Origin of the sequence: Geobacillus sp. E263 (assembly GCF_007197795.1) — a bacterium.
Taxonomy (GTDB): Bacteria; Bacillota; Bacilli; order Bacillales; family Anoxybacillaceae; genus Parageobacillus_B; species Parageobacillus_B toebii.
On sequence record NZ_CP041632.1, the window covers coordinates 2,478,731 to 2,535,993 of the forward strand.

Annotated in this window: 56 protein-coding genes, 10 pseudogenes and 2 riboswitches (2 of these 68 running past the window's edge); of the genes and pseudogenes, 25 read left to right on the forward strand and 41 right to left on the reverse strand. The window is 42.9% G+C overall.

The annotated features are described in order from the left end of the window. Positions 1-83, reverse strand: partial view of a methyl-accepting chemotaxis protein gene (locus FNL97_RS12705; protein ID WP_062677456.1) — the beginning only. 1,891 nt of this gene lie to the left of the window's left edge; 83 of the gene's 1,974 nt are visible here — the first part of the coding sequence; the start codon lies at positions 81-83; its stop codon lies beyond the left edge, outside the window. Positions 84-251: 168 nt separating this feature from the next. On the opposite strand from FNL97_RS12705, the gene FNL97_RS12710 reads away from it, so the two are divergent. Continuing rightward, on the forward strand, positions 252-446 hold the full coding sequence (locus FNL97_RS12710; protein WP_062677478.1) for a YbxH family protein: 195 nt from the start codon (positions 252-254) through the stop codon (positions 444-446). Between the two features lie 86 nt (positions 447-532). Then, positions 533-748, forward strand: a pseudogene (locus FNL97_RS12715) (GNAT family N-acetyltransferase); the annotation flags it as partial. Positions 749-848: 100 nt separating this feature from the next. Here FNL97_RS12715 and ptsP read toward each other — a convergent pair. From ptsP to glcT, 4 genes are all read right to left on the reverse strand, one after another. Then, entirely contained in the window at positions 849-2,570 is a 1,722-nt protein-coding gene (gene ptsP, locus FNL97_RS12720; RefSeq protein ID WP_062677457.1) for a phosphoenolpyruvate--protein phosphotransferase, read from the reverse strand. After that, the gene (locus FNL97_RS12725; RefSeq protein WP_041269604.1) at positions 2,570-2,836 is read right to left on the reverse strand and encodes a phosphocarrier protein HPr; all 267 of its coding nucleotides are present in this window, start codon (positions 2,834-2,836) and stop codon (positions 2,570-2,572) included. The genes ptsP and FNL97_RS12725 overlap by 1 nt, the downstream gene beginning before the upstream one ends. 100 nt (positions 2,837-2,936) lie before the next feature. Continuing rightward, positions 2,937-4,964: a glucose-specific PTS transporter subunit IIBC gene (gene ptsG, locus FNL97_RS12730; RefSeq protein WP_062677458.1), complete on the reverse strand. Its 2,028-nt coding sequence runs from the start codon at positions 4,962-4,964 to the stop codon at positions 2,937-2,939. Between the two features lie 273 nt (positions 4,965-5,237). Further along, positions 5,238-6,095, reverse strand: a complete 858-nt coding sequence (gene glcT, locus FNL97_RS12735; RefSeq protein WP_015863255.1) for a glucose PTS transporter transcription antiterminator GlcT — start codon at positions 6,093-6,095, stop codon at positions 5,238-5,240. Between the two features lie 182 nt (positions 6,096-6,277). On the opposite strand from glcT, the gene FNL97_RS12740 reads away from it, so the two are divergent. The 3 genes from FNL97_RS12740 (at position 6,278) to FNL97_RS12750 (ending at position 8,686) form a co-directional block, all read left to right on the forward strand. Then, positions 6,278-7,084, forward strand: a complete 807-nt coding sequence (locus tag FNL97_RS12740) for a Cof-type HAD-IIB family hydrolase (protein ID WP_062677479.1) — start codon at positions 6,278-6,280, stop codon at positions 7,082-7,084. A 92-nt stretch (positions 7,085-7,176) separates the two neighbouring features. After that, complete coding sequence (locus FNL97_RS12745; RefSeq protein ID WP_143415895.1) at positions 7,177-7,938, forward strand: alpha/beta fold hydrolase; 762 nt, start codon at positions 7,177-7,179, stop codon at positions 7,936-7,938. 109 nt (positions 7,939-8,047) lie between these two features. Then, the gene (locus FNL97_RS12750) at positions 8,048-8,686 is read left to right on the forward strand and encodes a nitroreductase family protein (RefSeq protein ID WP_015863251.1); all 639 of its coding nucleotides are present in this window, start codon (positions 8,048-8,050) and stop codon (positions 8,684-8,686) included. A gap of 55 nt (positions 8,687-8,741) precedes the next feature. On the opposite strand, the gene FNL97_RS12755 is transcribed toward FNL97_RS12750, so the two are convergent. From FNL97_RS12755 to FNL97_RS12770, 4 genes are all read right to left on the reverse strand, one after another. Then, positions 8,742-9,023, reverse strand: a complete 282-nt coding sequence (locus tag FNL97_RS12755) for an ATP-binding protein (RefSeq protein ID WP_321164190.1) — start codon at positions 9,021-9,023, stop codon at positions 8,742-8,744. A 74-nt stretch (positions 9,024-9,097) separates the two neighbouring features. Continuing rightward, positions 9,098-9,343, reverse strand: a complete 246-nt coding sequence (locus FNL97_RS12760) for a YueH family protein (protein WP_143415896.1) — start codon at positions 9,341-9,343, stop codon at positions 9,098-9,100. A 152-nt stretch (positions 9,344-9,495) separates the two neighbouring features. Then, complete coding sequence (locus FNL97_RS12765) at positions 9,496-10,245, reverse strand: glucose 1-dehydrogenase (RefSeq protein ID WP_062677462.1); 750 nt, start codon at positions 10,243-10,245, stop codon at positions 9,496-9,498. A 119-nt stretch (positions 10,246-10,364) separates the two neighbouring features. Then, positions 10,365-10,973, reverse strand: a complete 609-nt coding sequence (locus FNL97_RS12770) for a hypothetical protein (protein ID WP_015863249.1) — start codon at positions 10,971-10,973, stop codon at positions 10,365-10,367. A 174-nt stretch (positions 10,974-11,147) separates the two neighbouring features. Here FNL97_RS12770 and ykzS point away from each other — a divergent pair, with 174 nt between their 5' ends. From ykzS to FNL97_RS12785, 3 genes are all read left to right on the forward strand, one after another. Next, positions 11,148-11,342: a protein YkzS gene (gene ykzS / locus FNL97_RS12775; RefSeq protein WP_143415897.1), complete on the forward strand. Its 195-nt coding sequence runs from the start codon at positions 11,148-11,150 to the stop codon at positions 11,340-11,342. A 179-nt stretch (positions 11,343-11,521) separates the two neighbouring features. Next, positions 11,522-12,115 (forward strand): cell wall hydrolase, encoded by a 594-nt coding sequence (locus FNL97_RS12780; RefSeq protein ID WP_062677465.1) that lies wholly within the window; start codon positions 11,522-11,524, stop codon positions 12,113-12,115. 133 nt (positions 12,116-12,248) lie between these two features. After that, positions 12,249-12,425 (forward strand): YkvS family protein, encoded by a 177-nt coding sequence (locus FNL97_RS12785; RefSeq protein WP_012749561.1) that lies wholly within the window; start codon positions 12,249-12,251, stop codon positions 12,423-12,425. 67 nt (positions 12,426-12,492) lie between these two features. Here the strand turns inward: FNL97_RS12785 and queF are convergent. From queF to FNL97_RS12820, 7 genes and pseudogenes are all read right to left on the reverse strand, one after another. Next, positions 12,493-12,822, reverse strand: a pseudogene (gene queF, locus FNL97_RS12790) (preQ(1) synthase); the annotation flags it as partial. A 210-nt stretch (positions 12,823-13,032) separates the two neighbouring features. Next, positions 13,033-13,878, reverse strand: coding sequence for a hypothetical protein (locus tag FNL97_RS12795; RefSeq protein ID WP_143415898.1), 846 nt, complete (start codon positions 13,876-13,878; stop codon positions 13,033-13,035). A 145-nt stretch (positions 13,879-14,023) separates the two neighbouring features. Further along, positions 14,024-14,191 (reverse strand): annotated as a pseudogene (locus FNL97_RS12800) (preQ(1) synthase); the annotation flags it as partial. A gap of 26 nt (positions 14,192-14,217) precedes the next feature. After that, positions 14,218-14,937 carry a 7-carboxy-7-deazaguanine synthase QueE gene (gene queE, locus FNL97_RS12805; RefSeq protein ID WP_143415899.1) on the reverse strand — a complete coding sequence of 240 codons (720 nt, stop codon included), beginning with the start codon at positions 14,935-14,937 and terminating at the stop codon, positions 14,218-14,220. 15 nt (positions 14,938-14,952) lie between these two features. Continuing rightward, entirely contained in the window at positions 14,953-15,387 is a 435-nt protein-coding gene (gene queD, locus FNL97_RS12810; RefSeq protein WP_062677467.1) for a 6-carboxytetrahydropterin synthase QueD, read from the reverse strand. Then, complete coding sequence (queC, locus tag FNL97_RS12815) at positions 15,384-16,049, reverse strand: 7-cyano-7-deazaguanine synthase QueC (protein ID WP_062677468.1); 666 nt, start codon at positions 16,047-16,049, stop codon at positions 15,384-15,386. The genes queD and queC overlap by 4 nt, the downstream gene beginning before the upstream one ends. Before the next feature lie 176 nt (positions 16,050-16,225). Beyond that, positions 16,226-17,338 carry a GerAB/ArcD/ProY family transporter gene (locus tag FNL97_RS12820; RefSeq protein ID WP_143415900.1) on the reverse strand — a complete coding sequence of 371 codons (1,113 nt, stop codon included), beginning with the start codon at positions 17,336-17,338 and terminating at the stop codon, positions 16,226-16,228. 168 nt (positions 17,339-17,506) lie between these two features. On the opposite strand from FNL97_RS12820, the gene FNL97_RS12825 reads away from it, so the two are divergent. Continuing rightward, the gene (locus tag FNL97_RS12825) at positions 17,507-18,943 is read left to right on the forward strand and encodes a DDE-type integrase/transposase/recombinase (RefSeq protein ID WP_143415045.1); all 1,437 of its coding nucleotides are present in this window, start codon (positions 17,507-17,509) and stop codon (positions 18,941-18,943) included. 273 nt (positions 18,944-19,216) lie between these two features. On the opposite strand, the gene FNL97_RS12830 is transcribed toward FNL97_RS12825, so the two are convergent. Both FNL97_RS12830 and FNL97_RS12835 read right to left on the reverse strand, forming a co-directional pair. Then, positions 19,217-20,302 (reverse strand): Ger(x)C family spore germination protein, encoded by a 1,086-nt coding sequence (locus FNL97_RS12830; protein ID WP_062677470.1) that lies wholly within the window; start codon positions 20,300-20,302, stop codon positions 19,217-19,219. Positions 20,303-20,316: 14 nt separating this feature from the next. Then, positions 20,317-21,831, reverse strand: coding sequence for a spore germination protein (locus FNL97_RS12835; RefSeq protein WP_143415901.1), 1,515 nt, complete (start codon positions 21,829-21,831; stop codon positions 20,317-20,319). 141 nt (positions 21,832-21,972) lie between these two features. Between FNL97_RS12835 and FNL97_RS12840 the strand changes: the two genes are divergently transcribed. Further along, positions 21,973-23,583, forward strand: coding sequence for a methyl-accepting chemotaxis protein (locus FNL97_RS12840; protein WP_062677472.1), 1,611 nt, complete (start codon positions 21,973-21,975; stop codon positions 23,581-23,583). A gap of 52 nt (positions 23,584-23,635) precedes the next feature. On the opposite strand, the gene FNL97_RS12845 is transcribed toward FNL97_RS12840, so the two are convergent. Together FNL97_RS12845 and FNL97_RS12850 are read right to left on the reverse strand one after the other, a co-directional pair. Beyond that, positions 23,636-24,679 (reverse strand): YkvI family membrane protein, encoded by a 1,044-nt coding sequence (locus FNL97_RS12845; RefSeq protein ID WP_062677473.1) that lies wholly within the window; start codon positions 24,677-24,679, stop codon positions 23,636-23,638. A gap of 98 nt (positions 24,680-24,777) precedes the next feature. Next, positions 24,778-25,497, reverse strand: a complete 720-nt coding sequence (locus tag FNL97_RS12850) for a FixH family protein (RefSeq protein WP_143415902.1) — start codon at positions 25,495-25,497, stop codon at positions 24,778-24,780. A gap of 216 nt (positions 25,498-25,713) precedes the next feature. On the opposite strand from FNL97_RS12850, the gene FNL97_RS12855 reads away from it, so the two are divergent. From FNL97_RS12855 to FNL97_RS12870, 4 genes are all read left to right on the forward strand, one after another. Then, positions 25,714-27,882 carry an ATP-dependent Clp protease ATP-binding subunit gene (locus FNL97_RS12855; RefSeq protein ID WP_143415903.1) on the forward strand — a complete coding sequence of 723 codons (2,169 nt, stop codon included), beginning with the start codon at positions 25,714-25,716 and terminating at the stop codon, positions 27,880-27,882. A gap of 243 nt (positions 27,883-28,125) precedes the next feature. Beyond that, complete coding sequence (locus FNL97_RS12860) at positions 28,126-28,671, forward strand: hypothetical protein (RefSeq protein WP_143415904.1); 546 nt, start codon at positions 28,126-28,128, stop codon at positions 28,669-28,671. Positions 28,672-29,093: 422 nt separating this feature from the next. Beyond that, positions 29,094-29,411 (forward strand): transposase, encoded by a 318-nt coding sequence (locus tag FNL97_RS12865; RefSeq protein ID WP_221198350.1) that lies wholly within the window; start codon positions 29,094-29,096, stop codon positions 29,409-29,411. A gap of 164 nt (positions 29,412-29,575) precedes the next feature. Then, positions 29,576-29,860: an IS3 family transposase gene (locus FNL97_RS12870; protein ID WP_062677477.1), complete on the forward strand. Its 285-nt coding sequence runs from the start codon at positions 29,576-29,578 to the stop codon at positions 29,858-29,860. Positions 29,861-30,147: 287 nt separating this feature from the next. Here FNL97_RS12870 and FNL97_RS12875 read toward each other — a convergent pair whose 3' ends face one another. The 8 genes and pseudogenes from FNL97_RS12875 to FNL97_RS12915 all read right to left on the reverse strand — a co-directional run bounded on the left by FNL97_RS12875 (position 30,148) and on the right by FNL97_RS12915 (position 36,890). Then, the gene (locus FNL97_RS12875; protein ID WP_025950780.1) at positions 30,148-30,525 is read right to left on the reverse strand and encodes a hypothetical protein; all 378 of its coding nucleotides are present in this window, start codon (positions 30,523-30,525) and stop codon (positions 30,148-30,150) included. A 192-nt stretch (positions 30,526-30,717) separates the two neighbouring features. Next, a pseudogene (locus tag FNL97_RS12885) lies at positions 30,718-31,244 on the reverse strand (IS630 family transposase). Next, a complete protein-coding gene (locus tag FNL97_RS12890; protein ID WP_143415905.1) occupies positions 31,244-31,774 on the reverse strand; it encodes a helix-turn-helix domain-containing protein in 531 nt (176 codons plus the stop codon). The pseudogene FNL97_RS12885 and the gene FNL97_RS12890 overlap by 1 nt, the downstream one beginning before the upstream one ends. Before the next feature lie 623 nt (positions 31,775-32,397). Further along, positions 32,398-33,141 carry an ABC transporter permease gene (locus FNL97_RS12895; protein ID WP_143415042.1) on the reverse strand — a complete coding sequence of 248 codons (744 nt, stop codon included), beginning with the start codon at positions 33,139-33,141 and terminating at the stop codon, positions 32,398-32,400. After that, the gene (locus FNL97_RS12900) at positions 33,142-33,861 is read right to left on the reverse strand and encodes an ABC transporter permease (RefSeq protein WP_062677632.1); all 720 of its coding nucleotides are present in this window, start codon (positions 33,859-33,861) and stop codon (positions 33,142-33,144) included. Next, complete coding sequence (locus tag FNL97_RS12905; protein ID WP_062677633.1) at positions 33,858-34,769, reverse strand: ABC transporter ATP-binding protein; 912 nt, start codon at positions 34,767-34,769, stop codon at positions 33,858-33,860. Before FNL97_RS12905 ends, FNL97_RS12900 begins: the two co-directional genes overlap by 4 nt. A 115-nt stretch (positions 34,770-34,884) precedes the next feature. Then, the gene (locus FNL97_RS12910) at positions 34,885-36,225 is read right to left on the reverse strand and encodes a sensor histidine kinase (protein WP_062677634.1); all 1,341 of its coding nucleotides are present in this window, start codon (positions 36,223-36,225) and stop codon (positions 34,885-34,887) included. Continuing rightward, a complete protein-coding gene (locus FNL97_RS12915) occupies positions 36,222-36,890 on the reverse strand; it encodes a response regulator transcription factor (RefSeq protein ID WP_143415043.1) in 669 nt (222 codons plus the stop codon). Before FNL97_RS12915 ends, FNL97_RS12910 begins: the two co-directional genes overlap by 4 nt. 183 nt (positions 36,891-37,073) lie before the next feature. Between FNL97_RS12915 and FNL97_RS18030 the strand changes: the two genes are divergently transcribed. Next, complete coding sequence (locus tag FNL97_RS18030) at positions 37,074-37,223, forward strand: hypothetical protein (protein ID WP_160331301.1); 150 nt, start codon at positions 37,074-37,076, stop codon at positions 37,221-37,223. A gap of 194 nt (positions 37,224-37,417) precedes the next feature. Beyond that, positions 37,418-37,525 (forward strand): annotated as a pseudogene (locus FNL97_RS18750) (tyrosine-type recombinase/integrase); the annotation flags it as partial. Positions 37,526-37,749: 224 nt separating this feature from the next. Here the strand turns inward: FNL97_RS18750 and FNL97_RS12925 are convergent. From FNL97_RS12925 to FNL97_RS12955, 7 genes and pseudogenes are all read right to left on the reverse strand, one after another. After that, positions 37,750-38,418, reverse strand: coding sequence for a TetR/AcrR family transcriptional regulator (locus FNL97_RS12925; protein WP_143415906.1), 669 nt, complete (start codon positions 38,416-38,418; stop codon positions 37,750-37,752). Positions 38,419-38,429: 11 nt separating this feature from the next. Further along, positions 38,430-38,867: pseudogene (locus tag FNL97_RS12930) on the reverse strand (ABC transporter permease); the annotation flags it as partial. Positions 38,868-38,875: 8 nt separating this feature from the next. Further along, a pseudogene (locus FNL97_RS12935) lies at positions 38,876-39,256 on the reverse strand (ATP-binding cassette domain-containing protein); the annotation flags it as partial. A gap of 106 nt (positions 39,257-39,362) precedes the next feature. Further along, complete coding sequence (locus FNL97_RS12940) at positions 39,363-39,881, reverse strand: GNAT family N-acetyltransferase (protein WP_097354244.1); 519 nt, start codon at positions 39,879-39,881, stop codon at positions 39,363-39,365. Between the two features lie 41 nt (positions 39,882-39,922). Next, positions 39,923-40,174, reverse strand: a complete 252-nt coding sequence (locus FNL97_RS12945; RefSeq protein ID WP_235603555.1) for a HepT-like ribonuclease domain-containing protein — start codon at positions 40,172-40,174, stop codon at positions 39,923-39,925. Between the two features lie 57 nt (positions 40,175-40,231). Beyond that, on the reverse strand, positions 40,232-40,537 hold the full coding sequence (locus tag FNL97_RS12950; RefSeq protein WP_062677665.1) for a nucleotidyltransferase family protein: 306 nt from the start codon (positions 40,535-40,537) through the stop codon (positions 40,232-40,234). 296 nt (positions 40,538-40,833) lie between these two features. Continuing rightward, positions 40,834-42,528, reverse strand: coding sequence for a M3 family oligoendopeptidase (locus tag FNL97_RS12955; protein WP_143415908.1), 1,695 nt, complete (start codon positions 42,526-42,528; stop codon positions 40,834-40,836). 420 nt (positions 42,529-42,948) lie between these two features. Between FNL97_RS12955 and FNL97_RS12960 the strand changes: the two are divergent. The 4 genes and pseudogenes from FNL97_RS12960 to FNL97_RS12975 all read left to right on the forward strand — a co-directional run. Beyond that, positions 42,949-44,124: pseudogene (locus tag FNL97_RS12960) on the forward strand (amino acid permease); the annotation flags it as partial. A gap of 217 nt (positions 44,125-44,341) precedes the next feature. Further along, positions 44,342-45,219 (forward strand): annotated as a pseudogene (locus FNL97_RS12965) (IS982-like element ISGsp1 family transposase). 54 nt (positions 45,220-45,273) lie between these two features. Further along, entirely contained in the window at positions 45,274-46,521 is a 1,248-nt protein-coding gene (locus tag FNL97_RS12970; RefSeq protein ID WP_012748972.1) for an RNA-guided endonuclease InsQ/TnpB family protein, read from the forward strand. Positions 46,522-46,590: 69 nt separating this feature from the next. After that, positions 46,591-46,839, forward strand: a pseudogene (locus FNL97_RS12975) (amino acid permease); the annotation flags it as partial. Positions 46,840-47,034: 195 nt separating this feature from the next. On the opposite strand, the gene FNL97_RS12980 reads toward FNL97_RS12975, so the two are convergent. Further along, positions 47,035-47,478: a MarR family winged helix-turn-helix transcriptional regulator gene (locus FNL97_RS12980; RefSeq protein ID WP_012749531.1), complete on the reverse strand. Its 444-nt coding sequence runs from the start codon at positions 47,476-47,478 to the stop codon at positions 47,035-47,037. A gap of 284 nt (positions 47,479-47,762) precedes the next feature. Between FNL97_RS12980 and FNL97_RS12985 the strand changes: the two genes are divergently transcribed. After that, entirely contained in the window at positions 47,763-48,494 is a 732-nt protein-coding gene (locus FNL97_RS12985; protein WP_062753662.1) for a ZIP family metal transporter, read from the forward strand. 42 nt (positions 48,495-48,536) lie between these two features. Here FNL97_RS12985 and mtnD read toward each other — a convergent pair whose 3' ends face one another. The 5 genes from mtnD to FNL97_RS13010 all read right to left on the reverse strand — a co-directional run bounded on the left by mtnD (position 48,537) and on the right by FNL97_RS13010 (position 53,093). Then, on the reverse strand, positions 48,537-49,079 hold the full coding sequence (mtnD, locus tag FNL97_RS12990; protein WP_012749529.1) for an acireductone dioxygenase: 543 nt from the start codon (positions 49,077-49,079) through the stop codon (positions 48,537-48,539). Between the two features lie 23 nt (positions 49,080-49,102). Beyond that, complete coding sequence (locus FNL97_RS12995; protein ID WP_143415909.1) at positions 49,103-49,744, reverse strand: methylthioribulose 1-phosphate dehydratase; 642 nt, start codon at positions 49,742-49,744, stop codon at positions 49,103-49,105. Beyond that, positions 49,741-50,400: a 2-hydroxy-3-keto-5-methylthiopentenyl-1-phosphate phosphatase gene (gene mtnX / locus FNL97_RS13000; protein WP_143415910.1), complete on the reverse strand. Its 660-nt coding sequence runs from the start codon at positions 50,398-50,400 to the stop codon at positions 49,741-49,743. Before mtnX ends, FNL97_RS12995 begins: the two co-directional genes overlap by 4 nt. Then, entirely contained in the window at positions 50,397-51,638 is a 1,242-nt protein-coding gene (gene mtnW, locus FNL97_RS13005) for a 2,3-diketo-5-methylthiopentyl-1-phosphate enolase (RefSeq protein WP_143415911.1), read from the reverse strand. Before mtnW ends, mtnX begins: the two co-directional genes overlap by 4 nt. A gap of 71 nt (positions 51,639-51,709) precedes the next feature. After that, a riboswitch (SAM riboswitch) is annotated at positions 51,710-51,818 on the reverse strand. A gap of 102 nt (positions 51,819-51,920) precedes the next feature. Next, the gene (locus FNL97_RS13010; RefSeq protein ID WP_143416334.1) at positions 51,921-53,093 is read right to left on the reverse strand and encodes a pyridoxal phosphate-dependent aminotransferase; all 1,173 of its coding nucleotides are present in this window, start codon (positions 53,091-53,093) and stop codon (positions 51,921-51,923) included. A 97-nt stretch (positions 53,094-53,190) separates the two neighbouring features. Between FNL97_RS13010 and FNL97_RS13015 the strand changes: the two genes are divergently transcribed. From FNL97_RS13015 to FNL97_RS13030, 4 genes are all read left to right on the forward strand, one after another. Further along, positions 53,191-53,994, forward strand: a complete 804-nt coding sequence (locus FNL97_RS13015; protein WP_143415912.1) for a carbon-nitrogen family hydrolase — start codon at positions 53,191-53,193, stop codon at positions 53,992-53,994. Between the two features lie 107 nt (positions 53,995-54,101). After that, positions 54,102-54,266, forward strand: a riboswitch (SAM riboswitch). A gap of 78 nt (positions 54,267-54,344) precedes the next feature. Continuing rightward, positions 54,345-55,547: an S-methyl-5-thioribose kinase gene (gene mtnK, locus FNL97_RS13020; RefSeq protein ID WP_143415913.1), complete on the forward strand. Its 1,203-nt coding sequence runs from the start codon at positions 54,345-54,347 to the stop codon at positions 55,545-55,547. Positions 55,548-55,569: 22 nt separating this feature from the next. After that, entirely contained in the window at positions 55,570-56,640 is a 1,071-nt protein-coding gene (gene mtnA / locus FNL97_RS13025; protein WP_097354238.1) for an S-methyl-5-thioribose-1-phosphate isomerase, read from the forward strand. Then, on the forward strand, positions 56,627-57,263 hold the 5' portion of the coding sequence (locus tag FNL97_RS13030; RefSeq protein WP_062753678.1) for a sugar ABC transporter substrate-binding protein. Its footprint extends 509 nt past the window's final position; only the first 637 of its 1,146 coding nucleotides appear in the window; its start codon is at positions 56,627-56,629; its stop codon lies off the right edge, out of view. The genes mtnA and FNL97_RS13030 overlap by 14 nt, the downstream gene beginning before the upstream one ends.

The following is a 57,263-nucleotide window of genomic DNA, read 5'->3' on the forward strand; positions in this document are numbered from 1 at the left end:
CCGACAATCTGGGTAGCCACTAATGAAACAATCATTAACAATGCCATTAATACGATGAGTTTCGTCCGCAATGTTTTAAACACAGCCAGTTTCTCCCCTTTATGTATCTCGTTTTTTGTCGAACCTTGTATTATTATAAAAGGGACTATCGTCGTGCGTCTATAGGAGCAAATTCTTATAACAGTATGAAATACGAACGGAAATGGAACAATATAAAACATATCCTGTTTGATAAAAAGGTAGTGAACGATATGGGGGCGATGGAGCGAGATGGCTATATATTCGACATCGAATATAGCGTCATTCATCAAAAAGGAGCATTGCACGTATACCGGGATGGAGTGTTGGTTGATGAATTAACATTCACTTTTGCAGGAGAAAAGCCGAACGAACAACAAATCGAAACATTAATTGATGATTATATGGAAAAACGAGGGATTTATTAACAAAACCGCTGTGGAAAACAGCAGTTTTTCTTGCCGTTCCTGCCATAACTCCTATATGATGTTAAATAATAGATTTATAAAAAAGGAGAATGCCTGGTTATCATCGGCACGCTGATCGTTTATCAGCAACACAATATCTCGAAAAAGTATTGAAAGGGGAACTAAAGGACCCTGTCATTACATTTTTATTGCGTTGCGGCCGTACACCGCTTCAAGTGATTGAAAACTATTTAGAAGACGAAGAGTCGCTAAATTATGCAGTGCTGATGGAATGGCGCAATCCATTCAAACATCATGGATAATTCAAGAAGGATTTACCGTACGGCAGCGATTTGGCTATGAATCAACATCTTCTATTCTTGTTTAAGCAAATTAGCGGTGGATGCATCCACCGCTAATTCATTATTCTATATGGAACGTTTGTTTCACAAATGCAACTACTTCTTCCGCTGTGCTCATCGAGAGGACGGTTTCTTTAAAGCGCGCCGCTTCTTCTTTTGATAATTTTTTCATTTGCGAACGTGCGCGCAAAATAGAAGTTGCGCTCATACTAAACTCGTCGAGCCCTAAACCGAGCAAAATCGGAATGGCGATCGCATCGCCTGCCATTTCACCGCACATTCCAGCCCATTTTCCTTCTTTATGTGCCGCATCAATCACATTGCTAATAAGGCGCAAAATAGCTGGATGATACGGTTGGTAAAGATAAGAAACGCGTTCGTTCATGCGGTCTGCTGCCATCGTATACTGAATTAAGTCATTGGTGCCAATGCTAAAGAAATCTACTTCTTTAGCAAATTGATCGGCAAGTACAGCTGCCGCCGGAATTTCCACCATCATGCCGACTTCAATATCGTCAGCCACTGGTACACCCTCGCGCTGCAATTTTTCTTTTTCCTCTAAAAGAATCGCCTTCGCTTGACGGAATTCATCAAGCGTTGCAATCATCGGAAACATGATTTTCAAATTGCCATATACGCTCGCTCTCAACAAAGCGCGAAGCTGCGTGCGGAACATGTCCTGCATTTCTAAGCAAAGACGGATGGCACGGAATCCTAAAAACGGGTTCATTTCTTTTGGAAGATCCAAATATGGAAGCTCTTTATCCCCGCCGATGTCAAGCGTACGAACAACAACAGGTTTTCCTTCCATTCGTTCAAGCACTGTTTTATACGCTTCAAACTGTTCTTCCTCTGTTGGCAGTTCGGAACGGCCCATGTATAAAAATTCCGTGCGGTATAATCCGATTCCTTCGGCTCCGTTTTCGAGTACTCCTTTGACATCATCTGGTGTACCGATGTTAGCAGCTAGTTCCACATGATACCCATCGCTTGTCACTGTTTTTTCATGTACAAGTTTTGCCCATTCTGCTTTTTGCGCTTCATAGCGAGCGCGTTTTTCTTCATATTGTGCGAGCACCTCATCCGATGGATTGACAATAACCTGTCCATCCAATCCATCGATAATCACAACATCACCATTTTGAACTTCTGCTGTCACTTGCTTCGTACCGACAACAGCTGGAATTTCCATCGATCTCGCCATGATGGCAGAATGGGATGTACGTCCTCCGATATCGGTTGCAAACCCTTTTACGTATTGGCGGTTTAATTGAGCTGTATCGGATGGAGTTAAATCTTCGGCAATAATCACAACTTCTTCGGAAATAAGGCTTGGATTGGAAATCGTAACTCCAAGTAAATGAGCAAGTACACGTTTCGTTACATCGCGAATATCAGCGGCGCGTTCCTTCATATACTCATTATCCATTGCTTCAAACATGGAAATAAACATCGTCGCCGTTTCGTTCAACGCGTATTCCGCGTTCACTTGCTCTGTCTTAATTTTTTCTTTGACTGGATTTAATAATTCTGGATCATTTAATACAAGCAGGTGAGCAGAAAAAATCGCAGCTTTATCTTCCCCTAATTGTTGCAAAGCATGTTGCTTGATGATTTCTAGCTCTTCTGTTGCTTTCGCCACTGCTGCTTCGAAACGTGCAACTTCTGCCTGCGGATCGGAAACAACTTTTTTCTCTACAACAAAATCAGGGGTCTCTAAGCGGTATGCCTTTGCGATGGCAATACCGCTCGATGCAGCAATTCCTTGAATGGTTTTTATCATTATTGTGCAAGACCCTCTTTAGATAATGTTTCCGTTAATGCTGCCATTGCTTCTGCTGCATCTGCCCCTTCCACAGTAATTTTAATCTCAGCGCCTTTTGGAATTCCTAAAGACATAACGCCCATAATCGATTTTAAGTTTACCGTTTTTCCGTTGTATTCTAAATGAATATCGCTGTTGAATTTGCTTGCTGTCTGTACAAGTATAGTTGCTGGACGAGCGTGAATTCCAGATTCTGAAGTTACTGTAAACACTTTTTCAGTCATTGTCGTCATTCCCCTTTTCCTTATTTTTTCATTTGTCATAATATCAAATAATAGTAACTACATTCAATTAAAAAAATCTTTAATCAGAAAATTCGCCTTGTTAACTAATTTCAACGATGCGATCTTCCCCTTTTGTTACTGCACCTTGCTTTTTGACATGAATGCTTTCATTCGGCTGCAAGTTCGTAAAAATAATTGGTGTCACAATAGAAGGAGCATTATTTTTCACATACTCTAAATCAACGCTTAAAATAGGCTGACCTTTTTTCACTTCGTCTCCTTGATTAACATGAGCTTCAAAGCCTTGGCCATTCAATTTGACAGTATCAATACCAAAATGGATTAAAATTTCATGCCCACCAACAGACTCAATACCAATCGCATGTTTTGTCGGGAATACATTCACAATTTTTCCATCAACAGGAGAAACCACTGTTCCGTCTGTTGGCATAATCGCAAAACCGTCACCCATCATTTTTTGTGAAAAGACTTGATCTGGCACTTCAGAAAGTGGAACGATTTCTCCCGAAAGCGGTGAAGCAATTGCCTCCACTTGGGCCGATTCTTTTGTTTCTTGAACCGCTGTTTTTTGCGGCTCTTCCTTCACTCGTGATGGAGCGCGGCCTTCCATAATATCTTTAATTTGTCCTTTTAATATATCGGATTTTGGTCCGAAAATCGCTTGTACATTGTTTCCGACTTCCAAAACGCCCGCTGCGCCTAACGCTTTTAAGCGGTCTTTATCAACTTGTTTAATATCGTTGACCGAAACACGCAAACGTGTAATACACGCGTCTAAATGAGCAATATTTTCTTTACCGCCAAGCGCCGCCAACACTTCATATGGAAGATCGTCCGCTTCTGCTTTTACTGTTGACTCTTCTTCTGTCGTTTTTTCACGTCCTGGTGTTGCTAAATCCCATTTGCGGATCGCAAAGCGGAATCCGAAGTAATAGATGACCGCAAATGCTAATCCGACTGGAATGACAAGCCACCATGCTGTCCGGTTCGGCAATACACCGAATAGCAAGAAGTCAATAACCCCACCGGAGAAAGTCATCCCAATTTTTACATTTAATAAATGCATAACCATAAAGGATAATCCCGCAAAAATCGTATGAATCGCAAATAACGCTGGTGCAACGAATAAAAAGGAAAATTCAATTGGTTCCGTAATCCCTGTTAAAAACGAAGTTAAAGCGGCTGAACCCATAATACCAGCTACCACTTTTTTGTTTTCTGGACGTGCTTCATGATAAATCGCAAGCGCCGCTGCTGGAAGGCCAAACATCATAAATGGGAATTTTCCTGTCATAAATGTTCCCGCAGTTAATGCCACTCCGTCTTTTAATTGTTCGAAAAAGATTTTTTGGTCGCCACGCACCACTTGTCCTGCTTTATTGACATATTCGCCAAATTCAAACCAGAATGGCGCGTAGAAAATATGATGCAATCCAAACGGAATCAGCGCACGCTCAATGACCCCGAAAATAAACGCAGCTAATGTCTTATTAGCATCAATCATATTATGGGAAAACGCATTTAAACCATGCTGAATCGGCGGCCATACCCATGTCATAACAATTCCAAGCAATACCGCAGATGCCGCTGTAATAATCGGAACAAAACGTTTTCCCGCAAAAAAGCCAAGATACTGCGGCAATTCAATGTTGAAATACTTATTATACATATAAGCAGCCAATATACCGACAATAATACCGCCGAATACGCCAGTTTGCAACGTCGGAATTCCTAATATATTCGCAAATGCCGGATTGTCGCCGACCATATCTGGCGTAACGCCTAATACCACACTCATGGTGATATTCATAATTAAATAACCAATAATTGCAGCAAGCCCGGCAACACCGTCACCGCCTGCCAGTCCAATCGCCACTCCAACCGCAAAGAGGAGCGAAAGGTTCGAAAACACAATGCCGCCTGCTTGTTCCATCACATTGGAAACAAGCACGACCCAATCTGCTTTTAACGCAGGAATTCTATCCGTTAAAGCCGGGTTTTTTAAGGCATTACCAAAAGCAAGCAAAATTCCTGCCGCCGGTAAAATCGCCACTGGCAACATAAGCGCTTTACCGACTTTTTGCAACGTACCAAATGCCCTTTTCATTTTCATTCCCTCCTTTTTCTTCTGTATATAAGTTTTGCAACAAACGTTACGTTCATGTACGACAGATGAGAAATTGTTTTGCGGTTTTCTTGAAAAAGCATACGTCAGACGTCAGACTTATTTACAACATACCAATAAAAACGAAAGGCATGAGCAAAGAAGGACAAAAATAGAACGCTTACAACAAGAGGAATAGTGACTCCTCTTGCCTGCCCTATTTTGTCTTCTTTACTCATGCCTGATCGAATCAGTAACACGTAAAGCGAGACAAATTTATTCTATTGTTTCTGTTTCCTTTTTAGCAAGTCTTTGCAGATGCATTGTCAAATAAACCGCTTCTGCGTCGTCTACTGGCATTTGTAACGTTTGTTGCATCACTTTTATTAATTTCCATGCAGTATTATAGCATAGTGGATACGCTTCTTTCAAGATTTTCGACAATTTTTTTGGTTCTTCGACTTTTTCTCCTTTTTTTATGCGTTCAATTGCGTAACGCAAATGACGGACAAACCGCAAATAAGGAATGCTGTTGCGGTCAATCTTGATATTAAGCTGCTGTTCGACAATTTGAATGAGTTTGGTAATTAATTGTGAATGCTGATTTATTTCAGAAAGGCTTTGTTTCGAAATTGCGCTGTGAATATGTAGCGCGATAAATCCAGCTTCTCCTTCCGGAAGCTCGACTCCTAATTTTCGGTTAATCATGTCGACAACTTCACATGCAATTTCATATTCTAGCGGATATAAGCTTTTCGTTTCCACTAAAAACGGATTTTTTAAATCAAGGCCTTGCCTTAATCGCTTTAGCGTAAACGAAATATGATCAGTAAGTGCAACGTGAATATGTTCATTTAACGGAGCGTTGACTCGCTGTTTAATGTGCTGGATTACTTCGTTCATCAGCCCGATAAATTCTTCGTCAAGCTCCGGCAGCAATTTCTTATACTGTTCTTGTTCCCGCTCATTTTTTAAAATGAACCATTTTTCAACGGCACTTTGTTCAATATAATCCCCTTTTTTCTTTCCAAATCCAATCCCTTTTCCGAGCAATACTACTTCATCATACGTTGGATGTGAAGCGATCAACACGTTATTATTTAGCACTTTTTCCACACGAAAGGCCTCTTCCACAAAGCCCCACTCCCTTAATAAAACGTTTGCAATATTATCATCTTACGCAACGATCTCTCAATCGTCAATGAATTAAATATGGATTTTTTCTTAACAACGAAATATGGCATATTTCGCGCTCTTTTTTCTCCCCTCTATCATAAAAAGCATGTTACAATGGGGAAGGAAAGGTGGGAACAACATTGATTAAACTGATTGTCAGCGATTTGGACGGAACGCTGCTTGGATTGGATAACCACGTTAAAAAAGAAGATAAACTCGCCATTCAATTAGCAGTGGAACAAGGAATGGATTTTGCAATTGCATCCGGCCGAATGGATAATGAAATTTTAGAAGTGTTGCAAGAATTGGAACAAAAAGCGCATCGTATTAGTCAAAATGGGGCGTTCATTTACACAAAAACGAATTTGCCGCTTCATGCAACTACTTTTTCTCCGCAGCTAGCACAACAAATTTATCGGCAAGCAAAGGAATTGGAAGCGATTGTACTTGTTTGCAATGAAAATACATATTTTATTGAAGAAACGAACGAAAATACAGCGGAAATAGAAAAACGTCTATTTTATGGGCTATATGAATGTCCAAACATCCTTGATTCCATCGGCAAAGATATTCATCCATCGAAAATTACTGTATTAGCAACAAATGAACAAATTGTCGAATTCGAACAAAAAATAACGCGTCAGTTTGGCAATCACATCGATACGTTTATTTCAGAACCGAACTGTCTTGATATTATGCCAAAAAACATTAGCAAAGGAAATGCGGTTCGCACTTTAATGGAACATCTTCGCTTGCAGCCGAATGAAATCGCTTGTTTCGGCGATGCGTTTAACGATACTCCAATGTTTCGTCTAACCCCTTACAGCTTTGCCATGTCTCATGCTCATCCTAATGTAAAAAAAGAAGCACAATATGTGATCAATTCAGTAAGTGAAGGGATACACATGATTCTTAAAGACATTCCTACACCAAATATGATGCAATAAGAGCTGGCTCACTAAAAAACGCCAGCTCTTTTTTCATATTTTTCCCTATTTAGATTCATACTATGAGTAGTCGTGCAAACAGGAGGTTTACTATGCCATATATTGTAGAAGATGGCGTTCGTCTTTACTATGAAGAGATGGGAAGCGGTACACCAATTTTATTCATTCATCCACCTGGAATGGGTCATATCGTTTTCCGTCATCAACAATCTTTATCAAGCCACTTCCGCATCATCATGTATGATATGCGCGGCAATGGGAAAAGCAGTCCGTCGAATCGTCCGATTACGATTCCGCTGCTAGCTGATGATATTTGCCGCTTACTCAATACACTTGACGTAAAGCAAGCGATTATTTGCGGCTATTCTAGCGGTGGATCCATTGCGTTAGAATTTGCCTTACGCTATCCTCATAAAGTAAAAAAGCTCATTTTAATTGGCGGATTCTCTGAAGTATGTACTGCTTTATTGCGTTATGAATTCTTGCTTGGCATTTATGCAGCAAAAATCGGCGCTATTTCTTTACTTGCCAACGTATTAGCCAAATCGCATGAAAAAAATAAAAAAGGACAACAAGAAATAAAACAATATGTGCGATTGGTCAATAAAAAAGATTTAGTAAATAAATCAGGCGACAACAGCTTTGTCTTCAATCCAATTCCAGCAATAATCAGTGTTGCTTCACCACGGGAAACCATTCCGGCGACAACAGAAAGTAAACCATTCCAAGAAAACCTAGCGAATTTTGCTCCCAACACGGCACTGGCCAGTTTTGTTAATACGGCCAAGCACTTAATCCAATCATTAGCTAAATATGCCAGAGTGCGCCAAAAAATTCGACGGCTCCCACGATAAAAAAATTGACAAAAACAAAAGATAAATTTACGATGATAACAAACTATTTTAGTTACAAAAAGTTAGTTAATTATCCTTTTAAATCGCATAATAAAATGGAGGGAACAACATGGGAAATGCTATTCATACACCCGCAAAAGACTTTTTTACTGTCATTAACGAGCGGCAATCCACACGAAAATACGACCCGAATGTTTCTATAAGTAAGGAAGAATTGCGAGAAATCATTGAATTGGCGGGAAAAGCACCGTCAGCATGGAATTTGCAGCACTGGCATTTTGTTATTATTCATGGAAAAGAAGCGCAACAACGTTTATATCCAATTGCCTATCACCAACAACAAATTGTCGACGCTTCTGCTGTCATTGCCGTATTAGGTGATTTAGAAGCAAATAGAAACACCGATGCAGTATATGATCCGTTAGTAAATGAAGGGGTAATGTCTACAGAAATAAAAGAAAGAATTGCACAACAAATTGAAGCAGCGTACAAAAATAAAGAATACGTTCGTGACGCAGCATTTAGCAACGCCTCGCTTGCAGCCATGCAGCTTATGCTAGCTGCGACGGCAAAAGGATGGGCAACTTGCCCAATCGGCGGTTTCAACGCTGAACAATTTAAACAAGAATTTCATATTTCTGACCGCTATATTCCAGTTATGCTCATTACAATCGGAAAAAGCATCGCCCCCGCCCGCCGTACAACACGGTTGCCTATTGAAGCAATTACTACTTGGGTAGAACGATAATTCGGACGCCTGCTTTGTTCAGCAGAAATAAAAAAAGATGACCAATGTCGTTTGGTCATCTTTTTTCATAAGCTGGAAAAGTCAAATGCACGGTTGTCCCTTTGCCAACTTCGCTCTCTATGTCGATCGTTCCTTTATGTTCCTGCACAATTTTCGTGCTTGTTGTTAATCCAAGTCCCATTCCTTTTTCTTTTAATGTAAAAAACGGTTCACCAATTTTTTGAAGCCGTTCTTTGGAAATACCGATACCTGTATCAGAAATCGTAATATGGATTGTTTGATTTTCCTTCCATACCCGCAGGTGAACACGTATCATCGAACTCCTAACTTGCGGAATCATATTGAAAAAGCGGCGAAGCTAAAAAGAGCCCCACCGCCTTTTTCATCCGCTGTGGTTTTACTATTAATCATTTACATTTCGTGCACCCAATATAACAGTTTATTTACAAGCATTTCTACATGTTCTTTTGGAACTGCTTTTGTCAATGACGATATTAACCGTTCTTTTAATGCTTCCGTTTCCTCTTCGTAGCGGATCAAAAATGACCATTCAAGATCAGGAATGGCTACCACAATATATTCTTCTTTTTTATTTTCGTAAATGTAAACATTTGTTGGTGTCCGCTCATCAAATAATACTGCTTTGCGAATTTTCATCTTGATACCCCATCCTTTATAGCATCTTACATTTCGTATATTTTAACAAATCAATGTCCACCGTTCAATTCAAATCGGTTTATAATTTTTCTTAGAAATGGATATTTATGCTTATTATTAAACAAAAGATGAACTTGATAATTATGTAAATTTTACTCAGCATAAATCATCTTTCTCGTCATTCCACCGTCAATGACAATATTTGCCCCTGTAATAAAATCATTTTCATCATCACACAAATAAAGACAAGCGCGCGCTATGTCTTCCGGCTTGCCGACACGCCCGGCTGGATGCTGCGTATGATCGATTTCCCGCAGCTGTTCATAATCCCCTGTTTCAATCCATCCTGGACTGATGGCATTCACACGAATACGATCATCGGCAAGCGAAACGGCTAAAGCATGAGTCAACGATAAAATTCCGCCTTTCGACGCGGCGTACGCTTCCGAATTCGGCTCAGACATAAGCGCCCTTGTTGACGCAATGTTTACAATCGCTCCGCCTGTTTTATTTTTGCGCATATATTTCGCGGCTTCACGTGATCCAAAAAAGACGCTTCGCAAGTTTGTATTCAGCACATCATCCCATTCTTCCACCGTTAATTCATATGGAGATTTCCATCTTGACACACCCGCATTATTAATTAAATAATGCAAACAACCATACGTTTCAAACGTTACTTTCATAAGACGCGCTATTTCATCTATTTTTCGAACATCGGTTGGAACAAAACGAGTTTCGAGTCCTTTTTCCCTCAACGCTAAAGCGAGTTTCTCTCCTGCTTCTTCCGCAATATCAGCAATCACGACATTCGCTCCTTTTTCCGCAAACATCGTAACAATGGACTTTCCAATTCCATTTGCTCCTCCAGTTACGATAACCACTTTTCTTGAAAAATTCATCGTTTTTCAGCCTTTCTCTTCGTTTTTTTCTAACAAAAGTATACCATCAAAACTGTTTATAGTTATCTATTTTCTTCATCAAAAAAAGACCGCAGCAACATAGCGGTCTTTTTGGATGTTTACCGATATGGAACATAAGGAGCTGAGAAAAATGGACTGTATGGCGCCGCTCCACCGTAGTAAGGAGCTGGTGTATAATACGCTGTCGGCCCTGGCATTATTGGACCGCACATAGGAAATGGAACGGTTGGAGCCATCCCTGCGACCGGAAACATTGGAGACGGTGCAAACGTTCCTTGAGTCAGCATTGTCATTGGTGCAACAGAATCAGGATCTTCACTCATTGGATCTGTATCCCCCATCGTCGGGTTCGGTGCATTTTCCATCCCAAGCGGCATCGTTTGTGGTGCCATATCCGGGCCATCAAAACCGTCATCTGCAAACGATGGCATTGGCATTGCTTCTGCCATCGGATACGGACAGCACCAGGTCACAGGAGGACAGCCGCACATTGATGGAAAAGGATAGACAGCAATTGGCATTGGTGCAGCTGGCATTTGTACAGGTGGCATTGGCACATTCTCCATTGGTGCAGCTGGCATTTGTACATTTTGCGGTGCATTGTTTTCTGGCCACTGCATGTTGTTCTCTACTCTTTCTTCTTCATTATGATTATGGTCCTGTTCATAAAAAAATGGATCATCCTTATACGAATTCCAGTGACTCATATTCCTCTCCCCTTCATTTTTTCATTAAGGTATGATTATGATACATACCCATCCATATTTTATGTGAAAACAAGCAAAGGGTGTTTGCCTTAAAAAAAATGGGTATTTATCCTAAAACACTATTGCGGTACCATAATATTTGTGACAACATTCATCGGTTGAGGTGAACAAACGGTGGATGAAAAATTAGCCTCTAAACTTCTCGATGAATTGCGCAATGGAACAATTTCAGAACTACTAGTAAAAAAAGAAGATTTTCTCACGTTTCGCAACGTTCTTGTAAAACAAAATGATTTTAAACATTTCCGTGGCATTGCTCAGCGAGGAGGAGACGTCATTTACCATTATCTCGAAAAACCTCGAAGCTAATCAATTAACGCCGATTTTCCAGTGCGAAAATCGGCGTTTTTTCTGTGCCGAAAAAATTTCCATACCCCCTATGAAACTAGCAATATCAACGGAAAACGCAATTTTCCAACATTTAGATGATGATAGAATCAAAAATCCTTGTTACTCTAGTAGCGAGTTAACAAGAAGGAGGGAATTTTATGAAAAAGATAAGGAAGTGGATGCTAGCATCCATTTTTTGTAGTGCATTTTTATTTGGAGGCCATGCTGCTAGTGCAGCTACAACTCATACAGTAAAACCTGGAGAAACGCTTTGGAACATTGCAAAACAATACGGCGTACCATTAAAACAGCTACAAAAACAAAATGATAAGTATACAGATCTATTATTTCCTGGTGAAAAGTTAGTTATTCCTAAAACAACGATTTCTGCAAGTGAAAAAGATTTATTAGCCCGTCTCGTTCACGCAGAAGCAAAAGGGGAACCATATGCAGGAAAAGTAGCCGTAGCAACTGTCGTGTTGAATCGAGTCGATCATCCTGATTTCCCAAATACGATTCGCGATGTTATTTATGAGCGCTCTGGCGGCCATTATGCATTCACGCCGGTACAAAATGGAACGATTAATCAACCGGCAGACCGTGAATCACGTCGCGCCGTTGAAGAAGCACTTGCTTTTCGCGGTTTAGGAAATGGTTCAGTGTACTTCTATAATCCAAAAACGGCGAAAAGCAAATGGCTGCGCTCTAAGCAGGTCACCATTGTCATTGGAAATCACGTATTTGCCAAGTAAGAAAGGAGCTTTGTCACAAGCTCCTTTCTTTATTAAGAAATGATAAAAAAAGAGACAAAGCCCCCTTTACTTAAAAAAGAAAATAAGGCAAACTATAACAAACACAGTAAATAAATAAAAAAGGAGAATGAATATGAAAAAAGCAAAAGTTGGCGACATTATCGAGTTTAAAAATGGATTGCGCGGAATCGTTGAAAAAGTCAATGAAAATTCTGTCATCGTTGATTTAACGTATATGGAAAATTATAGAGAATTGGATTTACAAGAACGGACCGTCGTCAATCATAAAAATTACAAAATTATTGAGTAAAAACGAAAACAGAGGCTGTTCTTTCACTTAGAACAGCCTCTGACTGTTTTATATAAAGATGCGCATTTTAGCGGTTATCTACTTTTTCCGGATATAAATCATGGTTCAATAAGCGATATTCCGCCATTTTTTCATACTTCGTTCCTGGACGTCCCCAGTTGCAATACGGATCGATCGAAATGCCGCCGCGCGGTGTAAATTTCCCCCATACTTCAATGTAGCGCGGCTCCATCACTTTAATTAAATCGTTCATAATAATATTGACGCAATCCTCATGGAAATCGCCGTGGTTGCGGAAGCTGAATAAATACAGCTTCAGCGATTTGCTTTCAACGCATTTTTTATCGGGAATGTAGCTAATGTAAATCGTCGCGAAGTCCGGTTGTCCGGTTTTTGGCCTCTGTTTTAACAAACAGGTGGACTATATCTTATTCTTATTCAACTGCGATATTGAATAAGAACCCTTGCGCTTCCACCATAATGATGTATATTACATCATCATGGTGTACTCTACTCTCTTCCTCCAACACTACTCTTACTCGCTTCATGTTGGAGTGATTTCGATAGTCTCTGCACCTTCCTCAAATTTAGAGAACATTTGGATTTCCTAGTCTCCTGCATTTCCCCTAAATTTGAGGCTTGGCTCAGGGTTGGAGAAATAAGGTTCTAAGAGATAAAGAAGTTGGTTTTCTTCCCAGTTTCTAATAGCAAAGTTATCTTGCTTATGAATATGTTGATGGCAGGAAGGACATAGGCATTTATAAATTTTATCATGATGTTGTTTGTGAAAAATATGCATTTGAGTTATTACGGATATCGTATTTAATTGATTAACTTGGCTTAAATAAAAGCAAATGGCATCAAAAATTTTAGTAAAAGACAAGACATGATGGCCATTGCAGGCTATTGTCTTTTTACCACAAGATTCACATGTATAATCTCTTTCAATAACAATATGCTTATTCCATGTATCCAATACATATTGTTTTACATATATACGATCAACTTCCTTATAAACATGTGAACTATAAAATCCGCCTTTCCAATTTGAATTTTTTCGTCCTTTTTGCCTAGCAGACAAATTTTCCTTAAAACTGGTCGACCTCTTCACATTTTTATTGGAAAGCGAAATCTTATTTTTGATTTTTTGTGCTTTTTCCACCCCATGAATTTCTTCATACCGTTTATTTTTATACATGATCTCCGCTTTCCTCTTATTAGCAACGGAATAACTGTACTTTTTTCTTTCTACAATATTGTTCCAAATTTCAATGCCATACCACTGAATAATTTTTTCTTTTTCAGAATGTTTGGGAAGCCCATGAATTTGACGCCATCTGTCAACACTAGACCAATCAAGCCCCCATTCTTTCGATAATTCATTAATACTTTTTCCCTCATAAATAAACTGGCTTATAAACCACTCTTTATCTCTCCAAGGAGTTTGCGACAATACAAGCACCTCCACGAACATAAGTTCTTATTGCTTATATTGTATACCAACTCCCATACTATTTCTACTATTTTCTCCCTTATTCTCTTCCCCTGAATTCACAAGGTTTAGCCGACAGTGTCACCACTGAAGTGTGCCCTCATTGACACAAGCTCGTAAACTCCGGACAATTGAACTTCACGAAATAATCGCGGTCAGGATGTTTGTTTTCGAATACTTCCAGCACCTCTGGGCTGTATTCGAATAAATATTTCGTCCCTTGGTTTCCTAATAGCGTAAGATCTTTTAACTCTTCTTCTTTTCTTCCTGCCATCGTTTTTCTCCTTTCCTAATTTATATTTACACGCCGCGCTTGTTCCCCCACAACAGGGTGTGCAGCTGCGGCAGCACTCGTACATCGTTCAGTTCGTTTGATTGCGCCACTTTTTCCACTAACCATTCAAGTTTCTTCAACAGCTTTGCGCGCAGTGCCATGTCATCTGTTTCTAATACATCATCATTACCGACTTGCAAATAAAACGAAATGTTCGGATAACGTTTGTGAACCATTTTTGCATAGTTAAAATCATCATCATCAAATACAACGACTTTTAAACTAACGTGAGACGTGCGCCCTGCACTAACCAGCTTATCGATGATATCATCGAGTACAGCAAAATCGGTCGCCATTCCGGAGCTCGGCGGTTTTGGCGAAATGGTTATATCATCGATATGATACAGCCAATCTTGCCAGCGGCTTCCTTGTGTTTCGACCGCAATGCGGATTCCTTTATTTTTTAATAATACTACAAGCTCTTCCAACGCTTGAATGAGAACTGGATTTCCTCCCGAGATCGTCACATGGCTGAAGCGGTCACCGCCGAGTTCATACAGCCGTTCCCAAATTTGCTCCGCCGTCATTTGTCGGATTTCCTCTTTTGCCGACCCATCCCATGTAAAAGCGGAATCGCACCAGCGGCAGCGGTAGTCGCAGCCGGCGGTGCGGACGAACATCGTCTTTTGCCCGATCACCATTCCCTCCCCTTGGATCGTCGGTCCGAAAATTTCAAGCACGGGAATTTTTTTTTGCCATGATCATTTCCCCGCTTTCGGCCGATAAACAACATAGCTTGTCGGCGTTTCCCGCACGAACACTTGCAAACACTTTGGCTTGTTTGGCATTGTATCAAGATACGCTTGCACCGTTTCATAGATTTTTCGAGCGATGACCTCGCTTGTCGGAAAATCGTTGCTGTTTTGATCATTGAACCAATCTTGATGTTCGTTCATTAACGAATGATCCAGTTTCCCATGAATAAGCTCTTTCAATTTTTGAAAATTCACTAAAAAACCTGAATCGTCCAGTACGTCACCTGCAACCGTGATATTCACGATATACGTATGACCATGAATGTTCGCGCATTTGCCCGCCTGCTTGTGGGGAATAAAATGGGCAGCGGCAATATGCATATCTTTATTCAACTCATACCGATAATCATGAAACACTTGCGGGTAAAGCTGGTGCATCATAACCGGCCCACCCCTTCCTTCTCTCTCATATACTCTTCAAGCCCGCGTCTTCGCAACACACAAGCCGGGCATTCCCCGCAGCCGTCAGCAATGATGCCGTTATAGCAAGTTAATGTTTTCGTCCGCACAAAATCAAACGCGCCGAGCTCATCGGCGAGCTTCCACGTCTTCGCTTTCGTCAGCCACATCAGTGGCGTATGAATGACAAATTGATAATCCATCGCTAAATTCAACGTTACATTCAATGACTTAATAAATATATCGCGGCAATCCGGATAGCCGCTAAAATCCGTTTCACATACGCCTGTGACGAGATGACGCGCTCCTTTTTGTTTTGCAAGCACCGCGGCAAACGACAAAAACAATAAATTTCGCCCATCGACAAACGTTGATGGCAATTGCCCTTCATTTTGTTCAATGGCAATATCACTCCGCGTAAGCGCATTTGGCGCTAATTGATTTAATAGCGACATATCCAATACCGTATGTGGAACACCAAGTTCCTTCGCAATGGAAGCTGCCACTTCAATTTCCAGGCGATGACGCTGTCCGTAATCAAACGTCACCGCTTCTACCTCGTCAAATTGCTTTAGCGCCCAAAATAAACATGTCGTGCTATCTTGGCCGCCGCTAAAGACGACAATCGCTTTTTCCTTTTTCATTTTTCGATGCACTCCCTTCCGATTTTTCCAGAAGAAGAGGCGTTCTAAAACAAAAAAGCTATACCCCCTAAGGATATAGCCGTCCCTAGTTTTTTATAGAGGGTTGTTCTAGAAACCTCTCCCGTACGTTCGTACGGAATTTTTCTTCTGTTTTTTCCTTTTAAACTATACCACATTTAGCTTTTGGATTGCATTATTTTTTTTATTTTATTCGCTGCCTTCACATATATGTATAAAGCAGGAATATAGAAAATGACGAAATACAGGCCGATCGTAGAGGTCCATTTGTTCAACCGTTCGATTTGTTCTTTTTCTTCGAACCACAATGTCCCGATAAATAAGAATAACAAAATCACAGGAACAAAGCGGCGCTGCTTGATGGAAAACAATTTTTTCGCAACGCGCGAAGCCGACCATACCGCGATGCAAATAATTGGAAATACTACCAGCACATAAATGGAAATGATAATGTACTCCATCCTTTCAATAAACGGCACTGCTGGAATTTTCGCCAGCGTTAATGTCGGCCAAGTGATATGCTGAATTTGTTCTTCATTATAGAAAAGAATCGAGACCAGCATAATACTTAAATAGATGAGGGTCGTAAACGCACTTCCCCATTGCGCCCATTTATGAGATTTTTCCGGCTGTTGGATAAACGGGTAATATACCATCAGCATTTCCATTCCTAAATATTGCAGCGACATTGCTTTCGCACCCGCAAAAATCTCACCAATCGAATGGTCAAACACCGGCAGCAAATTGCGATAATGGGCGTATTCAAGCGGGAAAAACAACATTGGGAAAATGGTGAGCAACGGAATCACGACGCCCCAAAAACATACCCCCGTGACAACGCGGAATCCTCCTAATACGGTGTAATAAGCCAGCGCTAAAAAAATAAGGCTTAACTGCCATGCCCCCATCAGAGGAAACATCCAAATTTTAATAATCTCAATATACGTTCGCAATACCGTAAACGCTAATAAAAAGAAATAAACAAGCAAAGCGAAATTAAAGACAAAGCCGATCCATTTGCCGAAATAGCGTTGGTGTATAGAAACGATATCTTCAGCATCAGGGGAATGAGCGAAAAGTTGATACATGATCCAAATTAATAAATGGACAATAATTCCCGTTAGGATAACAGCTATCCACGCATCGTGCCCCGCCTCTTTCATCACCAAGCGTTGAAAACTAAGCATTCCAATTCCTACTTGGGTGCTATTAATGAGAAAAAACACCAAAAAAGGCGAGATAAGGAATCGCTCTTTCATTGCTTGATTCATAAAAATACCTCCCCATCCGCTCGGGTATTGTCAAAAGTTTATCCTCCACATTCACTGTTTTTCATTGAGTTTCAACGGTTAGAATAAAAAAAGCTTGCCACCCCCGTTGTTTTAGGCCATCATTGAGGTAACCCCACACCCAACACCCAAAACAAAGGAGTGACAAGCTTGTTACCTCAATTATTAGCCTATTTGCTCGAAATAATCAAGTCCCAACATCAAATCATTGTCTATTTAATTGGTGCCTTATTAGGAAAATCCTTAAGCCGCAAAGACATGGACGAACCGGTTCGAAAACCGTACCGAAAACTTCAAGTCGATGACCTTCCCATCATCGTTGTCCCAGAAACACTCGACTACCGGCAGCTTTTAGCCGACTACGAAGCCCGGCACGGCCGTCCGTTGCCGCCGATCCAACGCCGGGACAACGCTAAACACCGTGTTCCGGATTCGTTGACGTGTCCCCGTTGCCAGGCGCCGTCATCCTACCTGTACGCCAACAACGGCGGAAAAGGGCAGTACCAATGCAAAGTGTGCCAATGCCGGTTCAACCATCGAAATCGGTTCAAAAAGCAAGCGGTCTTTCGTTGCCCGCACTGCTTCCAAACGCTTGAGAAAATCAAAGAACGCAAGGACTACTACATCTACAAATGCAAGAACAACGACTGCCCGTTTTACCAAAAGAACCTTCGCCGGATGAGCCAAAAAGAACGCCAACAATTCCAGCAGAACCCTCAAGCCTTCAAGGTGCGGTATCTGTTCCGTGAGTTTTTGTTTGACTTTCAACCATTGGCCCCATCGTCGCCGAAAAAGCCAAAAGTCGATTTGTCCCGTCTGGCGGTGTCGTCGCACACCCTCGGACTCGTGTTGACGTACTACGTTAACTATGGGATGTCCTCCAGACAGACAGCCGGAATCATGAAGGATGTGCATGGCGTGTCGATCTCCCATCAGACGGTACTCAACTACGCCAATAGCGTCGCGCTCATGATTCAGCCGTTTGTCGACCAGTTCCCGTACGAGCTGTCCGGCTCGTTCTGTGGGGACGAGACGTATATTCGCGTGAAAGGACGCTGGCATTACCTGTTTTTTATGTTTGATGCCGTGAAAAAAGTGGTGTTGTCGTATCGCGTCTCGCCCCACCGGGATACGTTGTCGGCCATCCGCGCCATCGATGACGTCCTGCGAAAGCTGCCGTCCATCCCGGACGATTTGTCGTTCGTCGTCGACGGCAATCCCATTTACCTGCTGGCGCAGCACTTTTTTGCCCAGCACGGGATTCCGTTTGACGTCCGCCAAGTGATCGGACTGACCAATGAGGATCCGGTGTCCGAAGAGTTCCGCGCGCTCAAACAAATCATCGAGCGATTCAACCGGACGTTTAAAGGCAACTATCGGCCGACTCACGGATTTGGCGCGGAAGAAGGCTCGGTCTCCTTTGTCACGCTGTTTGTGGCGTATTTCAACTTCCTGCGCCCGCACGGTGCACTCGAAGGCCGGGTTCCTGTCGTCATCCCGGAGCTCGCCGACCTGCCCCATATGCCGGCCCGGTGGACGAAGCTGATCGCCATGGCTCAAGATTTCCTCCAACAAGAGGCAGCCTAACTTTTTTGTCCACCGGAGCCCATGGATCAGAAGAACAGCCGGATTCGGCGAAGCGAACCCTTGACCAACCGAACCTCGTCAAAGGTAAAATTCGGTAAGGGCAAGGGCGGCTTTCCTATGCCCTCTTTTTTGTCCCCGTCGCCCTTGACGTCCCTTTCACACCTTTGGCGGGTGTTGGTCAAGGGCGAATCCGGCTCCAAGGATGCCTTACGATGCTCCATGGGATGGCGGATGTGGAGTTTTCATAAAACTTTTGACGCTACCCCGCTCGCGTCACTCACCGATCCCTGTTTGTATAATGTCGACAGTTACATGCGGCTTGATTTCTAAATCTTTATATCCACGATAAAACTCGTCTGCATTCCAATTCCTTGTTTCGCTACGGACAAATTCGCCAATGCCAATCGGGTCAATCTCTTTTTCTTGAAAATAGCGGAGCAGGCGGCGAATATCGCGCTCGATTTCATCTTCCATCTTCTTTTTCACCGTAGGGAAAATATTTTTATGCGGCATATCGAGCCAAGACGGATAATCTCTGACAGAAGCGTGAATATGAACAAAAATATGTAGAACATGGCGGTTCCCTTTCCTTTTCCACTCATATTTGGACGTCGCAAATAAATTTTCGAGCATCACCCAGTCCTCGCCTTGTTTTCCCCGATTCCCTACTTTTAACTGATATACTCCTTTTTTTGTTTCATTTAATAAAATTTTTACCAAAAATGAATCACGCAAACTCACTTTCCCCACATATTTTCCATCTTTAAACAATGCAAGCCCTTCTAATTTCACAAAATCCCCCTTTTTCTCAAAATAAGGCAAAAACGGATCGCTTCCTTTTGAAAAATAGTTATATAAAAACAAATGTAAATTCGTTTTTGGCAAATTCATCGAACGGACATTTTGTTCGACTAAATTGGGCAAGTACAGCGTATCGCTCAAAGTAGTGCTCGCCGTAATATCCAATAGCTCACGTGCGCTTCCTGACGACACACCTAACAGCAAATGGCTTCCCACTTTATTGTTGCGGGCCAAACTATGGGTGATTTGTATAATTCCCCGTTTGGCAAATTCTTTGCCAAATAAAATTAAACGAAGCTGCCCTTCCTCAATCGGCAATGCCGACTTGGAAGAAAGGCGGGGAATTAAATCATACACCGTTGACGAAGACGTCATTAATAAATTCGGCTTTGTCATCGGTCCTTGTTTAAACGTCGGGTATACCGCCGTTCCTACATATTTTCCGTCATGAAAGTCATAGCCCATTTCTTGAATAATTTGAATTTCATCAATAACGCGCGAGCTTTTGCAGCCGGCAAGTAAAAAGACCGATGCGGCAATGACCAGAAGCGGCTTCATATTCGACCCCTTTCTTACTCGTCGATATCGTCTTTTTGTTTCGCTTTCGCCGGATTATAGCGGAACAAGGAAAGCGGGCGAAGAAACGTTGGTCGCTGCGCTGTTTGGCTGTATGAGAAACGGATAATACTATCTTTGAAATTGCGAATGCGCAGCGGATAAAACGGAACTAAATATGGATTGCCAAATGATTGCAGCCTTCCTAAATGAATTAATAGGAAACAGACGGCGAAAACAATTCCGACTCCGCCCCAAAATGTCGCAAATAAAATAATGGGAAAGCGGATGAAGCGAATTGTATTGGACATTTTAAAAATCGGTGTCGTAAAAGAAGCTAAAGCGGCAAGTGAAACGATAATGAGCATGATGGTGCTTGTCAGCCCTGCGTCCACCGCAGCTTGTCCGATCACAATACCGCCGACGACCCCAAGCGACTGCGCCACTTTTGTCGGCAGGCGCGCGCCCGCTTCGCGAAGCAGTTCAATGGTGATTTCTAAAAATAACACTTCCAATACCGGCGGAAACGGTACGTTAGAACGGGAATAGATAATCGTTCCAAGCAAATCTGTCGGAATCATTTCATAATGGTACGTTAATACCGCAATATAAATCGGCGAAGCCAGCACGGAAATCATAATGCCAAAAACGCGAATCAGCCGGACAAATGATCCAAGAATCCATGGTAAATAATAATCTTCCGGTGAAGTAAAAAAATCGAAAAAAGTCGACGGGCCGATGACAACATATGGTGAACCGTCGCAAAGAACAACAACTTGACCAGACGCAAGCGCAGAAACGGCACGGTCAATCCGTTCCGTTGAGATAAAAAGCGGAAACGGAGAATTCGAGTTATCGGAAAGCATTTGATCGATAAGGGAATTGTCAAGAATAATGTCAAAATGGATATTTTCGAGTCGCTGGATCACGGTTTCGATCGTCTGCTTATTCGTAATTCCATCGATATACGCGACAACCACTTTTGTTTTTGATATTGTACCAAGCTCCATTTCCCGAAACACTAAATTGGGCGTTACGATTTGCCTTCTGATTAAATGTAAGTTAGTACCAATGTTTTCGATAAATCCCACTTTCGGTCCGATGACACTAAATTCATTTTCTGAATCATTGTTTGACCGCAGCCCTAAACTTTCATTTGCTATATTAATGAGTGCAACACGGTTATCTGTCTTTTGTAACTGAACAGCCACAAACCCTTTTAATATTTTTTCTTCGATCATCTGCACATCGTTCGTTACTTCAATCCGCTGAATCGGTATGATTTTTTGCAAATCTTCCAGCTTTATATCTGGATTTTTCGGCACATCATTTTGCAGATGGCAGAGAACGTGTTGCTGCAGCACTTTCGGGTCCACTAGCGAATCAAAATAGTAAATGGCAAGCAAATGACCGTTTACGGCAAACTCGACTGTAATGAAATCACTAGATTGACGCAGCTTATTCAATAATTGTTGCAGCGTTTTTTCCCCACCGTTTGTCTTCGTTTTTTTAAAAAAGGAAAAAATGGACATAATGATCCCCTCGTACTTGCCGTTTGAGGGATAGTCTTCCAACCCGCTGTTTATTTTATTCACTTCCTATTCCGGTATTGATATATCTGAATATTGTGTATATATTGAAAAAAGGAACAAATACATAGGAGGGAAGCAATAATGAGACATCTGACAAAACAACGGCGAGCGAAACAAGCGCTAAAAAAAGCGGTAGAGGTGGCAGAAAAGCTGCAACAATACATAGACAACACCCGTCCGTTAGAGGCGCAGTTAGATCATATTCGTTCGTTTTTGGACAAGCAGCTTGGACAGGATGAGTATTTTCTTATCGTAGATGAAACGGGATACAGTCTCGTTCATACGAACCGCTTGCGGGAAGGCAGGATTTTTTCGGATGAAGTAGGACAGAAGGCAGCAAAAACAACAAAACCGCTTTTGCAAGTGTATGAACGGGATACCGGGGAAGTGCTGATCGATGCAAGCTGTCCGTTATGGACAGATCCTAGTGGAAAGCGCTTTAATTTGCGGATGGGACGATTAATGCACCACCCTTATTTACCGATATATTTTTCCCTTCTCTCCATCGTCCCGGCTGTTCTCAGCCTGCTTTTCACTACTATTTTTTCCTTATCCGCGCTATGGATGTGCACTATGACCATTACCATTGGCCTTATCTTCAGTTTTTATTTTTATCATTCACTCATCATTGAACTGCGCCATTGGTATAGCGCCACCCGCTCCGTTTCCTCTGGGAACTTGCAGACAGAAGTGCGGACAAAGCGAAAACGAAACGAATTTCATCAAATCGCTTACGAACTTAATAAAATGATTTTAGGCATCCGTACGATTATTACCGAGCTAGCAAAGGCGGTCAAAACGGTCAATCAAGTCAGCGAAAAACAGCAATTGGAAACAAAACGGCTTTCTGAATCGTTTGATGAAATCGCGGCAGCGATGGAAACATTTCGCGAAGGCACAAAACAGCAAACGGTATCAGTAGAACAGGCAAATCATTTCGTCATGCAGATGGTAAAACGGGTGCAAAACATGCAAGAAGAAGTAGAACGCGTCGTTTCACAGGCGAAAAGCGCTCTCACATCGATGAACGAAGGAAACCGTCTCATTGAAGAAACAAAACAAAAAATGGATACCATGCAACAAGAAATAAACAAAACAACCGCATTAATCCATGCTGCAGCGCAAGAAGCAGCCAACGCCCAAGACATGATTTCGTCCATTCGTACGATTACAAAACAGACGAACTTGCTGGCATTAAATGCGTCGATTGAAGCCTCGCGTGCAGGAGAAGCGGGAAAAGGCTTTGCCATCGTCGCCCAGGAAGTTCGCAAGCTCGCCGAAGATACGAACACATTTGCCGCTCAAATTTTAGCTTCGTTGCAAACAATGGCATCAGTACTCCAAGATGCCGTGCAGGCGGTGCAAGAAAATGAGCAGCATGTCGAGAAAACAAAACTTTCCTTATGGAAAACGGGAGAAACGTTTACATTATTTCAGCATATGTTCACCCAATTAAATGAGCTGCTGCAACAAAATAAAATACATGTCGAATCGGTAACGGTGAACGGACAAAACCTTCAGCGGCTCATTGGCGATATTAACGCGATTGCCAGCGATTTTACAAACATGGTGCAAGAAACTACCGCCGGATTAGAACAGCAAACAATAGCCATTCACGAACTAGCTAAAGAAGCAGATGTTTTGCTTGCATCCGTCCATGAGCTAGAAAAAATCATACAGCGCTTTCGCTAATCATTCAACAAAACAGCCGTTTTTCCACGTCAATGCGGGAAAACGGCTGCTGTTACGGGCGCGGTACTTTGCGCACCCATAATAGAAAAAGAAATGCAAAACTGATGTAGCCAAATATCGGATATAAAAATGATAAGAGCTCACTGTAGCGGAATAAGCTGACCATATACAGCACGATAAACAACACGGCAAAAAACAAGACGTTAGGAATAGAAACGAGCGTGCGCACCTGCCGCTGCAGGCCAAAAATGCCGCCGATAATAGACGTAAAAATTTCCCCGTAAATCACAATGATATACACCCAGTAAAAAACGGCGAAAAACGAACGGATCACTTCCGCCATCGGAATATCGTAATTCATTGCATATGGAAACGATAAGAGCACAAAATGGCTGCTTAATAAAATGCCGGTAAGCAGCAACCCGCCAAGCACTGCGCCGCGCCGCACCATGCGCTCGTCTCCCGTCTCGCAAGCCAGCGGCACAAGCACAGGCTGCGCCATCGCCAAATTAAACGCCGCATACGAAAAAGGGGAAAGAAAGGCTTTTAATGAATAGTCTGCCGCTTCCAGTTTCGTTTCACACAATTCTCCCATGGTAATCAGCTTTCCAAACGCAATGGCGCTAAATAGCACCATCATCGGAACAATCAAGGCGTTTACTCCAAATAGCCCTTTTATATCGTACATCATAACTAACAGCGATAAACATAACGTCGCCACAATTCCGATCTGCCGCGGCAACCCGAGCTGTTCCTCAAACACCGCGCCTGCGCCGGCCATCATCACGGCGGTGACTCCGACAATCATCACCGTCATCATGATAGAAATAACCGGGCTCATTGCCCTGCCAAATAAATAGCGGTTAAACTGTTGATAAGAGGCGGCCTTCACTTTCCGTGCCATCACCATCATGCGCGCGCCGCCCCACGTAAACAAGATGCCGCTGATGATAATGCCAATCGTTCCGGACGTTCCGTATTGGGTAAAAAACTCGATAATTTCTTTTCCAGTAGCAAACCCCGCGCCGACGACAGTGCCGACATAAACGGCGGCGATTTGCCAAGCTCCTGACCACTTTCCAGCCACTTCTGCCATCTCCCTCTCCTTGTCCACTATTCACTCCCATATATATGCCGACATAGTTCAATAAAGACGAGATGGCAGTAAAAAAGATGCCGCTATAGGGCATCCCTTCATTGCACCGTAATTTGCTCTACTTGATGTTCGTGAAGTTGTTCCGTTTCTACATGAATTTTTACAGAATATGTCCCTTTTTCTTGAAACGACGTTGCTGCTTCGTATTGGCCTGCTTGTTTTTCGCTTGCTTCGATAAACAGGTGCTTTCCGTTATCTTTCCACACTTCCAAACGAACGGTAGCGCCTGCAAGCGGCTTGCCATCATGAGTAATATGTACCGTTAAATGCGCTTCTTTATTTACGGAAAATTGTTTTTCATGAAGCATCATCATGACATCGGCATGATGGTGTTCATCACCGTGATGTTCCTCTGCATGATTTTGCGGCTGATCGCTCGGTGTGCCAACAACGATATCTTTTTTCGGCATATTATGCATATTTCGTGCTGTCACGTGGCTAATGACCGAATACGTCCCCGGCTCGGTAAACGTCTTTTTCACAGAATATTTGCCATCACCATCATTTTTGGCAGTTAACATCTCGCGCTTCTCGCTTCCATGTTTCCACACTTCAAACTTCACTTCATCCGCATCATTCACTTTTTCCCCGCCGTATGTCACGATACAAGAAAGTGTCGTTTCCTTATTTAATTCAATATGATCCGGTGTCTGAAGTTGAACTTCAAGCATTGCCGGTTTTTCCTCTTGCTTTTCTTGATTGCAAGCCGAACATAAAAATATGAGCATCAATGCCAAAAACGTATAAACTCTTTTCATCCCTTTTCATCTCCCTCACTAAACTTTTTCTGTCCCAACTATATCATAAGTTTGCCACATGCTATACCATTGTTCACCGCTTTTCCAAAAACATTTCACGGTTACAACAAATTTTTTTGTAAAAAACTCTTGAAAGTCAAAGATAGTCAAAGTATAATAATATCAGAAAGTCAAAGATAGTCAAAGTCAAAAGAGCGAAAAAGGAGGTTATGCCTCATGCTTTGTCAAGTATGCCATCAAAACGAAGCGACGGTATTTGTCAATTTACAATTTAATCATGAGAAAAAGCAAATGCACCTTTGCCACGAATGTTATGAAAAACAAAAACAAGAGCTGACTATTCCGATCAATTTCGGTTTCGATAATTTCTCGTCATTCCCATTTGATGATTTCTTTATGAACGGATTTTCGCCAATTTCGGAAATGGATACGCCATCAGCAAATATGGCACAACCATCCAAATGGAACAGAAACGGTAAAAGAGGCGGCGGTTTCTTAGACCAATTTGGCCGCAACTTAACACAGCTTGCGAAAGCCGGTCTGATTGACCCAGTCATCGGACGCGATAAAGAAATTGAACGCGTCATTGAAATTTTAAACCGCCGCAATAAAAACAACCCGGTATTAATCGGGGAACCAGGTGTCGGTAAAACAGCGATTGTCGAAGGACTCGCCTTGAAAATCGCTGAAGGGCAAGTTCCGGAAAAACTATTAAACAAAGAAGTATATTTGCTTGACGTCGCATCGCTTGTTGCGAATACAGGCATTCGCGGTCAATTCGAAGAGCGGATGAAACGGCTCATCGCTGAATTGCAGCGCCGGAAAAACGTCATTCTCTTCATCGATGAAATTCACTTGCTCGTCGGCGCCGGTTCGGCGGAAGGTTCGATGGACGCGGGCAACATTTTAAAACCAGCGCTCGCGCGTGGAGAATTGCAAGTCGTCGGTGCCACAACGTTGAAAGAATATCGCCAAATTGAAAAAGACGCTGCGCTTGAACGCCGTTTCCAACCAGTTATCGTGCATGAACCAACGGTCGAAGAAGCGATTACGATTTTAAAAGGGATTCAGCCGAAATACGAGCAATTCCATCATGTGAAATATACGGACGAAGCGATTGAAGCGTGCGTCAAATTGTCGCACCGTTACATTCAAGACCGCTTCTTGCCGGACAAAGCGATCGACTTGTTAGACGAAGCCGGCTCCAAAGCGAACTTGCGCCTCGGTCCGACAGATGAAAAACAAATTCAAGAACGCCTTGCGCAAATCGCCAAAGAAAAAGCAAAAGCAGTGAAAGAAGAAAATTTCGAACTGGCAGCGAAATTGCGCAGCGAAGAGTTGAAATTGGAAAAACAATTGCAAAACGGCGTAAACCAAGAACGCCCAGTTGTCGATGTTGCTGATATCCAACGCATCATCGAAGAGAAAACAGGCATTCCTGTCGGCAAACTGCAGGCCGATGAAAAAGAAAAAATGAAACATTTAGAAGAAAACTTAGCGAAAAAAGTCATCGGCCAAGAAGAAGCGGTCAAAAAAGTCGCCAAAGCGATCCGCCGCAGCCGCGCGGGATTAAAAGCAAAACACCGCCCAATCGGTTCGTTCTTATTCGTTGGTCCGACTGGCGTCGGAAAAACAGAGCTGGCGAAAACGTTGGCAGAAGAGCTATTCGGCTCAAAAGACGCAATGATTCGCCTCGACATGAGCGAATACATGGAAAAACATTCGGTATCGAAATTAATCGGTTCGCCTCCTGGCTATGTCGGTCACGAAGAAGCCGGCCAGCTTACAGAAAAAGTGCGCCGCAATCCATACAGCATTATCTTGCTTGACGAGATTGAAAAAGCGCACCCAGATGTGCAACACATTTTCCTTCAAATTTTAGAAGACGGACGTCTCACGGACAGCCAAGGACGCACCGTAAGCTTTAAAGATACAGTCATCATCGCAACAAGCAACGCCGGCGTGACAGACAAAAAAATTACGGTCGGATTTGAAAAACAACAAACACAAACAAGCATTCTCGACTCATTAAACGCATACTTCAAACCAGAGTTTTTAAACCGTTTCGATGCGATTATTGAATTCAAATCGTTGAAAAAAGAACATATGCTGCAAATTGTTGATCTCATGCTCAACGAAGTAAAAGCAACATTGCGCGAACAACACATCGACCTTGACGTTTCGCAAGCGGCGAAAGAAAAATTAGCCGAACTCGGCTACCATCCAGCATTCGGCGCTCGTCCGCTCCGCCGCGTCATCCAAGAACATGTCGAAGACAAAATCGCCGATGTGCTGCTGGATGAAAACGATCAAGTCAAAGCGATTCGCATCGATGTCGAAAACGATGCGATTGTCGCCAAACCTTTGCATAAACAAACCGCCTGATCCCTTAGTGGGAAAGGCGGTTTTTTTTTGCCCATCCTTATTCGCTTGTACGTTATCACATTATTCCAGATTGAAAGATAATTACAAATTAGATGCATACCTTTACATGGGGTGTTGAACTGCCAGACTTAATGTCCTGCGAATAAGGTCGCCCTTTTCGAGGACAAAGGAAACACGCATAAAACGGGAAAGATTGTTAAACAATAGTAGCGCTCAACAAAGATTATTTATGAGGTGGATTGAATGAAAGTATGGCCTAAGTTTTTAATCTGTATATGTTTTCTATTTACGTTTCATTTACCTGTTCAGGCGCAGAATATTACCATTCCAAAACAAGCAGTAAATATCAAGCGTGCCGCAAACTTAAAGAATTTAGTAAGCGGCTCAACATTCATTGCTTATGGCTGGTTCGATACTTCTTTTCAGAAACGGCCGTTAGATAAATCTGTACAAGGCGGGCAGCTCGTCAATTTTGTACAAAGCTTTCATGTCGACAAATATTTAAAGGGAACCGGCGGCAAAATCATCAACGTGTTATCAACCGGTATTGAACCCCTTCCCGATCCTTTAAATCCTCTCAACAAAGTGTATCCAGGACCGATGGCTGAGGGGCGATATGTTTGCTTTCTAAAACCTGTTAAAGGAACAGAATTGTATACCATTGTCGGGGGATGGCAAGGAGTCTACCCTGTTTATGAAGGAAAAACCATTTCCTTGAAAGAAGAAGGTTTTCCAGAGTTAAATCAATTAACGCTTAGACAATTCGAAGCAAAAATCAAATCCCGCTAAATATCGTACACAGAAAAGATAGGCGGCAAGCCTATCTTTTTGCAATAGATGCAGCAAGCTTCCTTCATAATCAAACGGAAAATAAATAAAAAAGATGATTGTAAAGCCCATTCATTTCCAATTTACATAATTCATTCGACAATCCGTTGTTTTCTCACATTTCGATGAACTACAATACCCTCTATGTATATTTTGATCGAGCTTAGTATCAATTACTAAAACGGATTATTCTTAAAGGGTATACCTTTACATTCATTTTCCGATTGTTTTGGCAGGAACAAGGAAGAGATCCTTCATGAATGGAATGGCATTACAAAAAATATGGAGGGAGATATTAAAGAAAGCATCCGCTTTGATTGATATTATCCCTCTTGTGTAGACAGTGTAGAAAAAGGACACACTGCTATACAGGAGGGATTTTTTTGGATAAATCAAATGCAAAATACAAAAGCTATAGTTTTGAATTTAAATTGCGTACAGTCATGATGTATTTGAATGAACAATTAGGCTATCGAAAAGTGGCCAAGAGAATGGGAATAAAAGATCCTAAAAGGGTACGTATTTGGGTAAAGAACTATCAACAGTATGGAGAAGAAGGATTAAAAGAACGTAGAGGAAAAACCATTTCCTCTAAACGGGGACGGCCTAGAAAGAAACCACTAACCGTAGAAGAAGAAAATCGAAAACTCAAAGCAGAAAATGAATTCTTAAAAAAGTTTATTGCTTTGAAAAGGAGGTGAAAACAAGAGACAAAACCGTCTTCTATTCCATCATTCATGATCTTAGTTGTTCCTATCCTATTTCTTTGTTATGTAAGATAGCATGTGTTTCAAGAAGCGGTTATTATAAGTGGCTGAAACGAAGAAATGTAACCACAGCGAGAGATTTAAGAAATCAGGACATCATGAATTTGATCGTGGAAGCCTATGAAGTATCCAATGGAACCTATGGTTATCCAAGAGTAAAGGCATACATTTTGCGGGAGTACGGGTGGAGAATCAATCACAAATGTATTTATCGTTTAATGAAGCGGATGAATCTTCAGGCGAAAATTCGTAGAAAAAAGCAAGTGTATAGAAAAGGTTCGGAAAGAATTACGGTACCGAACGTATTAAATAGACAATTTACAGCGAGTAAACCAAATGAGAAATGGGTGACAGATATTACCTATCTCTTTTTTCATACATAATAGATTCATTATATAGTGAAACTGGAAAAAACGAGTGCATAGCACTTATTAACCATATATATACTGAAATACCTTCCTTTGGAATCCGATTCCGAAGGCTAGGTGGGGTCCGTTTTTTTGTCTTAAATGGTGTTTTCAGGATAGATATTGAAAATATGGTCTATTATGTATACTTATAGGCAAAACATATTTTTGTTTTAAAAGAGGTGGAGGACATAGCCCACAGCGGGAGGCGTAGCGAGGTCTTTCGATCGAGCGTAAAAAAGAAAAGATATAGTGAAGAATCTTTATTTTAATCCTATATTTTCTGTGTAATCAATTATTTTAAGATCTTTATCCACTTTTTCTAGTTCTTCTTTTGTGTTCGGGTAACGTTTATAGTTATTATCTATATCTCTCTTATATAAGGATTCAATTTGTTTTCCTGAAACATCATATATGAGCTCAATAAATTTTCCGTCTTTAAAAACAATAATACCTGTGTCTTCTCTTTTTAAAATTTGGGTATCAGAAAATATTTTCTCTTTTTGTAAGTATTTATTTTCTAAAGTAATCACTTGATTAATTGCTGAATCATACTTTTTCTTGTTTTTTTCCTCGTTACATCCTGTTAATAAGATTGTAATTATTAAAAGAACTACAAAAGGTATTAACTTCAATTTCATTTGATTTTCCCCTCTTTCTGAAAAAGTATACTTATATATTAGTATGTTATCTTATTGTACATAATTTAAAGAATTTTTTAAACTATAATTTCATTTCACTGGTAAATATGTATAATATAGTTATATTAGTAAAAAAGAGGAGGAATATTAATGGAAATTATATACATGCAACATGAAGAGTTAACTTCTCAGTCATCCTGCACACCCTAAGCGCTGCAGCACTTCCTCCGGACGTTCGTGGATGTAGTTGACAAACCGAGTAATGGCTTGAATGATATCGTTGCGATCCTTGTGAAATACATTGGCAATCACCGTATCTTTCAGCCATTTCCATAAGCGTTCGATCGGGTTCAGCTGTGGCGAATAGGGAGGAAGGTAAATAAAGTGAAAACACTGCCCTTCTTCCCGCAAAAACTCCTTGACCATTTTGGCATGGTGATGCGGGCGTTATCCAACACCAAGACCATGAGACGGTCCGGATAGCGCTCTTTGAGCATTCTCAAGAAATCCAAGAACGTCGCGGCATTGGCAGCGGTCGTTTGATGAAGCACCGTTTCGCCATCGTGGATGTTGACCGCGCCAAACAGCGATACGTGGGCATGATGGCCGAACGTCGGCACTTGTTTTTGGCGGCCGACTTCCGACCATGTGGACCGCAAGACATGGTAAGAGCGGATATGTGTTTCATCAAGGTACAACAAGACCGAATCAGGATCCATTAAGTTTTTTTTATGAAGTCGATCTGTTTCTCAAAATTCTTTTGTCGATCCGGATCGCCTTTCGCCAATGTGTAGGTCGGCCGTGTCCACGACAGCCCTTTGCGGTGCAGGAGTTTTCGCAACGCTTCGCGGGAAATGCAAACACCGAAGTGCTTTTCGACATAGGATTGCAGGAGTTTGGTGTTCCACGCCGAAGCGACGTCCCAGCCCAGTTCCGCGGGAGTGGTGGTCAACACAAGCTGTTTGATCTCTTCCTGCTGTTCTTCGGTGAGAAACGGCTCCCGCCCGGGGGCGAAATCCCGATGAAGCAAGAGCTCCAGACCGCCTTCGTTGAACAGCGACACATAATGGGAAACGGTTTGTCGGCACACGTTGACCATGGAGGACACCTCTTTACCCAAATAGCCTTCCATGACCAGGCGAACCGCCATCACCCGTTGGCGAAGAAGGGTGTTTTTGATTTTCCGTTCCTGTTTGCGAAGTGTCCGAGGTGTCCATCCGTGATCGTTGGTGATTTTGAGACGTTTCATGCAGAATTCCGCTCCTTTTCCATGCTTTTCCTTAGGAGCAGTATAACCGGAGTGGGAACCACTTATACGAAGGTTAACTTTTCAATGAGCATGTATATAATTTTTCTTTTACAAACTGACAAATGGCATTTTCCAGTTGATTTGCCCAGTCGACATTCGGTATATTTCTTTTAGACATAGGTAGGGTACTCCTTTCTCTGGAATGTGTTATGGCTAAATCAGAGAATACCCTACCTTTTTTCTTTTGGTCTAGCAAAATGCTTTACACAAACTTTTATACATCATCTTCCTCATTTCCTCTTTGTTTATTTTTTCGTCTACAACTTTATAAGCTAAAATCTTGCTTGTCCCACTAATCCCGCAATGGCAATTCCTATAATTAGTGGGATAATGATTTCCACACTATCTAGCACAATATGTTTGGCATTGTATCATAATCCGTAAGTTAGCAGGGAATTCATGTCCTACGTTTTTTGTAAATTATCTTTGCACCAGAACCAAAAAAATTCCCACATGCCCGTGACAGTGTTTTACCAACACCTTATCGGGCAGGGGGAAATCCAACCCAAACAAGGGACGGTCCCAAGGTTGTTTTTAGATATTTTCTTTTCGCTGGGTTGTTTTTAGATATTTTCTTTTCGCTGGAAATACAACAGACCGCCAAAGAAGAAAATGAGAAAGCTGCCACCGACCACTGTTAAGACTTGCTCCCATGGGACAAAGAATATATCATTTTCCGCATTCCCAGATACATACATCATCAAGAATGGCTGTGCCCAAGGGTATAACGGTCCGAATTTTTCCGAATTTACCGCCAAAATGGCCGGCAAAGTGAAAACGACGTTCACGGCAAAGGGCGCGGCGAAACTTTTAAAAAGCATCGACATCCACAATTGCAAAGCAAGAAGAGGGAACATCGCGATCCAGCCGCCAAAAATGCTTTTCCAAAGGAGCATCATAGGAAACGGCCCCTCCGCCTCCTTCAGCACTCCAGAAGTCCAAATAGCAAGAAAATAGAGCAGTTGGATGGCTAATGCGATGAGGATGAGGATCGTATATTTGGCGAGAAATACCCGGTTTCTTGTCACCGGTGTGGCCAACAGTTGCTTCCACCCTCCGTTTTGATGTTCATACCGGCAGATGAGGCCAGCCAAGATGCCGGTCGTGAGCGGCAAAAAATGCAAGGCGTAAAGAAGCGTGGTAAACGTGATCAAAAATTCCCATAAAAATGTTTTTTCGAATCCGAATTTGTCCGGCTGGAGCGTCAGTGCATAGAAAAACGTAATGAATGGACCAAGCAAAATGGCGGCGAAGACGAATTTGGATTTTCTTAACTTAAACCACTCCGACTGCAAAAGAGAAATCATTTATTTCACATCCCTTCGAGCAAAATCCAGCATCCCGGCGATATAAAGGATGACACCGACACAAATGCCCAAAGCGACATTGACGAGCGGTTCATCCCATTGGTTTTGCAACGATGGCCACTTCCATGGCAGCCAATCCGGCAACTTAAAACTGTATGTGGCAAACAAAAATCCAACCACTCCGAGGGAGATCGGAATTCCCTGGTTATTGCTTACGGTTGCTACCCAAAGGTGCAAAGCCAACAAAGGAAGCGATGCAAAATACGGGTAGAAACTGAATTTGGCGATTTCCGCGTACGGTATGGCAGAACCGAGATCCAAATAAATACCTAGAAGCCATGTGAAAAAGAATAATAGAACCGAAGCGACAGCCAACAAGAATGCCAATACCGTGAATTTGGCCAAAAACACTCCCATTTTCGATACCGGCAAGGCGACAAGTTGCTTCCAGGCATTCGTTTCATTTTCGATACTGACTGCAAGGGATGTCAAAATGGTGATCCCAAGCACCAGTGCCGGCGGTGTGAAACTGTTGACATTGTGCAAATAAAACAGCCAGTCATCATTGCTTCTTTGAAGGAGCCATTCTCTCCTGCCGGGGACGAGCTCGTAATTGAACCACTGCAGCAGAACGACACCAAATGGACCTAGGACGGTCAAAAACCATAATCCTTTCCGTTTGATTTTCAAAAAATCGGTCGCAAGCAGTTTCGCGATCATCTGTCGTCACCACCTGCGGTCATCTTCAGGAAAATGTCTTCCAGTGATTGATGTTCTTCTTCCACCCGGTAAACCGAGTATCCTTCATCCACGAGGATTTCGACCACTGCGGCGACCGCTTCATCTGACTGTTCATACAAATAAATGATGTTATCCTTATAGTCCGTTTTTATTCCTTTTGCCAGCAAATAACGATATGCATTGTTGGTGTCACTCACCTTTAATCGGATTTTCAGTTGGGCTTTTTTGCGCATTGCTTTAATGGAATCTTGGAAAATCAGCTTCCCCTTCGAAATGACACCGACATAGGTCGCGACTTGATCGACTTCAGAAAGCAAGTGGCTTGAAATCAGCACGGTCATGTCTTTTTCTTTCGGTAGACGCTTAATTAAATTCCGCATTTCAATGATTCCCGAAGGGTCGAGGCCGTTTGTCGGCTCATCCAGAATCAGCAATTTTGGATCGTTCAACAATGCCATCGCAATCCCCAACCGTTGTTTCATCCCGAGAGAAAAGCCTTTTACCTTTTTGTCGGCTGCTTTACTCAGGCGGACAAGTTCCAGGACTTCGTCAATTTTTTCCTTGGGAGAGCCCAAGATTTTCCGCATGGCTTCCAAATTTTCATAGGCGGTCAAGTGGGAGTAATAAGACGGGCTTTCCACCAATGACCCAACATTCCGAAGAATCGAAATCCGATCTTTTTTCAAGTCTCTGCCAAAAATCCGGACCGATCCAGCCGTCGGTCTCATGAGGCCTAAAAGCATCCGGAGAGTCGTCGATTTCCCCGCTCCGTTCGGACCCAAAAACCCGTATACTTCCCCTTTGGGAATTTTCAGGTTCAGGGCGTTTACGGCGATCTCCTTTCCAAATCGTTTCGTCAGATTATGAGTTTCGACGATATATTCCATCTTCCATCACCTCGCAACACCATCATAAGAATAGAAGGTTAAAATGAGGTGTCGAGACAGTTTAAAATTTGTTTAAAAAACAAAAAAGGAAAGGAAATGGATTCCTTTCCCAGCTTTATCGATAATGAATGATTTTTATGATTGTCCCAGTTTCTGATGATTCGATTTTCCAGTCCAGCCCCATCTTCTTCACCATCAAATCCACGATGGCAAGCCCGACTCCCGCCCCTTTTTCGGAGCTTTTGTGCCGGAACCCTTTGCCGCGGTCAAGCACGACCAACGCGTCATAAGAATCGGTTTTTTTCGTTTTCAGCCCGATATATTTTCCGTCCTTGGCGTGGCGGATGACATTTTGAAACAAATTGTCAAAAATCCGTTCCATCCAAAGCGGATCGACGTTCCAATGCTTTTGTTCCAAATTATCCAGCTGCACATCTATAGAAAAACCTTCTTTTTCAAAAACTGGATACCAGGCGGCGATGAAGGAACGGACAAGCCGGACCACATCCGTCGGAGCCGGTTCATATTTCAATTTTTTAGCGTTTAAAAGCGTATACGCCATCAAATTCTCGATCAATCGGTCCATTTTCGAAACCGACTGTTCGATCGAGTCCACCGCTTGTCTTGCCACTGGAGTTAAAGCCTCTTTCCCCAACGTATAGGCATGCGCCCGGATTTTGGTAAGCGGCGTGCGCAAATCATGGGACAGATTGGCGATCAGTTCTTTCCGCAGCTGTTCCTCTGCTTCTTCCCGTTTTCGGCTTTCCCGGAGTTCATCCACCATTTGGTTGAAGGCCATCTCCAGTTGGCCGATTTCATCCTGTTTTCTCACCGTGATGGACACCGGCAATCCGTCCACGTCCCGTATCTCCATGGCATGTTGCAAATAAAGGAGACGTTTGCGGATCCCCAAGAAAAACAAATACGATACGGTCACAAATAACACGATTCCCGCGGGAACGATAAAATACATAAATTCGGTGTTCACTTCGGTAAATGCGGGTTGAAGCAGCTTCCTCTCGATTTCAAAAACGACGAATCCATAAGATGCGTCATTTTGCGGAAAGGCAATGACCGTAAAGGGGTCATTGTCATAACGCGACTTGATGAAGTTGGCGGTATAGGCGGCATTCCAATGTTTCGGAATATCCGCAGCAAGGTTTCTCCCGGAGGCGAGCCGGCCTTTGCTGTCTACCCAAAACAAGCGCGCTTTCGGATAACGGTTTTGCCATTCTTCAAACATCCGGTTGATGTCTTCGCTTCCGGGGTTTTTGAGACTACGGGCATCCTCGTGCCAGGCTTTTTCGATCTGCAACGTTTCCGGGTCTTTATGGCCATAGACATTGTAGACCAAGAGGCTAGTTCCAATGATAAGGAGGTTGATGAAAATCAGGGCGGTTAAAATAATGGCCATATACTTTGCCGTAAGCGACCGCAATCTTTTTACTCTTTTCATTTTCTCACCCGATAACCGATTCCCCGGATTGTTTCAATGATTTCCGGATTTTTTGGATCTTTTTCTAGTTTTTCGCGAAGATAACGGATGTGCACCATCAATGTTTTATCCCCTTCAATATAAGGTTCACCCCAAACTCCCTCATATAACTGCTCCTTTGTCAAAATTTGATTGAGATGACGAAGGAAGTATTGAAAAATTTGATATTGTTTTCCTGTCAACAGGATTTCTTCCCCCGTTTCATGATTGACGATGCGCATATCCTTTGTATGGATGGTCAAATGCTTCAGTTTCAGGATTTCATCATTTTTGTTGAAGCGCCGGAGCAAAACCTCCATACGGGCGGCCAACTCATCGGGGTGGAACGGCTTGGTCAGATAATCATCGGCGAAACTCAATCCTTCCACTTTGTCCTCGATGGCAGTCCGCGCTGAAAGCATCAAAATCGGCAGATCTGGATGCTCCTTTTTAATCCGTTTGCCGATGGAAAAGCCGTCCAGACCCGGCAGCATCACATCCAAAATGACAAGGTCGCAATGGGCAAGGTGCTTTTCGACCTCTTCTCCGGACCGGAGCCAAGTCACATGATGCCCACGTTCCGTAAGGCTCATGGTCACCCAACGGCCGATTTCCTGTTCATCTTCTATGTATAAAACTCGTGCCAACGTTCTCCCTCACTTTCTTTCATAATCTTAACTCTATATTAACCAATACTTGTTTGACGTGGTTAATCCCTTTCTATTTGTTTGTGGCATTGTTGTAGAATAAGGGATTAAACGCTCTTATTTTTTTGTCGTTGTTATTTTAATGCTTTGTAATTCTTTACTAAGTAGAGAGGTAATGAGATTATGCAAGGATTAGTTTTAGTTGGTAGTGCTATTAAGCCAGAAAGTGTTAAAGTACAAACACCTTTGGAAAACCCTGCTTTAACCAATATAGTGAACAAGATTAAACAATATCGTGACTTTGCAGACCATAAATTAGAAGTAGTAGAGTGAAATTTTATAAAAATTCGTTTGATAGGACAATTACTAATGCGACCTATTAATTTTTACTAGACATATAATTTACGTTATATGTCCAACAATCTCGTCTTTTTCGTAATATACTTGTCATATAATGCTATTTTTTAACCGAATATGCTTTAATGGTGCCTTTCCAAACTCATCGTATAAGTCAAAGGGTGGGAAAGATGCTAAATGAGTATACCACCTACCTTCAGGAAAAAGGAGCTTCCCTAAACACGATCATCTCCAACACGAATGACTTGAATATCTTCTTCAACGATTTACATATCCGTTAGGGCGATTACGTCACGCCGGCTGACATCCGCAATGGATCGTCGTTTCAATACTGTCTTACAGCCAAAAGAAATAATCCACCCTTGAACTGACGAATTGGGTGGATGATTCCCGTCCTACTGCCGCTCCCCTGAAGGGAACCGTCTATGCATGACCGGAGTTGTTGCAGCACTTCGGTCTTATTTTATATACATGATTAGCACTAGATAAAGGTTTATGTTCACTAAGAATTAGGCGTTTTTTTCGCAAGACCGTTCATTAAAAACTGAATCGTCCGTTCCATTTCCGCTTCATCATCCCATTCATAATCCGGCAACACGATAAACCGCGTCACCAAAAATCCGGCAATCGTCGTGATCGTCATGCGGATGACCGAATCAACGGGAATTGCGGCAATTTCTCCTTTCGTTTGAAAATATTCCACAATTTTCTTGAATTTTTGATATACGTGTACCGTAAAAACGCGCTGAAGCTGTTCCTTAATCTCCTCATGAAACGCGATTTCCTGCCAGAAAATGCGAATCGCCGGCAAGTATTTTTTCACAAATTCATAACGGTTTTTCAAAAGAGCGCGGATGAAGTCTTCATAGCTTTGATACTGGCTTTCGAACACTTCTTTGACAAACTCTTTCGCTAAAAACGGGGCGACGGATTGAAATAGCGTCGGAGTGACAATCGCCAGCAGCAAATCTTTTTTCGTTTTATAATGGCGAAAAATCGTCCCTTCCGCCACACCTTCCCGTTTTGCGATTTCGCTTGTCGAAGTGGCCGCATAGCCTTTTTCGGCGAACATTTCAATCGCCGCTTCTAAAATTTTTATTTGCTTCTCGCTCAGCTTCACACCTTTTCCATTTTGTCCTAATAGTTCTTTCAGCCACTGTTGCTCGTTCATCCTCTTACTCCTTACAATTTTCGATATTTTTTTAATGCTACTACATTTAATAGCATAAACAATACAGCAAAACCAAGTAAAACATATACGTCTTTGGCGATCTCGTTCCAGCCATTGCCGCGGATCATAATTTCCCGAAGCGCATCCGCTCCATACGTCAGCGGCATAACCACGCTTAGCGAACGAAGCCATTCGGCCATCGTATCTAAATTAAACAAGCCAGAGAAGAAAATTTGCGGTACGACGACAAGCGGGATAAACTGCATCATTTGCAGCTCATTGTTGGCAAACGCAGACAGCAATGTTCCTAATGTTAACGCGGTCATCGCCAATAAAAACGTAATCAATAACACGTAAAGGAAAGAACCTTCCATCATCATGTCAAGAATATCAACAGCAAACCATGCAATCAAGCCCGCCTGCAACGTCGTAAATAAACCAAACCCAATATTACATGGTCTGTTAAATTGACAAGCTCCATCACTTCGTGAATGCGCTGCTTTTGCTTTTTCCCTTTTAATCCGTAAATGGAAGCGAAAAACTGCAAATTTTCTAATGCCGTTAATTCGCCATATAACGCATCGGACTGGGCCATAAAACCAATTCGCTTCATCACTTGAAGATTCGGCATCTTCGTATTTAACACATGAATGGTTCCATGAGTAGCTTCGTCAATGCCGGCAATCATTTTGACAATCGTCGTTTTCCCCGCCCCAGAAGGTCCTAGCAATCCAAAAATTTCTCCTTTGTATATGTCTAGAGATACATTTTCGATCACCGTCTTTTTCCCAAATCGTTTGGATACATGTTCTATACAAATAAAAAGCCTCTCTGACATAAGCTTTCCCCTTTCTGTAGTGAGTGATTACTCACTTATATTTTAAAGTGAGTAATCACTCATTAAATGATTTTTTTAAAGCTGCCTTTCGCCTAGGCAGCTTATTTTATGCGAAATATTCAATGCTTTTCCATCCATAGCACCATTCCGTCAGCTTTTTCCCACCGATATCAACGACTTCCTCAGCGATTTTCTCGCCTCCTAGCCTCTCGTAAAATCGGCGCGACGGATTATCGGCAAGCACCCACACGACCATAGAACGAATCCCATCACGTTGAAAATCATCCACTAGCGCTTTGACAAGCTTTGTCCCGTATCCTTTCCCTTGAGCTTCTTTCAATAAATAGATGGCGTATATTTCCCCTTCATACTCCGCTTCTTTTCCTTGTGTGGAGCGGTTTTTACCCCCGGAAATAAATCCACATACCTTTCCATCTTCTTCAGCGACAAAAATCGAGTGTTTCGATTGATTTAATCCACGTTGCCAAAGCTGTTCTTTTTCGCTTACGCTTAATTGCGCCAAATACTCCGCAGGCACAATCCCTTCATATGTCGTTTTCCAGCTTTCGACATGCACGATGGCGATGGCGTGCGCATCATCGAGCGTTGCTTTGCGAACATTCATGCCTCTTCCCCCTATCGCACTATATTTGCTCTGTTTGTCGTTCAACAACTTCTCAATATCCTGTTAAGTGCTGGAATTTTATTGGTTACCATATCCCAAACGATACGATAATTGACAGAAACATAGCCGTGGATCATCATATCACGCATACCTGCTATCTTTCTCCACTCAATCTGTGAATTCTTCCGCCTTATTTCTTGTGGAATGTTTTTCGCCGCTTCACCAATCACCAATATGTTTTTAATAACCGCATCACATACAAGTTCATTATCTAAAAAAGATTCATAATCCATATTTTTCGTATACTTTTAGATTTTATCGATCGCCATAAGAATATATTGCAAAAAACCTTAGGCTCCCTCGGCATATTGAACATCCTCCAATATATATGGTTTTAACGCAGGTTTAATGTCATCCAGTATCACTAGATCGACCGGTTTATGAAAATGATCTTCTAAGAAAATTTTTAAATCCATATAATGGTCAAATGTGATGGCGGAAGGCTCAAACTCCACCAAAATGTCTATATCGCTGTCAGCTGTTTGTTTATTTCTGCTATAAGATCCAAAAACGCCGATATGTTTGACTCCGTAGTTTTCTTTTAATAATCGAAAATTTTGTGATAAAAAACGAAGGATTTCTTCTTTTGACAACATAGTTTTCCCGGCTACTAAAATCATAAAAATCGACTCATCGCGATGGAACCAGCAAAACAGCTTGCCGCTTAGGAAACACCTGAGTTCCATCAGAAAGAGAATCCTAATGTCTCACCTGCTGTGAAAGACACCCCGTGGCTCGCTGTTAGCGGCGGCACCTGTCGTGCACCATTCCTTCCATCGGTCAGTACACAACAACGATTTTAGTAACCAGGTCTACACCTCCCATTATATTTTTCCTAAAAGGTAAGGAAGAAATCTCGCTTGATTTCTTCCCCCTTAACTATTATTTCCATCTATAAGCTCTGATCGTCAACACTATTCAACCATCCCTCGATCTCGCCGACTACCGATTGAACGCATCCGTCTTCAAACGGCGAAATGAGGTTGGCGGCGCGGACCAATTCGGTAAACGGCTTGCTTCCGCCTTGACGGCATAAGGTTAAATAATCATTCCACGCCTCTTCATAGTTTTCACGCGAACGTTTCCAAAATTGGAACGCGCAAATTTGCGCAAGGGTATAGTCGATATAGTAGAATGCGTTCGTATAAATATGGCTTTGCCGCTGCCAAAAGCCGCCGCGTTCTAAATAATCATTGCCGTCATAGTCTCGTGTCGGCATATATTTCTTTTCAATCTTCCGCCATGCTTGCTTCCGTTCCGCCGGCGTTGCGTTCGGATTTTCGTATACGAAATGCTGAAATTCGTCCACCGCTACGCCATACGGCAAAAATAATAAAGCATCGCTCAAATGATAGAATTTATATTTTTCCGCATCTTCCCCGAAGAATAACTTCATCCACGGCCATGTGAAAAATTCCATGCTCATCGAATGAATTTCGCATGCCTCCAAGGTCGGCCAGATGTATTCCGGAATTTCGTAATGGCGGCTTTCGTACACTTGAAATGCGTGCCCCGCCTCATGGGTAAGCACATCGATGTCTCCGGATGTGCCGGTAAAGTTCGAGAAAATAAACGGCGCTTTATAGTTTTCGATATAGGTGCAATAGCCGCCGCCTGCTTTTCCTTTTTTCGCAACGAGGTCCATTAGTCCATGATCGATCATATACCGGAAAAACTCGCCTGTTTCCGGTGACAGTTCTTCGTACATCTTTTTCCCGTTTTCAATAATCCAGTTTGCGTCCCCTTTTGGCGTTGGATTGCCGGTTGGAAAAACAAACGCTTCATCATAATATTTCAGCTTCTCGACACCGATGCGCGCCCGCTGCCGCTCGCGAAGCTTCACAGCAATTGGAACGATATGCTTTTCGACTTGTTTGCGGAATTTCGCAACCATCTCGGCGTTGTAATCAGTCCGTCCAAGACGGGCATAACCGAGTTCCACGAAGTTTTTAAATCCGAGCTTTTGCGCGATGGCGGTGCGCACTTTCACAAGCTGATCGTAAATTTCATCGAACTTCTCCTCATGTTCTTGGAAAAAGGCAAAACGCGCCTCACTCGCCCGCTTGCGCATCTCGCGGTCCGGCGATTCGACAAACGGCTGCAGCTGCGCTAACGTCCGTTCTTCCCCTTCAAAGAAAATTTTTGCCGAAGCGACCAATTTTGTATATTCGCTCGTCAGCTTATTTTCCAGCTGCAGATCTTCCACAATGTCTGGAGAATACGTTTTTAATTCCGTCTCAGCGAGCGCAAATAACTGTTTCCCCCATTTTTCTTCAAGCTGCGAACGGAACGGAGACGAAACAAGCGCACGGTAATAATCGTTCACAAGCCCTTTAACAATTGGCTCAACTTCATCGAAAAAATCTTGCTCCTGCTTATAAAATTCATCGTTCGTATCAATCGTATGACGAATATAACAGATTTGCGCCATCGTGCTGAAATCGTTGCGAAGCTTATTAATTTCCTTCATCGCCTCATCCTGTTCTTCTGCGCTGCTTGCCTTTTGGAACGATTGCAGCGCCTGTTGAAATGATGCTTTCAGCTTCTCGATATTCGGCCGTTCATAACGAAACTCAGAAAATTTCAACGCAATCCCTTCCTTTTCTCTCGTTTTCCTTATCTTAGATTGTATTCCATTCGTACACGGAAAATCCTTTTTTTCGATTACAAAAGGTTGTTGACGAAATTTGTCGAAAGAACGTATAATAATAACACCAATTGAATATTTTTTCTTTCTCATCCACATAGACGGGATACAGGCTGCAATGAACAAGAGTTGTAGAAACGAGACGCAAAGAGCCAATGAGGAAAGTTGCCGAAGTTTGCGTCGGACTCTGACGCCGTAGACTGGGCCTGTATCCGAACATGCATCGTTGCAACAAACGATGAAGCACTATCGATTGGAAGTTGGATGCGGATGGCCACATGCACCCGTTGAAAACTTTGGGGTGTATTTTTTTGCGAAAAAAGCTAAAACTTAATTATCGTCAGGAAGGAGCTATCCACTTTGCAACAGCAAAAACTTGGATTATGGTTATTAACGGCGCTTGTCGTTGGAAATATGGTGGGATCGGGAATTTTTATGCTGCCGCGCTCGCTAGCGGAAGCGGCAAGCCCGCTTGGTGTCATTTTCGCGTGGTTATTAACGGGCGGCGGTGTATTAATGACCGCGCTCGTATTCGGTAATTTGGCGATTCGCAAACCGGAACTAAACGGCGGGCCGCAGATTTATGCGAAAGAATTGTTTCCGAAAGTCTCGAACATCTCGATCCTATCTGGCTTTATGTCTTCATGGGGATATTGGATTGGCAACTTTGCCGGCAACGTGGCGATTATTACGACGTTTACCAGCTATTTATCAACGTTTTTTCCAATTTTAACAAGCAAACAAACGTTATTTTCCATCGGTTCTCTTGATGTAAAGCTTGGGAACTTGTTGACGTTTCTTATATGTACCGCATTGTTATGGGGAATGCATTTCATCATTTTGCGCGGCATCGAAGACGCGGGAAAGCTAAACTTTGTCGCTACCGCGGCAAAAGTGCTCGGATTTTTCCTATTTATCATTATCGCTTTATTTGCGTTTGAAAAAAGCAACATTGGCTCGTTTGTTGCCCCGCGTTATGATGATGCAGGGCATTCGATTGGATTATTAAGTCAAATCAAGAATGCGGCTGTATCGACATTATGGGCGTTTATCGGCGTCGAATCAGCGATCGTTTTTGCATCGCGTGCGCGCAAACAAGCCGATGTCAAGCGTGCGACAATCCTTGGCTTGTTGATTGCTCTTGCGATTTATATCGGCATTAGCATCCTTGTCATGGGAGTATTGCCGCAAAAAGAACTCATTCAATCAGAAAAACCGCTTGTAGATGCCATTGTCACGATTTTAGGCCCAAGCGGCGGCTACGTTCTTGCCGGACTAGGATTGATCAGCTTGCTCGGCTCCACGCTCGGCTGGGTGTTATTAAGCGCTGAAGTGCCGTATCAAGCGGCAAAACAAGGTCTGTTTATTCCAGCGTTTTTAAAGGAAAATAAAAAGAAAGTACCAAGCTTTTCTTTAGTTCTTTCGAATGGATTGGCGCAAATTTTTATTTTCTCAACCATTTCTAATTCGATGTCGGCGGCGTTTGACTTTGTCATTTACATTGCGACATTGGCGTATCTTGTCCCGTATTTTATCTTAATTAGGCGAGAAGACTCCCACTTCAACGAAGCGAAGCGGAGTAAGTGGGAGATGAATCGCCTTAACTATATTTTGCTGAAAATAGGATAGATTCAGTAAAATATAGTATAACCCGTGGTGCTAGATAAACTTGATCAAGCATAAAAATAGCCCTTGCTGGCGGATCTCCAGTAGAATGAAAGTGTCACCCAACATTCGAAAGGAGAGATCCCCCATGCAAGAGCACTTTCATTTTACTACAGATCCAGCCAAACTTCAAAAACAATATGCCGCTATTTTCTGTTTTGTTTCTGCCCAACTGTCGTTGATTCAAATGTATCTTCATCGCCGCAACCGTCACTTGGTCAAGCAAGAAGACGAAGTGGTCATGGCGGTTCACCTTTTGGGGAAGCTGCTGGGCTTTTCTTCCGAACGAGCCTGGCATCGTTTTGTCACGGGAAATTTGTTCACAAACGGCTCGTTTCTTGAACGCTCCCGATACAACCGCCGCTGCCGGGCGCTTGGTTTCGCCATCAAATGGATCCGTCATGAGCTGGCGAAACGTGGCCAACACCATGCTTATGCGGTCGTCGACAGCTTGCCTCTTCCGTTGTGCCATCCCGCAAGAATGAAGCGCGTCAAGCGGTTTCGAGGGATCACGGATATGGGGTATTGTGCTTCCAAAAAGCAATGGTACTACGGTTTCAAGCTGCATCTTCAAGTGACCAATCAAGGGCTGGCCATGGGCTATGTCGTGACGGAAGCGTCCTGCCACGACGTCAAAGCCGCTGAAACGGTGATGACTCAAATCCCTCATCCCTACAACTTTGGGGACAAAGGGTACATCAGCCACGCTCTTCGAGAAAAGCTGTACAAAGAACACCAAGCCGCGTTCTGGACACCGTCTCGACACAATCAAAAGCACGGCCCATCCAAGGCATGGGAAGAATGGATCCAAAAAAACGCAAAGTCATCGAGACGGTGTTTTCGATTCTCGTAGACCAATACCGGATCACCGACATTCGAGCGAATTCCATTGCCGGGTTTGAAGTGGCACTCGATGGCATCTTGTTGGCTTATTCCTTGGTCACACTAGGGCTGGTTGAGCGCTGACACTCAACTAGCACCACGGGTATAGTATAATATAGTTAGATGGGAGGTGAAAAAATGTATTTTTGTATCAAACAACAGCTAAATGGTTTGACCAAAGAAGAATACTTGACTCTTCGAGAACTGTGCCATATTGCCAAGAACATGTACAACGTCGGATTGTACAATGTCAGACAATACTATTTTGAACACAAGGAATTTCTTAATTATGAGAAAAACTATCATCTTGCAAAAACGAACGAAAACTATAAGCTGTTGAACAGCAACATGGCACAGCAAATTTTAAAAAAGGTTAATGAGGCTTTTAAATCTTTCTTTGGCTTAGTAAAACTAGCCAAACAAGGCAAATATGACTACAAGGCTATCAGTATCCCAAAATATCTTAAAAAAGATGGCTTTCATTCACTAATCATTGGTCAAATTCGTATAGACGGCAACAAATTCACGATACCGTATTCTCGCCTATTTAAAAAGACTCATAAGCCTATCACGATAACGATTCCGCCTGTGTTACTGGACAAAAAGATTAAGCAGATTGAAATCATTCCTAAACATCATGCCAGGTTCTTTGAGATTCAGTACAAATATGAAATGCCTGAAGATCAAAGAGAATTAAATGACCAAAAAGCACTGGCGATTGATTTAGGAGTGAATAATCTTGCCACTTGTGTCACATCAGACGGCAGATCGTTCATCATTGATGGGCGGAGATTAAAAAGTATTAATCAATGGTTTAACAAAGAAAATGCCAGACTTCAAAGCATTAAAGATAAGCAAAAAATCAAAGGTACAACCCGTAAACAAGCTTTGCTTGCTATGAATCGCAATAATAAAGTGAATGATTATATCAACAAGACTTGCCGTTACATCATAAACTACTGTATTGAAAATCAAATTGGCAAACTTGTCATTGGCTATGCGGAAACATGGCAGCGCAATATGAATCTAGGAAAAAAGACAAATCAAAACTTTGTCAATATTCCTCTCGGTAACATAAAAGAAAAACTAGAATATCTTTGTAAATTTTACGGCATTGAATTCTTGAAACAGGAAGAATCATATACGTCTCAAGCCAGCTTTTTTGACGGCGATGAGATTCCTGAATATAATGCCGACAATCCAAAAGAATATAAGTTCAGCGGCAAACGTATTAAGCGCGGCTTGTATCGAACAAAGTCTGGCAAACTAATTAATGCTGATGTCAATGGTGCATTAAACATCTTAAAGAAAAGTAAAGCTGTAGACCTGAGTGTCTTATGCTCTAGCGGCGAAGTGGACACGCCTCAAAGAATAAGGATTGCTTGAAGCAGTCAAACTTCTTTGGAAGCCCCCACTTCAAATTTTCGCTAGAAAATTAAGTGGGGGTAGTTCACCGCCTCTGTCTTCCAATTGAAACTGGCGCTGACCGGCGAAACGTACAAGGAGACGGCGCGGGGCCGCATCATCGATGGGGTGATCGCTGCTTTTGCGACTATCTATTCCATCTGGGTCATCATCGCCAGCACCGCGGATATCAAAACGTTTATGCTTGGGGTCATCCTGCTTCTAAGCGGCATCTTCTTCTATCCGCAAGTGAAAAAAGCGGCACAGCAATCAGAGGAAACACAAAAAATGTCGGCATAATGAGTACGGTGTCCTAGCTAGCTTGTCAGGAAAATGTTCAATGTCGTTTCGTTTGAACAGCATTCACAAAATATGGCGATTGGACACCCCAACTGGGATCATCATAAATTATCTCCTCCTTTTCCTTTTATAGCTTATCCCTTTTTTCAAAAAATAAGTGGCTGCAATAAGCAGCCACTTATTTTAGACGAACAGCTATTCTCTTTTTGCACCGTATCCCAGCTTTTTCAATAACGCAATCGCCTGTTCCTTTTCTTCAGGAGTCAAGCCGGAAACGGTTTCGTGAATCGTTTGCGCATGCTCTGGGAAAACCTTTTCGATAAACGCTCTTCCCTTTTCCGTAATCGAAGCATATGTGACACGGCGGTCTGTTTCACATGCTTTTCGCACAATTAACCCTTTTTGCTCCAGCTTGTCTATTACATATGTAATGCTGCCGCTAGCGAGCAAAATTTTTCCGCCAATTTGCTGCAACGGCTGATCCCCTTTATGGTAAAGCAGTTCTAAGACCGCAAACTCCGTCGGATTCACGCCAAATGATTGAATCGACTTATTCACTTGATCGCCGACAGATCGATATGCTCTTGATAATACGATAAACAATTTTAGCGATTGTTCAATGTCTTTCTCCCTCGTCATCCACAATCAAACCCTTTTGTCGGTTAAATTCAACGCCATTGTCAGTATTTATATTCCATCATTCTCTTCTCTAAAAATATTTTCTTATTTGCATTATACTTGAAATATTAAACACGGTGCAAATCTTTTTTAGGAAACCTGCGTTCCGGCAAGCGAGAATACTCGCTATTTGGTTATTTTTGTTTATTTAGTATATGATAAAATTATACTTATTCCTTGGGCGGTTATCACCTTTTATTTCAAAACGCATATAAAAACACTAAAGGTACGGAAAGGAGGATTTGATGAAACAAGTATTCATTGGGAGTATACTTTCCGCGTTATCCACTGGATTAGGTGCGATCCCAATTTTATTTTTGGCGAAATCGATTACTCACCGCTGGCGGGACATATTGCTGGCGTTTTCAGCTGGAATTATGATGGCGGCTTCCATGATGAGTTTAATTCCTGAAGCATTACAGGCAGGCAGTTTTTTCACTTTAACAATCGGGTTATTTTTTGGAGTCCTTATTTTAACCATTTTGGAAATGACGGTTCCGCATATTGATTTAGAACATACAAAAAAAGGAATTCAGTTTGATGAAAAAGCGATGCTCATTATTGCAGCCATTACGTTACATAACATTCCAGAAGGATTGTCGGTCGGGGTCAGCTATGCTTCGAACGTATCGGAAACAGGTAATTTAATCGCGCTAGCCATTGGATTACAAAACGCTCCGGAAGGATTTTTAGTCGCGCTTTTTTTAATTCATCAACAGATTGGAAGATGGAAGGCATTTATCATCGCTACACTTACAGGAGCGGTTGAAATCGTGACATCACTTCTCGGATTTTATTTAACATCCTTTTTTCGCGAGCTCGTCCCGTATGGCCTTGCATTCGCCGCAGGTGCAATGTTGTTTATTATTTATAAAGAACTCATTCCGGAAAGCCATGGGGATGGAAATGAGCGGACATCTACCTATTCGTTTATCATTGGCATATTATTTATGATTTTTTTAGTAGAATCGTTTTAATAAAAACACCCCCTGCCCGAAGGAGACAGGGGGTTACCGCCATTACTGGCCTACTTCTTCTTTTTCTTCGTACGGATGGGCGACCCAGCCGGACGGATCGATAAACAGGCGGACGGCGACGACTTGGCGGTCATCCATTAAGGTGAAATAATGCGGGTTTCCTTCCGGCACGGAAATGACATCGCCCGCTTCAAGTTCGACATCAAAATAGCCTGTTTCGCTGTCCCCTTTGATGATAAAAATGCCATGGCCAGCAGTAATAGCGCGCACCTCGTCTTCCGTATGAATGTGCACTTGTTCAAATTTTTTCAACAGTTCATCCAAATTCGGCGTCGCATCCGATAAAGCGACGATATCCCAAGTTTTGTAGCCTCTTCTCGCCGCCAAATCTTCAATTTCTTCTTTAAACGTTGCCAAAATTTCCTCTTTTTCTTCGTCGGTCAATACATATTTGTCGCGCAAATGTTCCGGCAGTTTGTTAATGTCCCAATGCTCGTACAACACGCCTTGTTTGTTTAAAAAGCTGCGGACATTTTCTTCCCCTTCAATCACTTCTCCCGTTTTTCTCACTTTGATTACTGCCATTGGAATTTCCCCCTTTATCAATTTTATGGTTTAACAACCGGCAGCACGGCGGCCTGCTTTAGAAGCAGCCACTTGACGTGCCAGCTGAATAAAAACTCCCATGCTTCTAAAAACTTCTTCGCCTCAAACGCATCCCGCCCCCAGACGGTGATGCCATGGTTGCGGATCAATACCGCGCCGGCGTCGCCGTTTACATGCTTGGCAAATTCCTTCGCAAGCGTTGGAATATGCGCGTAATTCGGAATAATCGGAATGCGGATGACCGCATCTTCTTCCCAAATCCCAAACGCTTTAATAATTTCCTGGCCGGAAAACGCAACTTCTCCCTCATCTCCGTACAATTCGGAGATAACATTATTGTCGATCGTATGGACGTGGAGGCTGCAGCCCGCGTTCGTTTTCTTGTAAATTTCCACATGCAAAAGCGTTTCGGCAGACGGCTTTAAATTCGTATTCTCCACTGGATTTCCGGAAGCGTCGACAAGCAAAAAATCTTCGTCTGTCTGCTTGCGTTTGTCTTTGCCGCTTGCCGTGACTAAAAAAGTGAGCGGGTCATCGGTTACCTTGATCGACAAGTTTCCGCTTGTGGCGAAAAACCAATCGCGCGCCGCCAATTCTGCTTTTACCTCGGCAAGCTCTTTCCATCTCTTTAGGAGCAAACTCATGACTTCACCTCCATCGTCTCCAGAAAATGAATGACATCGAAAAACGTTGTAAACGGCGTATGCGGAATATCTAGTTCTTGGCATTTTTGCAGCAAAAAGTCACGGGCGATAACATGATCCGCCAGCTTTGCCACTGCTAAATCAGTGATCGAATCGCCGATGACGATATGAAAGGCATCTGGCTTTGTCAATTTTCGCAGCAGCGACGGCTTGCAGCAGCCGCAGCCGTTTTGACACTGTTCATCACATGAATGCGGCCATGTAATGCGAATTGTCTCTCCGCTGAAATCAGAGCCATTGCAAAAGATGCGGTCTTTTTCGATGAGCCCTTCTAAAAGCGGATAGACAAAAAAGTCGATGCCGCCGCTTATGACATATAGCGAAATATCACGTTCCTTCGTAAACGCGACAAATTCGCGAAACCCGTCACGGATGCGGGCATTTTGTAAAATGAAATCGACAATCTCTTCTTTCCAACCCGATGGAAGAAGGGAAAACATCGCGCCAACCCCTTCTTGCACCGAGATGCGCTGTGATAATATATCGTCTTTTAACGTTTCCCACTCCGGCGGCGCAAACCGTTTCATAATCGCGATAATGTTGTCATTGTCTGTAATCGTCCCATCAAAATCACAAAAGATGATTGGTTTTGTCATGATGTCACCTCTACTGCGCCCCATAAGTCAATCGCCTTTCGCAATGCCTCATTTTCGCGCGCTGCTTCATGAAGCGATTTTCCGGCAAGAGCCGCATCGATCGCAGCGCGAAATGCTCTGCCGCCGCCTGTCGCTCCGTCTGGATGTCCGTGTATGCCGCCGCCTGCATTGACGATGCTATCTATGCCAAAATCGCGGAACAATAATGGCACAAGCCCTGGATGAATGCCAGCTGACGGAACTGGGAACGACCGTTTAAACGGCTCCTTATCATTCGTTAACTCCTCGGCAATGCCAAGCGCCTCTTCTTTATCAAGGGCAACGCTTCCGTATGGCGATGGAAAAAGCACAAAATCCGCCCCAACAAGGCGAAGCAATTTGCCAAGCAGCAAGGATGCTTTTATTCCGTAAAACTCCGATGGAGTAAGCGCCCCACTGAATGCCGGATGAGCCATGATCGGAATGGTGATCTCATCATCTTCTCGCAACCCTTGGAGCACATCCAAACCGTACGCAAATACGTTAAATAACAATACATCAGCTCCTAATTCGACTGCGCGTTTTGCTTTCTCCTTCAATTCGAACGTTTTTCCAGTCAAGTTCACCGCATATAACGTCCGTTTTCCTGTCTTTTCGTACACTTCGTTTAACACCGCTTTTCCAGCCGTAATTCGCTTTTCAAACGGCGTTAATTCGTTTTCAAACAAAATTTCATCGTCTTTCACCAGATCGACCCCGCCGAGCGCTTGTTGTTTCAGCTGCTCGGATAAGTAAGCTAAATCGCGGCCGATAACCCCTTTAAAAATGCTCATCAGAAGCGGACGGTCATATACATCCAATTTTTTACGGATTCCGTCAATGCCAAAACGCGGGCCAGGAAACTTTCTTTTCCATTCGTCGGAAAACGTTAAATCTAGCAATCTCACTTCTCCATCCAGCGACAATTTGCCAAACACCGTCGTTAAAAGCGCCGGAATATCCGCGCTAAAGTTTAAGCTCGGGTACGCAATGCGAACGATTCCACGCTTCAATCGTTTTCCAAAGTAACGGTTGACGCGTTCGCTCTCCTCGAGTTCTTGCACGCTTACAACTACTCCTTTATGCTTGCGCAATTGTTCCTGCTCAAGAAGCGGCAAATCCGTCCACGAACCAACGGTCAGCCCAAGCGCGATTCCTTCCGCCTTTTTCTCTAAATCTTTTTCATCGTGAATAAGATATGTGGCAATTACTTGACTCATGATCATCCCTCTTTTCTGTTCATCCATCAAAAAAACCTCTTCATAAGAAGAGGCTTTATTTATTCACGCTCTTCTTATCTCTCAGCGTTTCCGCTGCAAGAATTAGCACCGTGCTTAACCATCGTTAAGCCGGTTGCCGGGCTTCATTGGGCTTGTCCCTCCGCCTGCTCTTGATAAGAATGCTTGCAATATCGTATTCACTTTTCAAACTATTCTCGCTCGCAAATTTAATTTGAATTATGACAGTATTTTTTCGCTCTGTCAATCATTTTTTAACCCATTTTAGAAAAGACCAAGCTTCGCAATCCGTTCCGCCGCTTCTTGCAGGCGGGATTCGCTTGTTAATAATCCGACGCGCACATAGCCTTCGCCATGCTTGCCGAATCCAATTCCCGGCGCGACAACGACATGCGCTTTTTCCAGCAAATAGTCAGAAAAACGCTCCGATGTCCATCCGTTCGGCACCGGAAGCCACGCAAAAAATGAACCTTTTGGAGCGGCAACATCCCAGCCAATTTGCCGCAACGCGTCAATAAGCGTATTGCGCCGCGATTCATACAGTGCGACAAGCTCTTCCACGCAGCGCTGCGAAGAAAGCAATGCGGTTGCCGCCGCTTCTTGAATGGCGCCAAACAAACTCACATATAAATGGTCTTGCAGCAAGTTAATCGCCGCGATCACACTCTCATTTCCAACGGCAAACGCCACGCGCCAGCCCGCCATATTATATGTTTTGGAGAATGTATAAATTTCAACGCCAATTTCTTTTGCCCCCTCTGCTTGGAGAAAGCTGACCGGTTTTTTTCCGTCAAAGCCAATCGCACCGTAAGCAAAATCATGAACGACGCAAATTCCGTGTTTTGCAGCAAACGACACTGTTTCTTCAAAGAACTCCTTAGAAGCGATCGCCCCAGTCGGGTTATTCGGATAGTTTAAAAACATGATTTTTGCTTTTTCTGCGATATGTTCAGGAATTTCAGCATAATCAGGCAAAAACTGATTTTCCGCACGCAATGGCATCATCACCATTTTCGCACGGGCCAGCGCAATCCCCGACCAATAATCCGGATATCCCGGGTCAGGCACGAGCACAATATCGCCTGGATTGGCTAAACATTGCGGAATCTCTACAAGCCCTGCCTTTCCGCCAAACAAAATCGCCACTTCTTTTTCCGGATCAATGGCAACGCCGTATTCGCGTTCATAAAACGCAGCAACGGCGCGTTTCAAAAAGGAATATCCTTGAAATGGCGAATATTTGTGATATTTCGGGTTCGCCACCGCTTTTTGCATCGCCTCAACGATATGCGGCGGCGTCGGCTGGTCGGGGTTTCCTTGCCCTAAATTGATGATGTCATGCCCCTCCGCCATTTTTTTTGCGACTTTATCGACAAGCGAAGCAAAAAACTGTTTTGGAAGGCTCTGCAATAACTCGGATGGAGGAAACTGTTTCATCATGAACACCTTCTCAAAAATTTCTTGAAATTCTAGTGCAAAATCATATATCGTAAAAATCAAAATGTAAAGTAAAATTTTTTCGAGGTGAATGTTCATGACGATAAAAATCGCATGTCTTCAGCTAGATATCGCTTTTGGCAATCCTAATGAAAACGAACGGCGCGTTGAAAGAGAGATAGAAAAAATTTCAAAAAATCACCCAGATATTATCGTCCTTCCTGAACTATGGACGACTGGCTATGACTTAACCAGACTCGATGAGATTGCCGATGAGGGCGGTATGCGTACAAAAGCGTTCATTCAAAAACTTGCCAAGTCGCATCATGTCAATATTGTCGCTGGATCAATTGCCAGAAAAACAGATCGCGGCGTCACCAATACGATGTACATCGCCGACCGAAACGGCATCATCGTTGGCGAATATAGCAAACTCCATTTGTTCCAGCTGATGGATGAACATCTTTACTTACAGCCAGGGGAAGAAATGGGATTGTTCACATTAGAAAACACTCGATGTGCAGGCGTCATTTGTTATGACATCCGCTTCCCAGAATGGATTCGCATCCATATGGTCCAAGGGGCGGAAGTGTTATTTGTCGTCGCCGAGTGGCCGCTTCCTCGCCTTTCGCATTGGCGTACACTGCTTGCGGCGCGCGCGATTGAAAATCAATGCTACGTCATCGCATGCAACCGCGCTGGCAGCGACCCAAACAATGTCTTTGCCGGCCATTCTCTGATAATTGACCCATGGGGAGAAATCGTTGCAGAAGCAAATGAAGAACCTTGCACGTTAATGGCACAAATCGATCTAAAAAAAGTAAGTGAAGTGCGAAAACAAATCCCGATTTTTGCGGATCGCCGCGCTGACGATTACATCGCTGCCGAAAAAAATTTTTAAAAAAGTGTTGACAAATCGGTTCATGACCATGTATGATTCGAATCAAGCACAAAACATCAAAATTGCCAACATAACGAAAATTAAAAAAAAGTGAATATGCTGACATACTCTTATCAAGAGTTGGCTGAGGGAATTGGCCCAATGAAGCCCAGCAACCGACCGTAATACTATCGTGAGATAGGGCGCACTTTTTTGGCGCCGGAAGTTCGCTACTTCCGCAGGGCACGGTGCTAAGTCCAACAGAAAGACTAGGTCTTTCTGAAAGATAAGAGGTGCGAAGATACGGAATCTTCAAGCCTCTTTCTATGCAGAAAGAGGCTTTTTAATTTACATGAAGGAGGATTTGCATTATGTCAGTTTCTCATCCATCGGTTTATGAACCATTAACGGAACAAGGCGCCATTTCTTTGGCAGTCCGGCTTGGGCTCTTTCCGGAAGGAACACCGCTTGCCTGCCGCGAAATCGGCGACGGCAACTTAAATCTTGTTTTCCGCATCGTCGATCAGCAAACGAAGAAAGGAATCATCGTAAAGCAAGCGCTCCCGTACGCAAAAGTAGTCGGTGAAAGCTGGCCGCTCACATTAAAACGCGCTGTTATTGAAAGCAATGCGCTGCGCACATTCGCAAGCTATGTTCCGCAATACGTGCCAAAAGTATACTATTCCGATGAATCTTTGGCAATTACCGTTATGGAAGATTTATCTCACTTGCAAATCGCCCGCAAAGGGTTGATTGAAGGAAAAACATATCCGCTTTTATCGCAGCATATTGGCGAATTTATCGCAAAGACATCGTTTTACACTTCCGACTTTGGCATGAATCAACAAGAAAAAAAACAACTGGCGCAAAGTTTTGTTAATCCGGAATTATGCAAAATCACCGAAGACCTTGTATTTACCGATCCGTTCTTTAATCATGAAACGAACAACTTTGAAGACGAGCTTCGCGATGATGTAGAAGCGCTTTGGAACGATGACAAGCTCCGCTTAGAAGTCGCCAAATTAAAGCGCAAGTTTTTAACCGGAGGAGATGCGCTCATCCACGGTGATTTGCATACTGGAAGCATTTTCGCCAGCGACGAAGAAACGAAAATCATTGATCCAGAGTTTGCGTTTTATGGCCCGTTCGGTTTTGACATCGGCCAATTTTTCGCAAACTTGCTGTTAAATGCGTTGTCCCGCCCAGAACAACAACAAGAACCGTTATTTGCTCATATCGACAAAACTTGGGATGTATTCTCGACAGTCTTTTCTGATCTTTGGCGCACTCACAATGTAGAACCATATGCAAAAACAGAAGGATTATTAGAAGACGTGCTGCATCACACGTTTATTGACGCGATCGGCTTTGCCGGATGTGAAGTCATCCGCCGCACGATTGGGCTAGCACATGTTGCTGACCTTGATGGCATTGAGGATAAAGAGGAACGCTTACAAGCAAAACGTTATGCCCTTCGTCTTGGTAGAAGCCTCATTTTGCAACGTGAAACATTATCTAGCACTAAAGAAATCCGTTCCCTTTTCGCACAAACAGTGCTTGCAGCAACGAATTAACACAATGAAAGGAAGGACCATAATGGCAGAACCATTCACAATCCCGCGCTCTGTGGAATGGAACGACACTCATATTACAATTTTGAATCAACAAAAGCTACCATTAGTGACGGAATATTTGGAATTAAAAGATATTGAAGATGTACGGGACGCAATCGCCACGTTAAAAGTACGCGGCGCACCGGCGATCGGCATTACGGCTGCTTACGGCCTCGCTCTTTCTGCACAGCAATATGAAACAGAATCACTGGAAAAATTTAAAGAGCACGTGCGAAAGGACCGCGACTACTTAGCAAGCTCTCGTCCAACCGCAGTGAACTTGTTTTGGGCATTAGACCGGCTTGTTTCCAGCATCGCCCACGTTTCCTCTGTTAACGAAGCAAAAACGACGCTCATCCATGAAGCGATTCGCATTCAAATTGAAGATGAAGATGTATGCCGCCGCATCGGAGAGCATGCGCTTTCCTTATTTCAAAACGGCGACCGCGTTTTAACCATTTGCAATGCTGGTTCGATCGCAACCGCCCGCTATGGCACGGCGCTTGCTCCGTTTTATTTGGCGAAAGAAAAAGGGATGAATCTTCATGTTTACGCGTCGGAAACACGTCCGGTCCTGCAAGGGGCAAGATTGACGACGTGGGAATTGATGCAAGCGGGTGTAGACGTCACTCTTATTACCGACAATATGGCGGCGCAGACGATCAAGGCGAAAAACATTACCGCTGTCATTGTCGGCGCCGACCGAATTGCCGCCAACGGTGACACTGCCAACAAAATCGGCACCTTTGGACTGGCGCTGCTCGCTAAAGCGTTTGGCATTCCATTTTATGTCGCCGCGCCATTATCGACCATTGATTTAGCAACCAAAACAGGGGAAGAAATTCCGATTGAAGAACGCAATCCAGAGGAAGTGACGCATATCGCCGGAACGCGAATCGCTCCAGAAGGAGTAAACGTTTATAATCCAGCGTTCGATGTAACACCGCACGACCTTATCACGGCCATTATTACCGAAAAAGGGATCGTCCGCGGCAATTATGAAACTGAACTGCCAGCACTGTTTGCAAAGGAGGCTCACCATGAAGCAATTTAGACTTAACTATTTAGTCGCATTTCTTTTTTCCATTATCGTCATCCTTAGCGGCTGCATGAATGAACAAGACGCCGTCAGTTCGAAACCGGCCAAACAAGAAAACAGCACGGCCGAAGAAGCAAGCGAAACAACAGCTGCAACAACCGAACAAGCAGATATCCCTGAAGAATTAAAAAAACCAATAAAAATTGCCGCCATTATGCAAATGTCGATCGGCACGTTTTCTTCTCAGTATATCGCTGGCGTAAAAGAACAAGTGCAAAAATTTGGCGGCGAAGTGCAAATTTACAATGCGGATAACGACTTAACGAAAATGGCTTCCTATGTCGAAACAGCCATTACGCAAAACGTCGATGCGATTCTATTAGATCACGGACGCGCTGATGCGTTGGAAGGTCCGGTGAAAAAAGCAGTCGAAAAAGGCATTCCTGTTGTCGCATTCGATAACGATTTAAACATCCCAGGCGTAACAGTGATTGACCAAGATGACTACAGCCTTGCATGGAAAACGTTAAAAACATTGGCCGAAGACTTAAACGGCGAAGGAAACATCGTCACCATTTGGGTTGGCGGATTTACACCGATGGAACGTCGTCATGTGATTTACGATGCGTTTAAAAAAC

Bases quoted from the DNA above. Each gene is read 5' to 3' on its own strand.
- FNL97_RS12710 (WP_062677478.1), top strand. From the start codon at position 252: ATGGGGGCGATGGAGCGAGATGGCTATATATTCGACATCGAATATAGC.
- ptsP (WP_062677457.1), bottom strand. From the start codon at position 2,570: ATGATAAAAACCATTCAAGGAATTGCTGCATCGAGCGGTATTGCCATC.
- FNL97_RS12725 (WP_041269604.1), bottom strand. From the start codon at position 2,836: ATGACTGAAAAAGTGTTTACAGTAACTTCAGAATCTGGAATTCACGCT.
- ptsG (WP_062677458.1), bottom strand. From the start codon at position 4,964: ATGAAAAGGGCATTTGGTACGTTGCAAAAAGTCGGTAAAGCGCTTATG.
- FNL97_RS12745 (WP_143415895.1), top strand. From the start codon at position 7,177: ATGCCATATATTGTAGAAGATGGCGTTCGTCTTTACTATGAAGAGATG.
- FNL97_RS12750 (WP_015863251.1), top strand. From the start codon at position 8,048: ATGGGAAATGCTATTCATACACCCGCAAAAGACTTTTTTACTGTCATT.
- FNL97_RS12760 (WP_143415896.1), bottom strand. From the start codon at position 9,343: ATGAAAATTCGCAAAGCAGTATTATTTGATGAGCGGACACCAACAAAT.
- FNL97_RS12765 (WP_062677462.1), bottom strand. From the start codon at position 10,245: ATGAATTTTTCAAGAAAAGTGGTTATCGTAACTGGAGGAGCAAATGGA.
- FNL97_RS12770 (WP_015863249.1), bottom strand. From the start codon at position 10,973: ATGAGTCACTGGAATTCGTATAAGGATGATCCATTTTTTTATGAACAG.
- FNL97_RS12780 (WP_062677465.1), top strand. From the start codon at position 11,522: ATGAAAAAGATAAGGAAGTGGATGCTAGCATCCATTTTTTGTAGTGCA.
- FNL97_RS12785 (WP_012749561.1), top strand. From the start codon at position 12,249: ATGAAAAAAGCAAAAGTTGGCGACATTATCGAGTTTAAAAATGGATTG.
- queD (WP_062677467.1), bottom strand. From the start codon at position 15,387: ATGATGCACCAGCTTTACCCGCAAGTGTTTCATGATTATCGGTATGAG.
- queC (WP_062677468.1), bottom strand. From the start codon at position 16,049: ATGAAAAAGGAAAAAGCGATTGTCGTCTTTAGCGGCGGCCAAGATAGC.
- FNL97_RS12820 (WP_143415900.1), bottom strand. From the start codon at position 17,338: ATGAATCAAGCAATGAAAGAGCGATTCCTTATCTCGCCTTTTTTGGTG.
- FNL97_RS12830 (WP_062677470.1), bottom strand. From the start codon at position 20,302: ATGAAGCCGCTTCTGGTCATTGCCGCATCGGTCTTTTTACTTGCCGGC.
- FNL97_RS12835 (WP_143415901.1), bottom strand. From the start codon at position 21,831: ATGTCCATTTTTTCCTTTTTTAAAAAAACGAAGACAAACGGTGGGGAA.
- FNL97_RS12840 (WP_062677472.1), top strand. From the start codon at position 21,973: ATGAGACATCTGACAAAACAACGGCGAGCGAAACAAGCGCTAAAAAAA.
- FNL97_RS12845 (WP_062677473.1), bottom strand. From the start codon at position 24,679: ATGGCAGAAGTGGCTGGAAAGTGGTCAGGAGCTTGGCAAATCGCCGCC.
- FNL97_RS12850 (WP_143415902.1), bottom strand. From the start codon at position 25,497: ATGAAAAGAGTTTATACGTTTTTGGCATTGATGCTCATATTTTTATGT.
- FNL97_RS12855 (WP_143415903.1), top strand. From the start codon at position 25,714: ATGCTTTGTCAAGTATGCCATCAAAACGAAGCGACGGTATTTGTCAAT.
- FNL97_RS12860 (WP_143415904.1), top strand. From the start codon at position 28,126: ATGAAAGTATGGCCTAAGTTTTTAATCTGTATATGTTTTCTATTTACG.
- FNL97_RS12870 (WP_062677477.1), top strand. From the start codon at position 29,576: ATGAATTTGATCGTGGAAGCCTATGAAGTATCCAATGGAACCTATGGT.
- FNL97_RS12875 (WP_025950780.1), bottom strand. From the start codon at position 30,525: ATGAAATTGAAGTTAATACCTTTTGTAGTTCTTTTAATAATTACAATC.
- FNL97_RS12890 (WP_143415905.1), bottom strand. From the start codon at position 31,774: ATGAAACGTCTCAAAATCACCAACGATCACGGATGGACACCTCGGACA.
- FNL97_RS12895 (WP_143415042.1), bottom strand. From the start codon at position 33,141: ATGATTTCTCTTTTGCAGTCGGAGTGGTTTAAGTTAAGAAAATCCAAA.
- FNL97_RS12900 (WP_062677632.1), bottom strand. From the start codon at position 33,861: ATGATCGCGAAACTGCTTGCGACCGATTTTTTGAAAATCAAACGGAAA.
- FNL97_RS12905 (WP_062677633.1), bottom strand. From the start codon at position 34,769: ATGGAATATATCGTCGAAACTCATAATCTGACGAAACGATTTGGAAAG.
- FNL97_RS12910 (WP_062677634.1), bottom strand. From the start codon at position 36,225: ATGAAAAGAGTAAAAAGATTGCGGTCGCTTACGGCAAAGTATATGGCC.
- FNL97_RS18030 (WP_160331301.1), top strand. From the start codon at position 37,074: ATGCAAGGATTAGTTTTAGTTGGTAGTGCTATTAAGCCAGAAAGTGTT.
- FNL97_RS12925 (WP_143415906.1), bottom strand. From the start codon at position 38,418: ATGAACGAGCAACAGTGGCTGAAAGAACTATTAGGACAAAATGGAAAA.
- FNL97_RS12940 (WP_097354244.1), bottom strand. From the start codon at position 39,881: ATGAATGTTCGCAAAGCAACGCTCGATGATGCGCACGCCATCGCCATC.
- FNL97_RS12945 (WP_235603555.1), bottom strand. From the start codon at position 40,174: ATGGATTATGAATCTTTTTTAGATAATGAACTTGTATGTGATGCGGTT.
- FNL97_RS12950 (WP_062677665.1), bottom strand. From the start codon at position 40,537: ATGTTGTCAAAAGAAGAAATCCTTCGTTTTTTATCACAAAATTTTCGA.
- FNL97_RS12970 (WP_012748972.1), top strand. From the start codon at position 45,274: ATGTATTTTTGTATCAAACAACAGCTAAATGGTTTGACCAAAGAAGAA.
- FNL97_RS12980 (WP_012749531.1), bottom strand. From the start codon at position 47,478: ATGACGAGGGAGAAAGACATTGAACAATCGCTAAAATTGTTTATCGTA.
- FNL97_RS12985 (WP_062753662.1), top strand. From the start codon at position 47,763: ATGAAACAAGTATTCATTGGGAGTATACTTTCCGCGTTATCCACTGGA.
- mtnD (WP_012749529.1), bottom strand. From the start codon at position 49,079: ATGGCAGTAATCAAAGTGAGAAAAACGGGAGAAGTGATTGAAGGGGAA.
- FNL97_RS12995 (WP_143415909.1), bottom strand. From the start codon at position 49,744: ATGAGTTTGCTCCTAAAGAGATGGAAAGAGCTTGCCGAGGTAAAAGCA.
- mtnX (WP_143415910.1), bottom strand. From the start codon at position 50,400: ATGACAAAACCAATCATCTTTTGTGATTTTGATGGGACGATTACAGAC.
- mtnW (WP_143415911.1), bottom strand. From the start codon at position 51,638: ATGAGTCAAGTAATTGCCACATATCTTATTCACGATGAAAAAGATTTA.
- FNL97_RS13010 (WP_143416334.1), bottom strand. From the start codon at position 53,093: ATGAAACAGTTTCCTCCATCCGAGTTATTGCAGAGCCTTCCAAAACAG.
- FNL97_RS13015 (WP_143415912.1), top strand. From the start codon at position 53,191: ATGACGATAAAAATCGCATGTCTTCAGCTAGATATCGCTTTTGGCAAT.
- mtnK (WP_143415913.1), top strand. From the start codon at position 54,345: ATGTCAGTTTCTCATCCATCGGTTTATGAACCATTAACGGAACAAGGC.
- mtnA (WP_097354238.1), top strand. From the start codon at position 55,570: ATGGCAGAACCATTCACAATCCCGCGCTCTGTGGAATGGAACGACACT.